This window comes from Streptococcus sp. P25B114, from assembly GCF_053010325.1.
Genome location: NZ_JBRKNW010000006.1, coordinates 1 through 57671, shown reverse-complemented (window position 1 = coordinate 57671; position 57671 = coordinate 1). Strand labels below are relative to the sequence as shown.

Here is a 57671-nt window from a genome sequence, read left to right as displayed (position 1 = left end):
ATTCTGCGGTAAAAGACCGGACTTTGTCAGATTATGCCGGGGAGTGGCAGTCTGTTTACCCATATTTGCTCGATGGTACGCTTGATCAAGTTTGGGATTACAAGGCGAAAATTAAAGGTGATATGACAGCTGAAGAGTATAAGGCATACTACGACACAGGTTACAAGACAAACGTTGATCAAATCAACATTACTGATAATACTATGGAGTTTGTAGTGGGAGACAAGTCTTACAAGTATACTTATAAGTACGTGGGTTATGAAATTTTGACTTATAAAAAAGGTAACCGTGGTGTTCGTTTCTTGTTTGAAGCAACGGATCCAAATGCTGGTGATTACAAGTATGTGCAATTCAGTGACCACAATATTGCCCCTGTTAAGACAGGTCACTTCCATATCTATTTTGGTGGAGAGAGCCAAGAAAAACTATTGGAAGAATTGGAAAACTGGCCGACCTATTATCCAGTTGGTTTGACTGGTTTGGAAATCGGTCAGGAAATGCTGGCTCACTAAGAAAATAAGGCTGAACGGAATGTTCAGTCCTTTTTCTTGACATTTTCTGACTACAAGTGTAAACTAAAATTAGAAAATGATTGTTGGGAGGTGAGTTTATGGAGCAGATGATTTCTGCTGCGGAGTGGCAGGTCATGCGGGTTCTGTGGGCCCATCCTGGTGCGACTTCACAGGAAATTATTCAGGCCTTGCAGGAGGGTTTTGACTGGCAGGCAACGACCATTAAGACACTTTTAGGTCGTCTGCGGAAGAAAAACTATCTGAGAATGGCTAAGGAAACCAGCAAGTACCATTATTATCCTATCATCAGTGAAGAGGTACATTTGCAGAGTCAGGTGGAACTTTTACTAGCTACCATCTGTTCCACTAAACAAGGTCAACTGGTTGAAAATTTGCTAGACACAGGGACATTTTCCCAAAAAAGCCTTGAACAACTAGCTAGCAAAATAGCCCAACTACAAAAGGCTGCACCTGAGCAAATCGCATGTCAATGCTTGGCGGGTCAATGTACCTGTGGGCATCATCATACTCTTCGAAAATCAACCTCAGACGTTGTTGACTTGACTTGATGAACTTCAGTTCTATCTGCATCTGCGTCGCCTAGTCTGAATCTGATTTTCATGGAGTATAAAAAAGGAGAAAGAATATGAAGCAAACTTTGAAATTGAAAAATTTATCTTGTCAAAATTGTGTCAAACACGTGACCAATCATCTCTTAGATTTGGACGGGGTGGAAGAGGTGCACATCCAGCTGGATCAGCAGTTGGCGGAGGTGGAAACCTCTGTGGCCTATGACTTGGAAGGCTATCAAGTGGCCTTGGACGATACCATCTATGAAGTGGAAGAGTTGATATAAGCGAAAAAGCAGCCGTCGGGCTGCTTTTATAACGCTTGAAGAAAGTGAGTCAGGTCTAGTTGTACTTGCGCAAGCGAAATCTGGTCCCAGAAGCCATCTGATTGAAAGCGTGGAATCAGGTGGACATGGAAATGGGTACCAGTGTCAAACAAGCGGTCATTGCAAGCTATGGTCACACCGTCAATCGCTAATTCCTGACAGAGTTTTTCAGTCAAAAAGACTTCCAAGTCCGATAATTCGTAGCGAACAACAGGTGGGACTTGGCTGAGCGTGTCATAGTGGTCTTTGCTGATAATCAGTAGATGCCCCGTTTGGACAGGGTCAATATCCCAGACGACCTTGAAATATTCCGTCTGGTAGAGAATATCTTCTTCTTTGAGCTGGTGGCAAAAAATGCAGGTCATGTCTTTTCTCCTAGGTTAGCAGAAAAGGAAATCACATAGGATTTCCTTGGGAGATGTTAATACGTCAACACAGAATATTTTTTCTTCCCGCGGCGGATAACGGTCAACTCGCCGTCAATTTTATCGCTGTCAGAAAGGCTATACTCCAAGTTCTGCACACGCTCGCCGTTGACATAAATGGCACCATTTTGCACATCCTCACGAGCTTGGCGTTTTGAATTGACAATACCAGAGGTAACTAGAAGTTCAACGATGTTAAGGTTGTCTTCAGCCTGTACAGCGTAGTTTGGAACGTTGCTGAGGCCCTGCTTGAGTTCTTTTGCGGATAGGTTTTTGATATTGCCAGCGAATAATTGTTCAGTAATGTTAAGGGCTTGGTTATAAGCCTCTTCACCGTGGACCAATGTCACGACTTCCTTAGCCAAAATCTTCTGAGCTAGGCGTTCATGACGGGCAGCGTCAAATTGTTTCTCGATTTCAGCGATCTCATCTAATGACAAGAAAGTAAAGATTTTCAAGAAACGGACAGCATCGTCGTCCATGACATTGAGCCAGAATTGGTACATTTCATACGGAGAAGTCTTGTCGGCATCCAACCAAACAGCGTTGCCTTCAGACTTACCAAATTTCTTACCTGTCGAGTCGGTGATAAGTGGTACAGTCATAACGTGAGCAGACTTGTCAGCCTTACGGCGAAGCAATTCAGTACCTGCTGTCATGTTGCCCCACTGGTCAGAGCCACCGATTTGCAGGGTGACATTGTGCTTGTCATTGAGTTCGTAGAAGTCATAGCCCTGCATGATTTGGTAGGCAAACTCGGTGTAGGAAATCCCTGTTTCAATCCGTTTTTTCACAGAGTCTTTGCTCATCATGTAGTTGACCGTGTAGTATTTACCGACATCACGAAGGAAGTCAATAAAGCTGATGTCTGAGAACCAGTCGTAGTTGTTGACCATTTCGGCCTTGTTGTCACCATTTTCAAAATCCAAGAAGCGAGAGAGTTGACCTTGAATTTTTGTCACCCAACCGTCCACGGTGTCTTTGGTTTGCAAGCTGCGCTCCGCATCCTTGAAGGAAGGGTCGCCAATCAGACCAGTTGCACCGCCAACTAGGGCGTAAGGCTTGTGGCCTGCTAACTGCAAGCGACGGCTGGTTAAAATTGCAACCAAGTGCCCCAAGTGTAAACTATCTGCTGTTGGATCGTAGCCTGTGTAATAAGAAACCTGTCCTTCTGTTAATGCTTTTACCAAGGCTTCTTCGTCTGTCGTTTGAAAGACCAAGCCACGAGCTTTTAGTTCTTCAAAAATATTCATATGAGGCTTTCTCCTTTTAAAATTTCCCCCTATTATACCATGAAATTGTAGAAAGTGGGCAAAGTTTGGTATAATAAAAGGAATAAGGAGTTACTATGACGACGAAACATTCTAAATTCAAAACAATGATGGCTTCTTTTAGCCTGACCAATGGATTGGGCATCTTGTTAAGAAGCATCAAATTATTGGTGGATTATTTGGCGGTCATTTTCCTAGTCTTGGGCAGTCTGGGTGCCGGGGTTGGAGTTGGCTATGTCTTTAGCCTATTTGACCAAGTAGAGGCACCTAGTAAGGAAGAGCTGCTGTCCAATATCGCCAATATCAGCAGAAATTCTCATATTGTCTTTTCGGATGGCTCTCCTGTAGCAGATATCAATTCAGACTTGTTGCGGAGCCCTATTGAAAATGCAGATATTTCTGACTATATAAAGCAGGCCGTGATTGCTACGGAGGATGTCACCTTTGAGAGCCACAATGGTGTTGTGCCTAAGGCGGTATTGCGTGCGGCTCTGGGCTCGGTTGGTTTTGGTTCTTCCAGCGGTGGTTCGACTATTACTCAGCAGTTGATTAAGCAGCAGATTGTTGGCGACGCTCCGACTTTTACACGTAAGGCCAATGAAATTATCACCGCCTTGGCTCTGGAGCGGGACATGTCCAAGGAAGATATTTTGACTACTTATCTCAATGTCTCGCCTTTTGGTCGAAATAATCAGGGCAAGAATATTGCCGGTGTAGAAGAAGCGGCGCGGGGAATTTTCGGAAAATCAACCAAGGAATTAACGGTTCCTCAGGCGGCCTTTATTGCTGGTTTGCCACAGAGTCCCATTGTCTACTCGCCCTATGCGGCAGACGGTAGTCTCAAGTCGGATGAGTATATGTCTTACGGCCTGGCTCGACACCAAGATGTACTCTATAATATGTACCGAGCAGAATTTCTGACCAAGGAAGAGTACGAGACCTATAAGGATTATGATATTCGCCAGGACTTCCTTCCTCCTAGTCCGGTAACAGAGGATACCAAGGATTTTCTATACTATGCTGTTCTGGATGAAGCCATTGACGTCATGTATGATTATCTGGTGGAGCGGGATAAGGTTTCAGATGCCAAGCTGAAAAATGATGAGACCGTTCAGGAATACAGAGAGCTTGCCGCCCAAGAAATTAGCCAAGGGGGCTATACCGTCACTTCTACGGTCAATCCTGCCATTCACAATGCCATGAATGCTGTAGCGCGTGACAATGGCTACTTGCTGGATGAAGGAAACGGAGTTGTAGAGACTGGTTCGGTCTTGCTAGATAACAAGACAGGTGCAGTGCTTGGCTTTGTTGGTGGCCGTGATTTTTCACAGAACAAGAACAATCATGCTTTCGATACTGTTCGTTCTCCCGCATCAACCATTAAGCCTATTTTGGCCTACGGTATTGCTATGGACCAGGGCCTAATCGGATCGGCTAGTATCTTCTCAGATTACCCAGCTCGTTTCTCCAGTGGCGAGCAAATCATGAACGTCAATAACCGAGGTTCAGGTATGATTGATTTGCAGACTGCTCTCAATCGCTCGGTCAATATACCTGTCTTCTGGACCTATAAGCTGCTGCAACAGTCTGGTGTGGATGTCAAGTCCTATATGGAGAAGATGGATTACCACATTCCGATGTATGACATTGAAAGTCTGCCTCTCGGAGGAGGGATTGATGTTTCTGTAGCTACCAATACCAACGCCTATCAAACCTTGGCAAACGGCGGCGTCTACAACAAGCATTATCTGGTTGAGAATATCAAGAAGGCTGATGGGACAGTTGTTTACCAGCACCAGGCGGCACCTGTTCAGGTTTACTCTAAGGCAACTTCGAGTATCATGATGAACCTGCTCAAGGGGGTTATTTCCTCTGGCTTGACCACAACCTATGCAAACCGTATCAGGGCTATCAACCCTCAAGTATTGGCCAATACAGATATAGCTGGCAAGACTGGTACGAGTAATTACGCTGGAGATGCTTGGCTCATGCTTTCGACCCCTCAGGTTACCTTGGGCTCCTGGGCAGGCTATGATGATAATACAAGTTTGGATGTTTTTGCAAGCTATAATAGCAATTCTCACTATGTTGCTTATTTGTCCAATGCCATCTATCAAGTGGCACCGGAATTATTCTCTGGACGATTTACACTGGATGATAGTGTGATTGCATCTAATGTAGTCACCTCTACTGGGCAACGGCCAGGTAGTGTGCAGGTCAATGGCCGTACGATTAACGTATCAGGTGCTACTACGACTAGTTATTGGGCCAAAAATGGGGCGCCGGTGACCAACTATCGATTTATGTTAGGTGGAACAGAGGCTGATTATCAGACAGCTTGGAATAGTTTGTTTGGCAACCAGCAGCGTAGGACGACCTCCTCAAGCAGTAACAGCAGGACAGGTTCTTCTAGCAGTTCGAGCTCATCATCCTCAGCAAATAATAATGATGAAGATTCCGAACCAAGCTCGGACTCTGGTGAAGAAGATAATCCTTGATTTTCAAGCGGTCTTGTGTTATAATCTTATAAATAATTTGTCGTCTGTCTTGTTTGAAATCTTGTCCAAACAAGACTTGCAGCAGTTAAATCACACTTTTCAAAGGAAGATTTAGCTGCTCTTTTTGTGTCTATTTGATGGATTTTTAGGAATTGTAATGTATTCTTAAAGATTCTAAATATTCAGAAAAAGGATGAATGGAGCCAGCTTATTGGCTGATAATTGAACTCGCTTACAACTCTGTGAAAAAAGATAAACACCTCCTCGGAGGCTTGCCTCCGTCGTCGTGTTTCCTATTTTTCTTTGAGTTGCTTACGGCTTAGTATCTTATTACAAAGGAGAAAACTTTTGGCAGGACATGAAGTTCAGTACGGTAAGCACCGTACCCGTCGTAGTTTTTCAAGAATCAAGGAAGTTCTTGATTTACCAAATTTGATCGAAATCCAGACAGATTCTTTCAAAGATTTCTTGGATTCTGGTTTGAAGGAAGTCTTTGAAGATGTACTTCCAGTATCAAACTTCACAGATACCATGGAATTGGAATTTGTTGGCTACGAATTGAAGACTCCAAAATACACTTTGGAAGAGGCACGTTCGCACGATGCCAACTATTCTGCGCCTATCTATGTGACATTCCGCTTGGTCAACAAGGAAACGGGTGAAATCAAGACCCAGGAAGTTTTCTTTGGCGAATTCCCAATCATGACTGAAATGGGTACCTTCATCATCAACGGTGCAGAGCGTATCATCGTTTCTCAGTTGGTGCGTTCACCGGGTGTTTACTTTAATGACAAAGTAGATAAGAACGGTAAAGTAGGTTATGGTTCAACGGTTATCCCTAACCGTGGAGCTTGGTTAGAATTGGAAACTGATTCTAAGGATATTGCCTATACTCGTATCGACCGTACGCGTAAGATTCCGTTCACAACGCTTGTGCGTGCTCTTGGTTTCTCAGGTGATGATGAAATCTTCGATATTTTTGGTGATAGCGAATTGGTACGCAACACTATTGAGAAAGATATTCATAAAAATCCAGCGGATTCACGTACAGATGAAGCCCTCAAGGAAATCTATGAGCGTCTTCGTCCAGGAGAACCAAAGACAGCTGAAAGCTCTCGTAGCCTTTTGACAGCTCGTTTCTTTGACCCACGTCGTTACGACCTAGCACCTGTTGGTCGTTACAAGATTAATAAAAAACTCAACCTCCGTACTCGTTTGCTCAACCAAACACTTGCTGAGCATGTGATTAACGGTGAGACAGGCGAAATCGTCTTGGAAGCAGGTACAGTCTTGAGCCGTGATGTGCTTGAAAAAGTAGAAGCTCAATTCGACGAACTCAACCTTGTTGAATACATTCCAAATGACAACGCTGTTCTTCTTGAGCCAGTTCTTTTGCAGAAATTCAAGATTGTGGCACCAAAAGATCCAGATCGTGTAGTCACTGTGATTGGTAATGCTAATCCGGCGGAAAACGTACGTACAGTAACACCTGCGGATATCTTGGCAGAGATGAGCTACTTCCTCAACTTGGCTGAAGGTCTTGGTCGTGTAGATGATATTGACCACTTGGGTAACCGTCGTATTCGTGCCGTTGGTGAATTGCTTGCCAACCAAGTACGTATCGGTTTGACGCGTATGGAACGTAACTTGCGTGAGCGTATGTCTGTTCAAGACAATGAAGTATTGACGCCACAACAAATCATCAATATCCGCCCTGTTACAGCTGCAATCAAAGAATTCTTTGGTTCATCTCAGTTGTCACAGTTCATGGACCAACACAACCCACTTTCCGAGTTGTCTCACAAACGCCGTTTGTCAGCCTTGGGACCTGGTGGTTTGACCCGTGACCGCGCTGGTTATGAGGTTCGAGATGTTCACTACACTCACTATGGCCGTATGTGTCCGATTGAAACGCCTGAGGGACCAAACATCGGTTTGATCAACAACTTGTCTTCTTATGGTCACCTCAACAAGTATGGTTTCATCCAAACACCATACCGCAAGATCGACCGTGCAACTGGTACTGTTACCAACGAAATCGTTTGGTTGACAGCAGATGAAGAAGATGCCTACATCGTAGCCCAATCAACATCACCACTTGATGAAAACAACCGTTTCGTTGATAAAATCGTTATGGGACGTCACCAAGGTAATAACCAAGAGTTCCCAGCAGATTCAGCGGACTTCATGGACGTTTCACCGAAACAGGTAGTTGCTGTTGCGACAGCATGTATTCCTTTCTTGGAAAACGATGACTCCAACCGTGCCCTCATGGGTGCCAACATGCAACGTCAGGCTGTTCCATTGATTGATCCAAAAGCACCTTACGTTGGTACTGGTATGGAGTATCAGGCTGCCCATGACTCAGGTGCTGCGGTTATTGCTCAACACGATGGTAAGGTTGTTTACGCGGATGCAGACAAGGTTGAGGTTCGTCGTGAAGATGGCTCTTTGGATGTTTACAGCATTCAGAAATTCCGCCGTTCAAACTCTGGTACAGCTTATAACCAACGTACCCTTGTAAAAGTAGGCGATGTCGTTGAAAAAGGCGACTTTATCGCAGATGGTCCTTCTATGGAACGTGGGGAAATGGCCCTCGGTCAAAACCCAATCGTTGCCTACATGACGTGGGAAGGTTATAACTTCGAGGATGCGGTTATCATGTCTGAGCGTCTGGTGAAAGAAGATGTCTATACATCTGTTCACTTGGAAGAATACGAATCAGAAACCCGCGATACCAAGTTAGGCCCTGAAGAAATCACACGCGAAATTCCAAACGTTGGTGAGGATGCCCTTCGTCAGTTGGATGAAATGGGTATCATACGTATCGGTGCGGAAGTTAAAGAAGGTGATATTCTTGTTGGTAAGGTCACACCTAAGGGTGAAAAAGATCTTTCTGCTGAAGAGCGCCTCTTGCATGCAATCTTCGGTGACAAGTCACGTGAAGTGCGTGACACCTCTCTTCGTGTACCTCACGGTGCCGATGGTGTCGTTCGTGATGTGAAAATCTTTACTCGTGCCAACGGTGATGAATTGCAATCAGGTGTTAACATGCTGGTTCGTGTCTACATCGCTCAAAAACGTAAGATCAAGGTCGGAGATAAGATGGCCGGTCGTCACGGTAACAAGGGTGTCGTTTCACGTATTGTACCGGTTGAAGATATGCCATATCTTCCAGATGGAACGCCAGTTGATATCATGTTGAACCCACTCGGGGTGCCATCTCGTATGAACATCGGTCAGGTTATGGAACTTCACTTGGGTATGGCGGCTCGTAACTTGGGTATCCACATTGCAACACCAGTTTTCGATGGTGCAAGTTCAGAAGACCTTTGGTCAACCGTTAAAGAAGCGGGTATGGATTCAGATGCCAAGACCATTCTTTACGATGGACGTACCGGTGAGCCATTTGATAACCGTGTGTCTGTCGGTGTCATGTACATGATCAAGCTTCACCACATGGTTGATGATAAACTTCATGCCCGCTCAGTCGGACCATACTCACTCGTTACCCAACAGCCACTCGGAGGTAAGGCCCAGTTTGGTGGTCAGCGTTTCGGTGAGATGGAGGTTTGGGCCCTTGAAGCCTACGGTGCTTCAAACGTCCTACAAGAAATCTTGACCTACAAGTCAGATGATGTGACAGGCCGTCTGAAAGCCTATGAAGCCATCACAAAAGGCAAACCAATTCCAAAACCAGGCGTTCCAGAATCATTCCGCGTTCTTGTCAAAGAATTGCAATCACTTGGTTTGGATATGCGTGTCCTTGATGAAGATGATAACGAAGTAGAATTGCGTGACCTTGATGAAGGTGAAGATGATGATATCATCCACGTAGATGATCTTGAAAAAGCACGTGCAAAAGCAGCAGCTGACGCAGCGGCAGCCTTTGCAGCAGAAGAAGCAGAAGACAAAGAATAATCAGATAGGAGACTAGGGGAGGTCCTTGCTTGATCTTGTATCAACTGGGATCGCCTAGTCTGTCTGGTGCTAGTCAGTCTAGCAACTTTGTCGGTTATTCAAGAATCCGAGGTGTGACTCATCCACCTCTCACAAGAAAAGAAAGGGATTATTAGTGGTTGACGTAAATCGATTTAAAAGTATGCAAATCACGTTAGCTTCACCAAGTAAGGTTCGTTCATGGTCTTACGGTGAGGTTAAAAAACCTGAAACAATCAACTATCGGACACTAAAACCAGAACGTGATGGACTTTTTGATGAAGTGATCTTTGGTCCAACAAAAGACTGGGAGTGTTCATGTGGTAAATACAAGCGTATCCGTTATAAAGGGATCACTTGTGACCGCTGTGGTGTGGAAGTAACTCGTGCAAAAGTCCGCCGTGAGCGTATGGGACACATTGAGTTGAAAGCTCCAATCTCACACATCTGGTATTTCAAAGGTATTCCAAGCCGTATGGGCTTGACCTTGGATATGAGCCCACGTGCGCTTGAAGAAGTTATTTACTTCGCAGCTTATGTGGTGATTGATCCGAAAGATACACCGCTTGAGCACAAGTCTATCATGACAGAGCGCGAATACCGCGAGCGTTTGCGTGAATTCGGCTATGGTTCATTCGTTGCCAAAATGGGGGCAGAAGCTATTCAAGACCTCTTGAAGCAGGTAGATCTTCCAAAAGAAATCGCAGCTCTTAAAGAAGAGTTAAAAACTGCAACTGGGCAAAAACGGATTAAAGCAGTTCGTCGCTTGGATGTACTCGATGCCTTCTACAAATCTGGTAACAAGCCAGAATGGATGATTCTCAATATCCTTCCAGTTATTCCGCCAGATTTGCGTCCAATGGTTCAGTTGGATGGTGGCCGTTTTGCCGCATCTGACTTGAACGAACTCTATCGCCGTGTAATCAACCGTAACAACCGTTTGGCTCGTCTCTTGGAACTTAATGCCCCAGGGATCATCGTACAAAACGAAAAACGTATGCTCCAAGAAGCTGTGGATGCCTTGATTGATAACGGTCGCCGTGGTCGTCCAATTACAGGACCAGGTAGCCGTCCACTTAAATCACTCAGCCACATGCTTAAGGGTAAGCAAGGACGTTTCCGTCAAAACTTGCTTGGTAAGCGTGTTGACTTCTCAGGACGTTCCGTTATCGCCGTTGGTCCAACGCTTAAAATGTACCAATGTGGTGTGCCACGCGAAATGGCGATCGAGCTCTTCAAACCGTTTGTCATGCGTGAAATCGTTGCCCGTGATATTGCTGGCAACGTAAAAGCTGCAAAACGCTTGATTGAACGTGGAGATGATCGTATTTGGGACATCTTGGAAGAAGTGATCAAAGAACACCCAGTTCTTTTGAACCGCGCACCTACCCTTCACCGTTTGGGTATCCAGGCTTTTGAGCCAGTTCTGATCGACGGTAAAGCCCTTCGTTTGCACCCGCTTGTCTGTGAAGCCTACAACGCCGACTTTGACGGTGACCAGATGGCGATTCACGTTCCATTGTCAGAAGAAGCACAAGCAGAAGCACGTATCCTTATGCTCGCGGCAGAACACATCCTTAACCCTAAAGATGGTAAACCAGTTGTAACACCGTCTCAGGATATGGTCTTGGGTAACTACTACTTGACCATGGAAGATGCTGGTCGTGAAGGTGAAGGTATGGTCTTCAAGGATGCGGATGAGGCTGTTATGGCTTACCGTAATGGCTATGTTCACTTGCATACCCGTGTTGGTATTGCAACAGATAGCCTTGATAAGCCTTGGAAAGACAACCAAAAACACAAGGTCATGATGACAACTGTCGGAAAAATCTTGTTCAACGCGATTATGCCAGAAGGTCTTCCTTACTTGCAAGAACCAAACAATGCTAACTTGACAGAAGGAACTCCTGATAAATACTTCTTGGAACCAGGATCAGATATCAAGGCTGCTATTGCAGAATTGCCAATCAACCCACCATTCAAGAAGAAAAATCTTGGTAACATCATCGCTGAAATTTTCAAGCGTTTCCGTACAACTGAAACATCAGCCCTGCTTGACCGTTTGAAAGACTTGGGTTATTATCATTCAACACTTGCTGGTTTGACAGTGGGTATTGCCGATATTCCGGTTATCGACAACAAGGCTGAAATCATTGAAGAATCTCACGAACGTGTAGAACAAATCAAGAAACAATTCCGCCGTGGTATGATTACGGATGATGAGCGTTATGCAGCTGTTACAGATGAATGGCGTTCAGCTAAGGAAAAATTGGAAAAACGTCTGGTTGAAAAACAAGATCCGAAGAACCCAATCGTTATGATGATGGACTCTGGTGCCCGTGGTAACATTTCCAACTTCTCCCAGTTGGCCGGTATGCGTGGTCTGATGTCAGCTCCGAACGGACGTATCATGGAATTGCCTATCTTGTCTAACTTCCGTGAAGGTCTTTCTGTATTGGAAATGTTCTTCTCAACTCACGGTGCCCGTAAGGGTATGACGGATACGGCCTTGAAGACAGCCGACTCAGGTTATCTGACTCGTCGTTTGGTTGACGTTGCCCAAGATGTCATCATCCGTGAAGACGACTGTGGAACAGACCGTGGTCTTGACATCCGTTCTATCACAGATGGCAAGGAAATGATCGAGCCACTTGAAGAGCGTTTGCAAGGTCGTTACACTAAGAAAACTGTTAAACATCCTGAAACGGGTGCCGTTATCATTGGTCCAAACAAATTGATTACGGAAGATATTGCCCGTGAAATTGTCAATGCAGGCGTTGAACAAGTAACCATCCGTAGCGTATTTACATGTAACACTCGTCACGGTGTCTGCCGTCATTGTTACGGTATCAACTTGGCAACAGGTGATGCGGTTGAAGTGGGTGAAGCAGTTGGTACGATTGCAGCTCAATCTATCGGTGAGCCTGGTACACAGCTTACAATGCGTACCTTCCACACGGGTGGTGTAGCCTCAAACAGCGATATCACGCAGGGTCTTCCTCGTGTTCAAGAGATCTTTGAAGCTCGCAATCCAAAAGGGGAAGCGGTTATCACTGAGGTCAAAGGGGAAGTTATCGCTATTGAAGAAGATGCTTCTACTCGTACCAAGAAAGTCTTTGTTAAAGGTGTGACTGGTGAAGGTGAATATGTGGTTCCATTTACAGCCCGTATGAAGGTTGAAGTTGGTGACCAAGTTGCGCGTGGTGCAGCCCTTACCGAAGGTTCTATCCAACCAAAACGCTTGCTCGAAGTCCGTGATGTCTTGGCGGTTGAAACTTACCTTCTTTCTGAAGTTCAAAAAGTTTATCGTAGCCAGGGTGTAGAAATCGGCGACAAGCACATCGAGGTAATGGTTCGTCAAATGCTTCGTAAAGTTCGTGTCATGGATCCAGGTGACACAGATCTTCTCATGGGTACCCTCATGGATATCACAGACTTTACAGATGCCAATGCTGACGTGGTTATTGCAGGTGGTATTCCGGCAACAGCTCGTCCAGTTCTTATGGGTATCACAAAAGCGTCCCTTGAAACCAACTCATTCTTGTCTGCCGCATCCTTCCAAGAAACAACTCGCGTTCTTACAGATGCAGCTATTCGTGGTAAACGTGACAACCTTCTCGGTCTTAAAGAGAACGTTATCATCGGTAAGATTATCCCAGCAGGTACAGGTATGGCCCGCTACCGTAATCTTGAACCACAAGCCATTAATGAAGTTGAAATCATTGAAGACACAGTAGCTGAAGAACTTGCAGCAGAAGCAGACCTTGAAGCTGTAACTGAATAATAAGCTTTAAGGGAAGACCGTTTGGTCTTCTCTTTTTGTGTAACCTGTTCAAAAAAAACAACCAGATGGTGTCCACCTGATTGCTACTATGCTGTCTTTATTTTAAGCTTGGAAAGATGAGAAGGTTCTCCAATTGCTTGTGATAATAATCCTTGTACTTAGAATACACCAAGGTGTGGTTTAGTTGGTCTTGGGTCTTGCCAGGAAAGTCTGAAATGATGCCATCAACCGCTAAATCATCTGCCTGGGTCACGCCAGCTTCATCATTGACTGTCCAGACATAGAGAAATTTCTTGGAGGCTTTGATGTAATCATGTAATTCGGGAGACAGGTCGCTCAAAGGGACGCTGAATCCAGTTAAACCTGGAAATTGCTCCTCAAGGATGGAATTCATAATCAAGACTGTTTCAAATTTAGGTGAGTGGCTGAGGACTCTCTTCATAAATTCTTGGTCAGCTGTTTGTAGTTGATGCTGGCCTTGCTCTAAACGCTGTTGGTATTTTCCTAGAAAGTTTTCCACAATCTGTGGACTGTCTAGCTCAGAAGTTTTGAAATCAATCAGGAGCTTTTGACCAGACTTTTCGGCCTCTGTCAGAATCTGATCAAAGCTGGCGATATGGGCTGTGTGCCCCTCTTGATCGGTCAAGCTAATGTTGGTTAGAGTGCTTAAGGGCAGGTCGTGTGGCCGATAGTGGAGCCCTGTCCAGCCGGATAGATTAGGGTCGTGAAAGACCACATATTCCAAATCTGCTGTTTCCCAGATGTCAATTTCAATGTAGTCAAACTTACTTTTGCTGGAAATTTGGAAGGCCTCGAGACTATTTTCAACTGCGCTAGGACCGTTGAGGGCCCGGTGGGAAATGACCTGTGGAGACTTTGGGATAATCAGTCTGGCCTCTTGTTTAACAAGGTAGAAGACTGGAAAGACGGGTAGCCAGACGACCAGTAAGGAAGCTGGTTTCCACCAGGTGAATTTTTCGTCAAAAATGACTTTCCACCAGAGCCAGAGCGAGAAAGACAGGACCAGAACAAGGCCACTATAGAGCAGGGCGAAGAGAATGAAGTAAATTTCTTGCACATGCTGGGGAAATCTTTCTGTCAGATGTGCTTGGAGATAGTAATTGGCCAGACTGACAGAGTACCAAAGTCCCAGGGCCAATAGGGGGACCAGGAGTCCAATGGCTAATTTTTTCCATAGGGGTCTTTGTATTTTTCGTTTTCGGATGTTTGATTTGATAGATTGCTTCATGCTTGCGGAACTTTCTGATTTTACGTACTAGCTTATTATACTTTAAAACCGTCAAATAATCTACTATATTTTTGAGAAACCTAAGCGCAATTGGTGTGGGGAATCAGATGAAATTCTTCTCGGTCAACCAGGCGCGGATAACAGAGAGGGTTTTGTCTTGGAATTTGCCGGATTCGTACATGTGGTCGGCTCCTGTTAGGGACACGAGCACTGATTCGGCGTAGTTCTGAGCTGTTTTTCTGGCGATGGCGGATACGGTCATCTTGTCTTCGCTGCCCGTGATGACCAGGACTGGACCCGAAATCTTGCTGAAATCCACATAGCCTGCTCTGCTTTTGTCAAAGAAAGGAAAGGCCATCTGAGTGTAAACCTTGCCGGATTCAGGAACCAGGGTCTTGAAGATATCCTCCTTGAGACTAGGGTCCTGGATGTTGAGGCAATAGGTGAAAAACTCATCCTTGTATGGTGGCATGGGCTTTTTCCAGAAGCCCCAGCGCAGGAAGTGGCGGATGAAACAACGAATCATGGTTGGATAGAGGGCAAAGATGTCGGCAGTAGGGGCAGGCCCCATGAGAATCATGCCGGCGATTTCTGTGCGCTCGGCGACCATTTGTGCCAAGAGACAGCCCAGGGAATGCCCTAGTAGTAGAGGAGGCTCTTCCAGACTTTCGACCAGGGCAACCAAATCATCAGCGTAGTCGGTCAGGCTGACGGCACCAACCTTTTCCATCACTTGCTCATAGGGTAAGTCGTGGTAGCGCAGGCTAGGCGTGTGAACAATGATGCCCATTTTTTCTAATTTTGTGGCAAATTCTCCCCAGACAGCCCCATCGCACCAGGTTCCGTGAATCAAGATTATATGTTTCATAGACTTTCCTCCAATCATTTTTTCCATTATAACATGTTTGTCATCTGCTTGTGAGTCAGCTGTAACAGTTGTCATATTTATTTAAGTCTTCTTCAAGCTTTCTGCCTTAGGATAGATAGGGTAATATCTGAACCCACCTTTATAGCTCGGCATCTTTATTTTTTTATATAAATGTGCTTCGCTTGGGAATATAGGTTCTAGAAGAAAGGAAGTATTGAAATGAATACATTTTTTGCAAATAAGAAGTTGAAATTGGGAATCGCTGCAAGCTTAGTTGCAGGTATGGCCATGCTGGGACAATCCTCGGCAAGTGCAGATACCTTTGATTCCTATGGTCCGCGCTATCTGGGAGAACATCCAGCTCCAATCTACCAATCATTTGGAGTGGCTGATAACAGTAGCGCTGTCATTTCGGAGACGGTCTCTACAGCCTCTACGACCTATAGTTCCGCTGTAACGACCACTTATACTGCCAACACCTATCCAGTCGGCCAATGTACCTGGGGTGTAAAGGAGCTAGCGCCATGGGTAGGTAACTATTGGGGCAATGGAGGTGATTGGGCAGCAAGTGCTGCGGCTCAGGGCTATACGGTTGGGACAACTCCTCAGGTAGGTGCCGTTATCGTATGGACAGATGGTGGCTATGGACATGTGGCTTATGTGACAGACGTAGCAGCTGACGGGACCATTCAGGTGATGGAATCGAATTTTAATGGCAATATGTCCATTGGAAACTACCGTGGATGGTTTAACCCGACGACTACCGGGGCAGGTACGGTTAGCTATATCTACCCACCAGCGGATGCTTAGGTAAGGGATAGGAAAGAGGTCTTGGCCTCTTTTTGCTTTCCTATCTACAGCAGCTGATTTTTGGAGCCAAGAATGATATACTAAGAGTGTAGCGTTTTCACTAATTTATACATTTCTCGTCGTTGAAAGGAGACATGATGAATAATTTTCGTTTACAGATTCCGACAGACATCCGTTTCGGACGTGACCGCTTAGCTGAATTGCCAGAGGTCTTGGAACAATTCGGCAAGAAGGTACTTTTGGTCTACGGTGGTGGCTCCATCAAGCGCTCTGGTCTCTATGATAAGGTTACGGCCTTGCTGAAAGACAATGATTTTGAGTGGGTGGAGCTGGCAGGTGTCGAGCCCAATCCGCGGATTGATTCAGTCCGTGAAGGTGGAAGGTTGATTCGCGAAAATAGCCTAGACATGCTTTTGGCTGTCGGTGGCGGTTCAGTCGTTGATGCCAGTAAGGTTATGGCTGCGGCAGCTTATTACGATGGTGATGCCTGGGATTTGGTCAAAAATCCTCGCCTGATTGGCCAGGCAGTTCCGATTGTAGATATTCTGACGCTGGCGGCAACTGGTACAGAAATGAACCGTGGGGCTGTGATTTCCAATATGGAGACCAATGAAAAATTGGGTACAGGTGGCTGGGAGCTCATTCCGCGGGCCTCTTTCTTAGATCCGACCTTGACTTACACGGTTTCAAAATGGCAGACGGCAGCTGGTACGGCGGATATGATGAGCCATCTTTTTGAGCAATATTTTAATCGCACAGTTGGAGTGGATGTTCAGGATAGCATTGCAGAGGGCTTGTTGAAGACGGCCATCAAACATGGTCCGGTGGCTCTTGCAGAACCAGAAAATTATGAGGCGCGTGCCAACTTGCTTTGGACCTCGACCCTGGCTTTGAATGGCTTGGTTGCTAGTGGACGTGCGGGCGGCTGGACTTGCCATGCTATCGAGCATGAATTGTCGGCCTATTATGATATTACGCACGGTATTGGTTTGGCTGTCTTGACACCGCGCTGGATGAAATTCTGTGTTGATACTGATCCGACGACACATGCGAAATTTGCAACTTATGCCCGCAATGTTTGGGGACTGACAGAAGGTTCAGATGAAGAATTGGCTAGACAGGCTATTGAGAAAACCTACCATTTCTTCAAAAATGAGATGGAAATTCCGATGACCTTGCCTGAAGTAGGTATCCCAGTCCAAGATTTGGTGAGAGAAATGAGCGAGCAGGCTGTGTTGCATGGTCGCTTGGATGGAAATGTTTTTGTGACTCTTTCAGTGGACCATGTGGAAGAGATTATTCTTGCCTCCTTTGTGGAGATGGAGGAGTTTTAGGCCTAAGTAGGTTTAAAAAGAGCACGAGAGCTATTTTGTGAAAAAAAATCGATTAAAAACGCACCAAATTTGGTGCGTTTTGTGTTACAATAAAACTAAGAATAGGGGGAAAGGCTATGATTGGAGACAATATAAAATCACTACGCCATACACACGATTTAACACAACCAGAATTTGCGAAAATGGTGGGGATTTCACGCAATAGCCTGAGTCGTTATGAAAATGGAACTAGTAAAGTTTCAACAGAACTCATCGATCGTATTTGTCAAAAATTTAACGTTTCTTATGTCGATATTGTAGGGGAGGATAAGATGCTAACACCTGTTGAAGATTACCAACTGACTTTAAAAGTAGAAGTGATAAAAGAACGTGGAGCTGCCATTTTATCACAGCTTTATAGATATCAGGATAGTCAAGATATTGCTTTTGATGATGAATCCAACCCTTGGATTTTGATGAGTGATGATTTGGCTGAATTGATCAATACAAAGATTTACCTTGTCGATACTTTCGATGAAATAGAGCGTTACAATGGTTATTTAGACGGTATCGAGCGGATGTTAGAGATGGTGCATCATCGGGTGGTGGCTTAATGAGGTTGGAAGAATTTAGTGAAGCTGAGTTTCAGAAGGCTTTACAGCGAACCATTCGGGCTTTAACCCGAGGAAAGACGATCCCAGATCGACCAAAAGCTATCTTGCTTGGAGGACAAAGCGGGGCAGGTAAGACGACTATTCATCGTATCAAGCAAAAAGAATTTCAAGGTAATATTATTATCATCGATGGTGATAGCTACCGTTCTCAGCATCCCAACCACTTAGCCCTGCAAGAAAAGTATGGCAAGGACAGCGTGGACTATACCAAGGGATTTGCAGGAAAAATGGTAGAACAGTTGGTTGATGAACTCAGCACGCAGGGTTATCACTTGCTGATTGAGGGAACCTTACGAACTACTCAAGTTCCTCGTCAGACTGCTCAATTACTCCGTTCTAAAGGTTACCAAGTTTCTTTAGCTGTAATTGGTACCAAACCAGAGCTTTCTTATCTCAGCACCTTGATTCGTTACGAAGAACTTTATGCCATCGATTCCAATCAGGCCAGAGCAACGCCAAAAGAACACCATGATGGGATTGTAGAGAACTTGGTGGATAACTTGGTGGATAACTTGAGGGAGTTAGAAAGTGAGAAACTCTTTGAACGAATTCAAATTTACCAAAGAGATAGAACTTGTATATATGATTCTGAATCAGATGAAGGTTCCGTAGCAGAAGTGTTACAAGAGTATCTCTTTGGAAAATGGAGTAAGGTAGAGGAAGAGATGATGAAGTTTGGACAGGAACGGTTGAGGGAGATGAGTAAAAGTAATGGAAACGACGTATAGTTATATGCAGTATCTTATATTCTAGAACATAGGATTACTTTATACGAAGCTTTAAAAGTAAAGATAGTTGGTGCTTCTAAAACGGGTAATCCCTATGTATCAATTGTTAATCAATAGTAACCTTTATCAAAGAATGGCTGGGCTCTATCTTAATGATGTAAAAAAATTCTGAACGGAGATTTTGATAAGAAGCTTCAATTCACCTAGAACAAATGTTCAAAATTCCAACATATTCTTGTTTATTTTTGATATAATGTAAAAAAACAACAAAGGATTAAACATGAATAAACGAGAACGACTAGAAGAAATTACACGATTGGTAAACAAAAAAGGCACAGTTCGAATTTCTGAGATAGTAGAATTGCTAAATGTTACTGATATGACTGTTCGACGTGATTTTATTGAATTGGAAGAGCAAGGTGTCTTAACAAAAATTCACGGCGGTGCTAGAAGTAATAAGGCTTTTCAATATAGGGAATATTCCCATTCTGAGAAACATATTCAAAATAAGGAAGCCAAGCAAGAGATAGCAGAAAGTGCAGCACAACTGATAGAAGATGGAGACACGGTATTCTTAGGCCCAGGAACAACAGTGGCCTTTCTGGCTGAGGCCATTAAAAATCCTCGCTTAACGGTCATCACCAACTGTATGCCTGTTTTTACCATCCTATCTCAAAAGAAGACTGAGGATTTTCAAGTCTTTCTCTTGGGGGGAGAATATCGTCAAGTGACAGAATCTTTTGTAGGAGAAATTACCAATACAAGTTTAGAAAAAATGCGATTCAGCAAGATTTTCTTTTCAGGTAACGGACTTAAGGGAACTGATGTCATGACCTCTACCTTAGCCGAAGCCTATACGCAAAATATTGCCATTAAACATTCTTTAGAAAAATATCTACTGCTGGATGCCTCAAAAATTGGAAAAGATGATTTTACTTCCTTTTGTGATTTGAATGATGTAACTGCTCTAGTGACAGATATGAATGCGAATGATGAAAACTACCAATTATTACATAACCACATTGAAATTATTTCTACAAAATCATAAAGTTATCAAAACCAACAGCAAAATGTTGGTTTTTTGTTTGTATACGAAAAAAATAAACAAAAATTAAACAAAATATGTTGACTTTATGTTTGTTTGGTTGTATAATTTAAACATAAAAAGCGAAAACGCTTTTTCTCAGTTTTGCAAAACAAAGATATTCTGCCAAATATGGCTACAACTTACTATTTTTGTTAGGAGATAGGTTATGACAATCATTATCGGTGCTGATCCAGCGGGTTCAAAACTAAAAGACGTTATTAAAGATTATTTGCTAGAAAACTCATATGACTTTAAAGATGTCAGTGATGGAAGTGATTTTGTTGATACAACTTTGGCAGTAGTTGCAGAAGTTAATCAAGAGGAAGGAAATCTTGGCATTGTGATTGATGCTTATGGTGTTGGTCCATTTATGACCGCAACTAAAGTCAAAGGCATGATCGCTGCAGAAGTTTCAGACGAACGTTCTGCCTATATGACAAGAGGACACAACAATTCGCGTATTATTACAATCGGTAGTGAGATTGTAGGAGAGGGAATTGCTAAAAATATCGTTAAAGGATTTGTTGAAGGTGAGTATGATGGTGGCCGTCACCAAATTCGTGTCGATATGCTAAATAAAATGTGCTAATTGTTGTAAACAAAGGAGAATAAGAGATGAAAATTGCAATCGGTTGTGACCACATTGTAACCTATGAAAAAATTGCTGTGGTAGATTATTTGAAAAATCAAGGATATGAAGTATTGGACTTTGGGACTTATGACAATGTTCGTACTCATTACCCAATCTTTGGTAAAAAAGTTGGTGAAGCTGTTGCAAGCGGACAAGCAGATTTGGGAATTTGTATTTGTGGAACAGGTGTTGGAATCAACAATGCTGTAAACAAGGTTCCAGGTGTTCGATCAGCCTTGGTTCGTGATATGACCTCTGCGCTTTATGCTAAGGAAGAGTTAAATGCCAACGTCATTGGTTTTGGTGGCAAAATTACGGGTGAGTTGCTTATGTGCGACATCATTGAAGCCTTCATTAAAGCAGAATACAAACCAACTGAAGAAAACAAACGTTTGATTGAAAAGATTGCTGCAGTTGAAACGCTCAATCAAGAGCAGGCTAATCCAGAGTTCTTTACGGAATTTCTTGAAAAGTGGGATCGTGGAGAATACCACGACTAGGAGGCTCACATGATTTTGACGATTACTTTAAATCCGTCGGTTGATATTGCCTATCAATTGGATACCTTTCAATTGGATACTGTCAATCGAGTCGAAAAAGTTCAAAAAACAGCTGGTGGCAAGGGGCTCAATGTCACACGAGTTTTGAAACAAATCGGTGAAGATGTTGTGGCTACTGGTTTCATTGGTGGTGAACTTGGAAATTATGTGAAAAAGCAACTAACTCGAAGCGATATTAAAAATTCCTTTGTGGAAATTGGGAATGAGACACGTAATTGCATTGCGGTTCTTCATGATGGCAAACAGACGGAGATTTTAGAACAAGGACCAACTATTCAAGAGCATGAAGCCTTGAATTTTATCGAACATCTTGAAATCATCCTGAACAATGTAGATGTTGTTGCTATTTCAGGAAGTTTGCCTAAGGGACTTGCTAGCAACTACTATGTTAAGGTAATTGAACTTTGTAAAAAATGTGGAGTGGCTGTTGTTTTGGATTGTTCTGGTGAGGCGCTGAAAAACGTTTTAGAAAGCCAGCAGAAGCCGACAGTTATTAAGCCGAATACAGAAGAGTTATCACAGTTAATTGGAAAAGATGTCACGGATGATATTCAAGAGTTGAAATCGGTTTTGTCTGGTCAACTTTTTCAAGGAATTGAGTGGATAGTCGTCTCATTAGGGGCACAGGGGGCTTTTGCCAAGCACAATGACAAGTTCTATCGTGTCAGAATTCCAAAAATCAAAGTCGTCAATCCAGTAGGATCAGGAGATTCAACTGTTGCAGGTATTGCAGCAGGTTTGGTCCATGCTCTACCCGAAGCAGAATTATTAAAAAATGCTAATGTTTTAGGCATGTTAAATGCCCAGGAAGAACAGACGGGTTACGTCAATTTAGAAAATGCAGAATCGTTGTATTCTCAAATCGAAGTCGAAGAGGTATAATATGGTAGCAACAGCAGATAAAAGAAAATACATGGAAAAAGTAAGCAATGAAGCAGGTATTATTTCAGCTTTAGCTTTTGACCAACGTGGAGCCCTGAAAAAAATGATGGCAAAACATCAGACAGAAGAACCTACTGTGGAGCAGATGGAAGAACTAAAGAAACTAGTTTCAGAGGAATTAACACAGTTTTCTTCCTCAATTCTGTTAGATCCTGAATTTGGTTTGCCAGCATCACGCGCCCGTGACGAACAGTGCGGTTTGCTCCTAGCTTATGAAAAAACTGGCTATGACACCAGCTCTACCAGTCGTTTGCCAGATTGCCTGGTAGAATGGTCTGTCAAACGACTAAAAGAAGAGAGGGCAGATGCCATTAAGTTTCTACTCTACTATGACGTTGATGGTGATCCATACGTTAATCTTCAAAAACATGCCTATATTGAACGTTTAGGTTCAGAATGTCAGGCAGAAGGTTTGCCATTCTTCTTGGAGATTTTGAGCTATGATGAGACGATTGAAGACAATGCTAGTGTTGAGTTTGCTAAAGTTAAACCTAGAAAAGTAAATGAAGCCATGAAAGTATTTTCGGATGAACGTTTTGGAGTAGATGTTCTCAAGGTAGAAGTACCTGTGAACATGAATTTTGTAGAAGGCTTTGGAACAGGGGAAGTCGTTTATACAAAAGAAGAAGCAGCCGAATATTTCCGTCAACAAGAAGCATCAACTCATTTGCCATACATTTATCTAAGTGCAGGTGTTTCAGCAAAACTCTTCCAAGATACTCTAGTGTTTGCACATGAAGCAGGTGCTAAATTTAACGGTGTTCTCTGTGGTCGTGCAACATGGGCAGGTGTTGTGCCAGTTTACATCGAACAAGGAGAAGAAGCAGCACGTGAATGGTTACGAACTATTGGTCGTGAAAATATTGAAGGGCTTGATGCAGTCTTGTCTCAAACTGCAACATCCTGGCTAGAAAAATAATTGAAAAAACAACCATTTTCTTAAAAGAAAGGGTTTACATTTTCTGAGAATATGCTATAATAATCTCATCAGCAAGAATAGAGTGGATTGTAACTAATTCGATTAGGCAAGACTACAAATGGATTTGAGAGTAGGATATTCTCGGTTTGTTTGTAGTCTTTTTTTGCTTAAAAATATAGGAGGGATATATGTTTAGGATTATACAGTCACTAAATAATAACGCTGCCCTGGTGAAAAATGAACATGGGGAACAGGCAGTCGTGATGGGATTAGGTATAACCTTTCAAAAGAAAAAAGGGGATTTAATTGTTAAGGACAAGATAGAAAATATTTTTTCACTAAAAAATGATGAGGCCAAAGAAAATTTTCTAACCTTATTAAAAGATATTCCATTAGATTTTATTTCGGCAACCTACACGGTTATTAATCATCTGGTAGAAACTTATCATTATCCTGTACAAGAATATCTATATGTGACACTGACAGATCATATCTATTGTGCATATCAGGCGGTTTTAAAGAATAGTTATCAAGAAAGTAGACTACCCAATATTTCAGCTGAATATCCATTGGAATATAAAATGGGGCGTGAAGCCTTAGCTATGTTTCGTGAAAAGTTGCTAAATGATTTTCCAAATGATGAGATTGGTAAAATTGCACTTCACTTAATCAATGCAAAAGGTGAAACAATTCATCCCACAAGTGAAGAACATGACATCAGTAAGAAAATTATTGCTGAGGTTGAACAAATTTTGATAGAGAATGGGATTAAACGCTCAAAAGAAAATAGCAATTTTTATGATCGCTTTATGATTCATTTGTCCTATTTTCTGAATTACTTAGATAGATCCCATCAATCAAATGAATCGATTGCTAGTTTGGAACAGTACATCAAGCTCCAGAATCCAAGAGCCCATCAGGTTGGAAGTCAGATTTTTGAGATGATTACATCATTGGTTGATGAGCCAGTAAATGATAGTGAAAGGTTCTATATTGTGTTACATATTCAACGGTTGTTGTAAATCAATTCAATTTTAAAAGGAGGTTCGTATTATGAACAGAGAAGAAATTACTTTATTAGGTTTTGAGATTGTTGCATTCGCTGGTGATGCTCGTTCTCGTTTGATGGAGGCACTGGCTGCTGCTCAAAAAGGTGATTATGCAAAAGCAGAAGAACTAGTTGAAGCTGCCAATGCTTGTATTGTTGAAGCCCACCATGCTCAGACAAGTTTGTTGCAGAAAGAAGCGGCTGGTGAGGATTTAGCCTTTAGTGTAACTCTCATGCATGGCCAAGACCATCTCATGACAACATTGTTATTGAAAGATATGATGAGTCATATGATTGAACTTTACAAACGAGGTGATAAGTAATGAATAAATTGATTGAATTCATTGAGAAAGGGAAGCCTTTCTTTGAAAAGATTTCGAGAAACCCTTATTTAAGGGCTATCCGTGATGGTTTTATTGCTGCCATGCCGGTTATCTTGTTCTCAAGTATCTTCCTATTGGTGGCTTTTGTTCCTAATATCTTTGGTTTTACTTGGTCTGATGAAGTAGTTGCGGCTATTATGAAACCTTACGGTTATACAATGGGTATTGTAGCTGTCTTAGTCGCAGGAACGACCGCAAAATCTTTGACAGATGCGTTTAACCGTCAATTGCCAAAAACCAATCAGATTAACTTCATTGCAACCATGATTGCCTCAATTTCAGGTTTCTTATTACTGGCTTCTGATGGTATTGAAGGTGGATTTGCCAATGGTTACATGGGAACTAAGGGACTTTTGACAGCCTTTCTAGCAGCCTTCATTACGGTTAATATCTATAAGGTCTGTGTGAAAAACAATGTCACCATTCGTATGCCAGATGAAGTTCCACCGAACGTATCCCAGGCATTTAAAGATGTGATTCCATATGCATTGTCTATCTTTGTCTTGTATGGAATTGATCTTGTTACACGTCAATTCCTTGGAACAAACGTTGCTGAGGCGATTCTGAAATTATTTGAGCCTCTGTTTACAGCCGCAGATGGTTATGTTGGTATTACAATTATCTTTGGTGCCTATGCTTTGTTCTGGTTTGTAGGGATTCATGGTCCATCTATTGTGGAACCAGCAATTGCAGCCATTACTTATGCCAATATTGAAACCAACTTCCAGCTTCTACAGGCGGGTCAACATGCGGACAAAATCCTGACTTCAGGTACTCAAATGTTTATTGTGACAATGGGTGGTACAGGTGCTACCTTGGTTGTGCCATTCATGTTTATGTGGTTGACTAAGTCTAAACGAAATAAAGCAATTGGACGTGCTTCAGTTGTTCCAACTTTCTTTGGTGTAAACGAACCGATCTTGTTCGGTGCACCACTTGTACTCAACCCAGTATTCTTTGTTCCATTCATCTTAGCTCCAATTGCTAACGTATGGATTTTCAAATTCTTTGTTGATACGCTTAAAATGAACAGTTTCAGCGTTAACTTGCCATGGACAACTCCAGGACCATTGGGGATTGTAATGGGAACAAACTTTGCTCCACTTGCCTTTGCACTAGCTATCTTATTGGTAGTTGTCGATGTACTTATCTATTATCCATTCTTGAAAGTTTACGATGAGCAAATTCTTGCTGAAGAACAATCAGGGAAAGTTGAAAATGGATTGAAAGAGAAAGTGGCGGCTAACTTTAATACTGCCAAGGCGGATGCTATCCTTGAAAAAGCTGCAGTTGATACCGAAATTTCTGAACAAACCAACGTTCTGGTACTTTGTGCAGGAGGCGGTACAAGTGGATTGCTTGCTAACGCTCTAACGAAAGCTGCAAAAGAATATGGTGTTCCAGTTACAGCTACAGCAGGAAGCTATGGGGCGCACCGTGAGATTTTACCAGAGTATCAATTAGTCATCCTTGCACCTCAAGTAGCATCAAACTACGATGACATTAAACAAGAAACCGATGCATTGGGTATTAAACTCGCCAAAACTGAAGGGGCTCAATACATTAAACTCACACGTGATGGTCAAGGTGCTCTTGACTTTGTCAAACAACAGTTCTAGAACCTGTATTCACAGTTCAGCACCTCCATCTAAGGCTAGTTTTTCAGCTACTCATCGTTAGTTTTTTTCAAAATACAGTCAGTATTCCCTCAAAAAACCGCCTTGATTAGCGAAAAACTATCTCTTATATACAAGCACTTCACTTGTGAATGTAGGTTCTTAATCAAAAGGGGAGGGAGTTATCATCTCCAACTCCTACCCCTTTATTTATTTTTGATAGAAGAAGGTAGGCATATGGTTAAAACATTACCGAAAGATTTTATATTTGGTGGGGCAACTGCTGCATATCAAGCAGAGGGTGCTACACAGACGGATGGAAAAGGTCGTGTTGCGTGGGACAAGTATCTAGAAGATAATTACTGGTATACTGCGGAACCAGCTTCTGATTTTTATAATCGTTATCCAGTTGATTTAGAACTAAGTGAACAGTTTGGGGTGAATGGCATTCGGATTTCGATTGCGTGGTCTCGTATCTTCCCAACAGGCTTTGGAGAAGTGAATCCAAAGGGAGTAGAGTATTACCATAAATTATTTGCGGAATGCCATAAACGTCATGTAGAACCATTTGTAACGCTTCACCATTTTGATACACCAGAAACGCTACATTCTAATGGTGACTTTCTAAATCGAGAAAATATTGAGCACTTCGTCAATTACGCAGCGTTTTGCTTCAAAGAATTCCCCGAAGTTAATTACTGGACAACCTTTAATGAAATCGGTCCAATTGGTGATGGGCAATATCTAGTTGGGAAGTTCCCACCAGGGATTCAGTATGACTTAGCTAAGGTATTCCAATCCCACCACAATATGATGGTTTCACATGCCAAGGCTGTTAAGCTATACAAGGATGCTGGTTATAGTGGAGAAATTGGTGTTGTACACGCATTGCCAACGAAATATCCTTATGATCCAAGCAACCCTGACGATGTTCGTGCAGCGGAACTAGAAGATATTATTCATAATAAATTTATCCTCGATGCTACATACTTGGGTTACTATTCTGAAAAAACGCTTGAAGGCGTTCGACATATTCTGAAAGTAAATGGTGGGGAATTAGACCTTCGTGATGAGGACTTCGCTGCCTTAGATGCCGCAAAAGATTTGAACGACTTCTTGGGCATCAATTACTATATGAGTGATTGGATGAGAGCTCATGATGGAGAAACGGAAATTATCCATAATGGTAAAGGTGAAAAGGGAAGTTCTAAGTATCAAATCAAGGGAGTTGGTCGTAGAGAATCTCCAGTCGATATTCCGAAAACGGATTGGGATTGGATTATCTACCCACAAGGTCTTTATGATCAAATCATGCGTGTGAAAAATGATTATCCAAACTATAAGAAAATCTACATCACTGAAAACGGCCTAGGATATAAAGATGAGTTTGTAGATGGTACAGTCTATGATGATGGTCGAATTGATTATGTGAAAAAGCATTTAGAAGTGATTTCAGACGCTATCTCAGATGGTGCCAATGTTAAAGGGTATTTCATCTGGTCCTTGATGGATGTATTTTCTTGGTCAAATGGATACGAGAAACGATATGGATTGTTCTATGTTGACTTTGAAACCCAAGAACGCTATCCAAAGAAAAGTGCTTATTGGTATAAAAAGGTAGCAGAAACACAGGTTATTGAATAAAACTAATACAAGGATGCCTAGCTCAAGTTAGCATCCTTGTTTTCATATAAGGGAGGCAGTTTTTATGCTCGAATTAAAAAATGAGAACTTAACAGTACAATTTTCTGAATTAGGTGGGCAAATTATTTCCATTAAAGACAAGGATGGTATCGAGTATCTTTGGCAAGGCGATCCGACCTATTGGAGCGGTCAAGCACCAGTTCTATTTCCGATTTGTGGAAGTTTACGAAATAATTGGGCTATCTATGAACCTGCAGAAAGACCGACATTTACAGGCACAATTCCAAGGCATGGACTTGTGAGAAAAATGATGTTCAAAAATGTAAATAGTACTGAAAACTCTTTAGAATTTTCTATTTCATCAAACGAAGAAACCGTAAAAAATTACCCTTTTGAATTTGAGCTTTCCATTAACTACTCACTACTTGGCAATACAATTCGAACTGAATATCGGGTGAAAAATCTTGAAGGACATAGAAAGCTACCTTACTTTATTGGGGGTCATCCAGGTTTTAATTGTCCTTTGTTGGATGGTGAGAGTTATGAAGACTATTATTTAGAATTTGAAAAAGTAGAATCTTGTACGGTACCTAGAAGTTTTCCAGAAACTGGCTTACTTGATCTGCGAGATCGTCGGCCATTCTTGGAAAATCAAAAGACCTTGGACTTGTCCTATAAACTGTTTGAGCATGATGCCGTAACATTGGATCAATTAGTATCACGAAAGGTAACCTTGAGATCCAAAAATCATCAGAAGACTCTTTCGATTGCATTTGATGATTTTCCATATTTAGTGATTTGGTCAACTACAAATCAGAGTCCCTTTATCGCATTAGAACCTTGGAGCGGACTCTCTACATCACTGGAAGAATCTGATATTTTTAATGCCAAACGAAATATTAGTTACGTTGCTCCAAAAGAAGTTGATACAAAATATTTTGATATTATTATTGAGTAACCTTTTGAAAATGTTTGTTCGTTACAGAAATTTGCTAAAATAGTTTGAATAATGAAAAAACTAAAAAATATTAAGCCACGATGGTTTGTTTTTATTTGTATCCTAATTTTTCTCGCTTTAGGTTTTGACAGTCGGCTTCAAGTAACTCATTACAGGCTTGTTAGTCCCAAAATATCTCAGCCAATCAGACTTGCTCTAATTACTGATTTACACTCATCAAATTACGGTAAAAATCAGATACAAATCTTGGAAGTATTAGAGAAAGAAGAGCCAGATATCATTTTATTAGGTGGAGATATTTTTGATGATGAACTTTCTGACAGAAAAACTCTAGAATTGTTAAGCGGGCTAGGAAAATTTAATCATACTTACTATGTGTCAGGTAATCATGAAATATGGAGTAATCGATATGATCAGATGCTGGAACATCTGAGACAACAGAATGTGGTCGTATTATCTGGAGATAGTAGTAGAGTTGATGTAAGGGGGCAGTCCATCACTATTTCAGGCATTGATGATCCTGAATATTTTCAAAAGTATGATACTAGTGAGAGTTTGCTAGACCAACTTGAAGACATAAAAGGGAAGCAAATAAGCACTGACTTCCAAGTTTTACTAGCGCACCGACCAGAACTAATTGATACTTATCAAAAGTATGGATTTGATTTAGTGTTATCTGGTCATGCGCATGGAGGACAATGGAGAGTGCCTTATTTGATTAATGGTGTATTCGCGCCTAATCAAGGTTTTCTTCCGAAATATGCAGGTGGTTTATATGAAGTTGAAAATTCGCATTTTATTGTAAGCAGGGGTCTGGCCAAAGAATCTACACGAGTACCAAGATTCTTTAATCGCCCAGAAATCATCATTGTAGATCTTGTTAATCCGTAACTTCACTTCTTTCAAATCACTCAAAAACCCACTGACTTAATTAGCCAGTGGGTTTTATTACTTATCCGAATCAAAATCTTATTTCAAAAAAGGTAGTGAAAAAGGTAGTGATTCGACTGATTTATACTGCAATGTAATGAAAATAAAAATTTCAAAAGTCGCTTAAAATCAAGGTTTCTACCGCCAATTGACGTGTAGTGAATCCCTATTTCACATCAGTAAAGATTAAGTATTGTCTATTTTAGCTGTTAGAAACGTTTATATATCAACGTTTTTGTAATATTCCTTAGCAAAAGGTAGAGTGAATGGTAGAGTAGTTATTGCGTTAGTTCAGCAATCTGATCAAGATAAATACCCACAGCTTCTAACATTCGTTGAGGTGCTAATTCAGCGTAAGTATCCATTGTTATCCTAGTTGATTAAAAAAATCTCTGATTTCCTCATCTTTTATAAAATAATATATAATTTTCCCCTCTCTTCTAGTGTCCAAGATGTTTTGATTGGCTAGTTTACGAAGATGGTGGGAGGCAGATGCCATACTGAGATTTAGTAAACAGGCTATATCGCAGACACAGAGTTCTTCAACAGCAAGGAGATAAAAGATGATATTTATCTGTTTATTATCGGTAAACTTTGATAAAATGCGAAGTGATTTTTGGACTTTTTCCTTTTCAAGGTAGTTCGTTGCGGTTGTAACATTTTGTTGATTTATAACATCCACTTGACAGATACTATCTTTTTTCATAATTTTTTTCTCCTAGCCTAACACAGCCCATAGCATGTCAAAGCTGTTGTTTTCAATCAGGATATATATCCCCAATCCTAAATAAACAACGGCAATAAACCATCTGCTATATTTTTCCAAAGTTTCTCCAACAGAAGGGACTTGTGCCAATTTTTGGGCAGAAAAAACCAAGAGATAAATCATGACTAGAAAGGTAAGTAAAGCCACTATCAAATTCGCTAAATTTAAGGTGGTAAAATATGGGACAAAGACACCAATATTGTCAGCGCCACAACTTGCAAAAGTAATCATAGCGACTAGAAAAATCAGGTTTTTATTGTCTTTTCGCAAACCATCTTTTGCAATAGCTTCTCCATCAGAATCTCCTAAAAGCAAAACTTTGAGGCCTAGGAAAATTGGAATCAAACCGAGTAAACCTAAAATCTCTTTACTAGGAATATAATTTAAGACAAATGCAAAAAGCAAACTTAGCAATATTAGACTAACAGAGCCTAGAAATTGTCCTAAATAGATGTTAATGATGTCTTTTCTGCTTTTTCTTTTGGCAAAAAATAACATTAGGATAATAAGTAAGTCTACGGCTGTCCCAGAATACAGGATTATTGAAGTAACAACATTTTGAATCATAAAACACCTCATTCAAATATATTTTTGAATGAATTTTAACATTAAACTTTGTAGATGTCAACTTAAAATCCACCAAAATATAGATAAGAAGTTAGTGTACCAAATATTAAAAAGCCCTGCCATCGAAATGATAGCAGGGCTTAACTTCAATATCCAGATGATATATTTATCTAAAAAAGGTAGAGTAAAAGGTAGAGTTTTTATTGATTTGTAGTGCGATATAATGAGTTTCAAAAAATCAAAAATCGCTTAAAATCAAAATTTTGACGTCTATTGACGTGTACTGAAACCCTTACTTAACCTCAGTAAAGGTCTAATAATGTCTATTTTAGCGATTATAAACCTTGATATAGCAAGACTTTTATGAATTGTCCTCCAAAAGTGTAGAGAAAAATGTAGAGATAGAATAACTATGCCGTTAATTCGTCTAATTTGGTTTGAAACAAGCTAACAACTTCCAATTTTCTTTTGCGCTAGTGAAGCGTACGTATCCATGGTAGTGGAGATTGACCGATGCCCTAATCGAACTTGTAATTATTACTTCAGTTTATCTTGTTGCGTTATAGTAATATTTAGTTCCAAACAGAAAAATACTTGATTGATAAGTAAATATATGTTAGAATGAAATCGATAAATAGAAAGCGCATTCATGGATTAGGTAAATATTGTGGACTAAAAAACTTCCTAATTTATTTTTGTTGCAGGTAGTTATAATTGGTAACGCAAATTCATATAAACAGGATCTGCAGAATGGAGAACACCATGAAGTGAGAATTCAGTCGTAAAAAAAGCCAGGTGGACTTGATGTGGGGAAAGCAGACTGATGGGGGATGTATTTTTATAGATTTCAAATTAATATTAATAAGGATAGGAGGTTCCCTGTAGATGAAAATCTACATTTATTAACTTCTGAAAAGTCATCAATTACTCATAAAGTAAATATGACAATTGAAAATAGGAAAGGAGAATATCATGCATAAGTTTGAAAAGCTATTGCTATTGTCAGGGGTTTCAGCTAGTTTATTTTTAGGATTGGGAGTGAACGCTACTTCTGTTTATGCAAATACAAAAGTAGATCAGGTAGATTCAACTATCTTAGGTGGCTGGAATGAGGAAACAGGTAAGTTTTCTAACCAGAATAGTAATTTAACGCCTGGAATTTCTAGATTGCGAGCAGCCAACAGTGGACCGATACATAATGGAAAACGTGAAAACCGTTTTCGGAAAGATGGTCTTGAATCGAGAGCTGTTGCTTCTACCACTTGGCCAGGAGTCTATCATTACAGTAGAGCTCAGATGGTAGGGGCGTATGGAAGAGGTCGTGTTAATACTGACTCAGGTCGTGTTTGGGCTCGTAATGGTACACAAGCTTACTCTCCATGGGTATTTGAAGGAGAGATTAGTACAAATCTCGCGAAAACTTTCTATGGTAAATAGTAATTGTTAAATAAATATGCCTTTTCATTAAAAAAGAAAAGGCATATTTTCTATCAGGTGATAATTTATGAATTTATTGAGAAAAATACAAATTTATATACCACTATTTATTTTAATGGCGTGTCTATGGCTTAATTACTATTACCAAAATCAGCAAAACTTAGTGGTGTTAGAAAGTAATGCTCTTAGAACATCAAACCATTTATCTCTATCTTCTGATGAATTTAGTGACATATTGACTAAAATTGGTAAGAATAATGATAACTTTTGGCTAGTTCAGAAGATAGAAAATGGAGATAAGGATGTTCTGAATATTTTTGCCAATAACTGGGATAATCTTCACTTCCCTCATAAAACAGGAGAATTATTATATAAAAATAATGATTCGAAAGCCTTGATTGGCTATTCAATAAAGACTATTTATGAAGAAAATAAAGAATATGTTATTTTTGAGGGAAGAAAATATGAAGTAATTGGAAAACTTGGAATGTTAGCTAATAGTCCGTTGTCCAGAACCATTTTAGTTAGTGACAAAAAGTTATTAGCACATGAAGGGGAACTCAGTTTAAATGGTGAATTAAATGATCCCAATTTTCAGAATCATACGAAACCAGGTGATAACATAGGTGTTGAACGTATTTTTTCTTTGTCACAATTTGCTTTCTTATTGAATGCAAGTACTGTAACGTTTGTCGGTCTATCTATTATTTTTTGGATACATTTCCTTATCCGAAAAAATAACAAAATATATCAAACATATCATTTATTAGGAAAAAACTGGGTATCCATTTATATCAAAGAATTATTTTTTCTACTTTCAGCAAATATTTGTATTTTGACGACATTTACCTTCCTATTTAAGCTACTAGGAGAGAGGCAAATGATGTTACCCCACCATTTAGCGATGGTCTTGATTGAGGTGATTAGTTTTACATTTTTGTTTTACAGAGGGAGAGCTAATGAAAAATAGAAATAATGACATACATATAAAAAAAACAATTCCCTCCGTCCTACTTCACTTACTTGCAAGTTTATTAGTCATATTACTTACGGTAGTTATCACATTAACTAGTCAGTTATTATTAAAAAATGATCAAGCTAAAAATAATATAACCCGACTATCCAACGGTTATTATAGTTACACTATAATTGATACTCTATATGAAGACGATGCTTTTTATCAGTTTAGGAGTGATAAAGAGAGTCTTGATACTCTTAGAATATTTTACAATAACTTGTATCAATCAAAAGAAATTGAGTTGTTAGCAACTTTTAATCAACCGCTTTTTATTCAATCATTCAATAAAGGAGAGAAATTTTTATATGATGAAGGGATGCTAGAAACCAATGGAAACACTAAGGATCCTGAAGCAGTAAAATCTTTTCAAATGAATCGGAAAGCATTTGATTTTTATCATTTAAAAGTTGAAGAGGGAGAGGAAATAGATTGGCCCTCTATATCTTTATTAGATTTCAACTCCTATCCTATACTTTTAGGTAGTCAATTTCGTGAACATTACAAACTAGGAGATAAAATCACTGGGGAATTTTATACGAAAACAATAACGTTTGAAGTTAAGGGTTTTTTAGAACCAAATAGTTATGTTTTCTATAAAGGGAATGCGGAATTTTATTTAGATGATTATATCGTTATACCTTATCCTATTGAACTTCCAGACATTAAGACAAAGGATTTTACATTTGAAGGTATTTTATATTTCGCTATGATTAATAGCCAGTTTGCAACACGTTTACCAAGAGAGAAGGTTTTGGAAGTGCTTCGAGAACAATCGGAAAAGTCAGGTTTTGTTGATTTTTCGCTGTTGGAAGTGGATGATTTTTTAATAAAATACGAGCAATTGTTATCGGTCATTAGTCGTCTTCAAATTTTATTGATCATACTAGTAGTTGCTCTAGGTATTCTTTTTTTATATGTTATAGGAAGCATTTTAGTATCTATTTTACGATACCAGGCGGATGAGATTCGCATTAGTTGGTTAATTGGGTATAACGTAAGAGATCGAATTTTATCCAGAATATGTATTTGGCTCTATTTATCATCTTTATTGACTTGTTTTGTGATAGAAATTTTATTATTTAAACAAATTTTTGTGTTACCTATTATGGTTGTAAGTAACTTTATCTTATATTTTATTATCTATTGCACACTAATTAAAATAAGTGAATATGAATAGGAGAAATCGTATATGATCATACTAGAAAACATTGACAAAAAATACCATAAGCACAAGGTATTTACCAAATTTAATATGAAAATAGAACCTGGAGAGATAACGGCAATTAGGGGAAAAATTGGTTCAGGGAAATCAACTCTATTAAGGATTCTTGCTGGATTAGATACATCTTATCACGGAACATGCTCCATTTTTGGACATTTAATGATAAAAAATGATAAGGAATTGGCGCACTATCGTCTTCAAAATATTGGCTATATTCCACAAGATTATCAGTTACTCGATGATTTAACTTGTTTTGATAATATAGCCTTACCCTTAAAGTTTTTGAAAGTATCCAAGAATGAGTCAAACAATAGAGTGATGAATATCATGAGAGAATTAAATATTACTCATTTAAAAGATAAGTATCCAGTGGAGATTTCAGGAGGACAAAGCCAGTTAGTATCTATTGCACGTGCTTTAGTAAAAGAACCGGCTATTATAATTGGCGATGAACCAACAGGAGCTCTTGATAGAAAAACAGAAGAGCTCGTATTGCAGTGTCTAAGATATCGTCAATCTAAAAATTCTTGTATCATTATTGCAACTCATAGCAAAGCAGTTGCAGAAAAATGTCAAAAAATAATAGAATTAAACTAATTAGTCAGATAGTTAGATTTGATATTAAGTTACAGAAATTAGTCCTTGTTATAAATGCACGCTACCTCCCCTTACTATTGAACTGTATTTAGAATTCTATATAAGAAAAATCTACATATAAATTCTATTTTAAAAATAGCAAAGGAACACCTCATATGAGGTGTTCCTTTTCATATCTGCATGTTCTACTTATATTTTTTATTATCTAAAAAAATGTAGAGATTCGGTTGATTTTTATTGCAATGTAATGAAAGTTCATCTTTCAAAAATCGCTTAAAATCAAGGTTTCTACCGTCTATTGACGTGTAGTGAATCCCTATTTCACCTCAGTAAAAATCACGTGCTTACGCAATTTTGGTGAGTATTTTTTCAATTGAAGACGGTCTGGAGTGTTACGTTTGTTTTTTGAAGTAAGGTACAAACGCTCACCAGATTCTTTGTGTTCAAGTGTGATATTTACGCGCATGGTATCTCCCTTCTATTATTCAGCTGAAGCAGCTTTAGCGATTTTACGTCCTTTGTAGTATCCTTTCAAAGATACACGGTGAGAACGTGAGTAATCTCCAGTAGTTTCGTCAAATTTCACAGTTGGAGCTGCTACTTTATAGTGAGTACGACGTTTGTTTTTCTTCGCTTTTGAAGTGCGACGTGCAGGTACTGCCATTTCTTTCTTCCTCCGTTAAATATAAGGGGCAAGCCCTTTTTAAATCTAAAATAGTGCGTATGACTTTCGTCAACTTTAACAGTATAACAAAAGTTTTTTGTAAAGTAAAGTTACTTGACAGATTTTTTTCTATTTTTTGCCATCAAGCAAGGTGAATGGTCAGATATAGCAAAAAACTATCGAAATGTATAGAAAATATATATTTTACAATTATAGCTTTTGGGAATAAAATGAAACTATCAAAATTTTTCAAGGAGTTTTCATTATGTCAAAAATACATTACCATTTCGATCATGTCGGTTCTTATCTTCGTCCACAAGCTTTGAAGGATGCCCGTGAGCAATTCGCCCAAGGCAAAATCAGCCACGAAGACCTGCTCGCTATTCAGGACAAATTGGTCGCTGAATTGGTCCATCACCAGGTTGACAATGGGCTCAAGGTAGTTTCTGACGGTGAGTTCGGTCGTTCTTGGTGGCACCTGGACTTCCTCTGGGAATTGACAGGGTTCGAAGCTTACTTGCAGGAGGATTCTTACAAGTTTCACGGGGCTAAGACTCGCACGACCAATGTCCGCCTCAATGGCAAGGTAGCTGAAAATCCAGACCACCCGTTTTACCGTGATTTCCAATACCTTCAGTCTATCGTGCCTGAGGGAGTTACGCCAAAGGTGACTATTCCAAGCCCGTCACTGGTTATCAAGCGTGACCATCGCAGCGATCTCTATGCGGATTACTACGAAAATTGGAGTGATTTCCTAGACGGTTTGGCAAAAGCCTATCATGATACCATTCAGCATTTTTATGATCTGGGTGCCCGCTATGTTCAATTGGACGACACAACCTGGGCTTATTTGATTCAGCAATTGGAGATCTATCATGACCAACCGGAAAAACGGGCGGAATTTGAGCAGATTGCTGAAGATGATGTCTACGTGATCAATAAGGCCTTGGAGGGCCTGCCAAAGGATTTGACGGTGGCGACCCATATCTGTCGAGGCAACTTCAAGTCAACCTACCTTTTTGAAGGAAGCTACCAGACGGTTGCCAAGTATCTAGGCCAACTCAACTATGACATCTTCTTCTTAGAATATGACGATGAGCGTTCAGGCGATTTTTCACCGATTGTGGATATCTGGAATGGCCGTGAGAATGTCGAATTGGTGCTGGGTGTGATTACATCTAAAGATCCTCAGTTAGAGGATATTGATGCGGTGGTTGCCCGTATTGAAGAAGCAGCGAAATTGATTCCACTCAAGAACATTGGCATCTCAACCCAGTGCGGCTTTGCTTCTACGGAAGAAGGAAATATTCTGACTGAGGAAGACGAGTGGAAAAAATTACAATTGATTAAGACGATTACGGACAAGGTCTGGGGAAATTAGGAGAGAAAAAGGAGATAGGATGAGTCATAGGGCTTTAGGAAGTGCGATTTTAGAAGGTGTAGGAGGCAAGGCCAATGTGTCCAGTCTGACCCATTGTGCGACACGCCTGCGTTTTACCTTGGTGGATAAGTCTAAGGCAGACCAAGCTGGCCTGGAACAGTTAGAGGGTGTTTTGGGTGTGATTGACAAGGGTGGTCAATTCCAAGTTGTTATCGGAAATGACGTGGCCCATGTCTATCGTCCTTTAGCAGAGGATTTGGAAGAACAAGTAGTCGCAGACCAAGAAGCTTCGAGCAAGCAGGGAATCTTTGCGACTGTTCTGGCTACTATCTCAGGTATCTTTACCCCGATTTTGCCAGTCATTACGGCAGCCGGGATGATCAAGGCTGTGCTGTCCTTGCTGACGGTGTTTGGCGTGGTGGCTACTGATGATACCAACTATCAAATTCTCAACTTTATTGGGGATGCTGGTTTCTTCTTCCTGCCTATCTTTCTTGGCGGCTCGGCTGCCCGACAGTTTAAGACCAATCAGCAGCTGGGGATGTTAATCGGGGCGATTTTGCTCCACCCTAGCTTTGTGGCCTTGGTGACAGCGGCCAAGGAGGCTGGGACGGGTCTGAATTTCTTCTCCATTCCGATTACCCTATCAAGCTACTCTTCGACCGTTATTCCGGTAATTTTAGCAGTATGGTTCATGAGCTATGTGGAAAGAGTTGCGGATAAGATTTCGCCCAAGGCTATCAAATTCTTCTCTGTTCCACTCTTGACAACTCTGGTGACTGCCCTGGTTACTCTGATTGTGCTGGGGCCGCTTGGTGCTATTGTGGGCAATTGGCTGGGTACCTTCTTCCTCTGGTTGGAAGAATTTGGTCCTTGGGTTGTACCAACTATTGTAGGAACAGTTTCGTCTTTCTTGGTGATGACTGGTACCCACTACGGTCTAGTATCGATTGGCATCAACAACCGCATGACCATTGGCTATGATACCATCGCTCAGCCTGGCATGTTTCCGTCCAATGTGGCCCAGGGTGGGGCAGCTTTAGCTATTGCACTGAAAACGAAGGATGTCAATAAGCGTGCCTTGGCTTCATCGGCTGGTATTACCGCGATTTTTGGTATCACAGAGCCTGCCCTGTATGGTGTGACCCTGCGTCACCGTCCTGCCTTGATTGGGATCATGGTTGCCGGTGGTATTGGTGGTTTCTTTATGGGGATTATGGGGGCTCGCAACTTTTCTGGTGGTTCTCCAGGGCTTCTGACCATTGCTGCCTATATCGGTGAGGACACGCTCAAGTATTTTTATACAGCGGTAGCCGGCCTGGTCATTTCCGTTCTGATTTCCTTTGTGGTGACCTTTGTTCTCTATAAGGAAGATTAAGAACCTGTATTCACTATTCGGCACTTTTAGCTAAGGCTAGTTTTCTGCCACTCAGCCTTGTTTTTCTCGAAATACAGTCAGTATTCCTGCTCAAACGGCCTTGACTTGCAAAAAACTATCTCATATCTAAATGTACCTCACTAGTAAACACAGATCCTAAAAGTGGTGCAAACCGCTTTTTCTTTATGAGAAAAAGGGCTTGCACAGGTTGGCAAAATTTTTTACAATAACATCAGAAAATACTTGATACAACATATATATAATGGTTGTAAGAAGAAATCCATATTAACTACTTTTAAGGAGAACTGTATGAAGACAGTTGGAAAATTTTTTGCTAAAAAGTTGGCGAGCCTCCTGGTTGTTTTATTGGTCTTAGTAATTGGTGTCATCTGGTTTAGAAATAGCATCTTTGCCTGGTTCCGAGGCACTCATACGGTCCAGTATGAATTTGTCATCAAGCGGTTTGAGCAGGAGACCAAGCTGATCGTGGCAGGTGCAGATGTGGAAACGACTGCCAATCATACCTTTGAAAACAATAAAATGAAGGAGTGGCCAGACTGGACAGAGCCTATCACCAAGCTCTTTGTCGGACGAGAAATGTCGGTCGAGATTCCTATCCAGACCGAGTTTAAGCTGGATTTGGAAGGCTTGACCAAGGATGATATTCGCATTGAGGACAATACCTTGACCTTCAAAAATTTTCTGACTGTTGAGGTGGACTCCCAGCAACATGGGGAAATCAAGATTTCCAATAATAGCAATGGTTTGATTGACAAGGCTGTCGATGTCTTTACTGCCGGACAAAAGGCGCAAGAATTTCTGTCTGATAAGTCCCAGGAGGCAATTTACAAGACCAGTGAGTATGTCCTGAATGACGCTGAACGTCAGGAAAAGGTGGTCGGCTTTGCGGAAAATTCTCTTGAAAGTCTACTCAATTTAAATTCCGATGAAAAGTTAGAAGTTGATTTATCTCTGGATGACCTCAACTTTGTCATCGTTGATAAGAAATAGCAGTGGAAACCGTGTCAAGCAGACATGGTTTTTTGCTCGCTCTGCCATTTCCAAAAAGCCTGGGAATATGGTAAAATAGGAAACAAACTGTAGAAACGAGAGACGAGATGAAACTTCAAAAACCTAAGGGAACCCAGGATCTATTGCCACAGGATACGGTCAAGTGGCAGTATGTGGAAGGCTTTGCCCGCAGTATTTTTAAGCGATACAATTACGCAGAGATTCGCACGCCGATTTTTGAGCATTACGAGGTTATCAGCCGTTCTGTTGGCGACACGACGGACATCGTGACCAAGGAAATGTATGACTTCTATGATAAGGGCGACCGCCATATTACCCTTCGTCCGGAAGGGACCGCCCCGGTGGTTCGTTCGTATGTGGAAAACAAGTTGTTTGCTCCAGAAGTGCAAAAGCCAAGCAAGTTTTACTACATGGGCCCAATGTTCCGTTATGAGCGTCCTCAGGCTGGTCGTCTGCGCCAGTTCCACCAGATTGGTGTGGAGTGTTTTGGTTCCAACAATCCTGCGACGGATGTGGAAATCATGGCCATGGCCTATCATTTCTTTGAGGAACTGGGGATTCAAAACATCACCCTTCACCTTAACAGCCTGGGTAACCCAGAGAGTCGTGCGGCCTATCGCCAGGCCTTGATTGATTATCTGACACCGCTCAAGGACCAGTTGTCCAAGGATAGCCAGCGCCGTTTGGAGGAAAATCCTTTGCGCGTGCTGGATTCCAAGGAAAAAGAGGACAAGGCGGCAGTTGAAAATGCTCCGTCCATCTTGGATTACTTGGATGAAGAGAGCGCGGCCTACTTTGAAGGGGTCCAGTCTATGTTGGACAGTCTGGGTATCACCTATGTCATTGACACGAATATGGTTCGCGGTTTGGACTATTACAACCATACCATTTTCGAGTTCATCACCGAGGTGGGGGGCAATGATTTGACCATCTGTGCTGGTGGTCGCTATGACGGCTTGGTCAGTTATTTCGATGGACCTGAGACACCAGGTATTGGCTTTGGTATGGGGATTGAGCGCCTGATTTTGGTCCTTGAAAAGCAGGAAATTGAGCTGCCGATTGACCAGTCTCTGGATGTTTATATCGCTGTTTTGGGTCAGGAGGCCAATGGCGGAGCTTTGGAGCTGGTTCAAGCCCTCCGCAAGCAAGGCCTGTCTGCCGAGCGTGATTACCTAGACCGCAAGCTCAAAGCCCAGTTTAAGTCTGCGGATGTCTTTGGTGCCAAATACATCATCACCCTTGGTGGAAGCGAGCTAGAAAGCGGCCAGATTACTGTCAAGAATAATCAGACCCGCCAGGAAGTCAAGACTAGCCTGGATACCATCAAAAATGATTTTGCCAGCCTCTTGCCAGAACTTGGAGCAGAGTAGAGGAGGTAGAGGATGAAAAAATACATCAATATTGCCTTAATTTATGCTATTGCAGGCCTTCTCAGCGGTCTTGCTTACCGTGAAATCATCAAATTGACCGGTTTTACTGGTCAGACATCTCTTAATTTGGTTCACACCCACCTGTTTACATTGGGCATGTTCCTCTTTATGATTGTAGCGCTCTTTGCCCAGCACCATGAACTGGAAAAAATCAAGTCTTTTCGTGTCTTCCTAGTGACCTACCACATCGGCTTGCCTCTTTCTGCTATCATGCTGGCTGTCCGCGGTATGACCCAGGTATTAGAAATGGATTTGTCAAAAGCCGTCAATGCTAGTATTGCAGGCTTGGCAGGTATCAGCCATATCCTGGTTTCAGTTGGTATTATCAGTCTACTCCTTTCCTTGAAAAAAGTAGCTGAAAATTAACATATAAACAGTAAAGCAAGCTCCGTTTTGGAACTTGCTTTTATTGTTTATTTGGAATAATAAAGAAGAGATAGTAGGTAATGAAAATAGTCAAAGCAACTAAGAGGATTTTGACTGATAGGAGTGGGGCCAAATAGATAGAAATCCCCATGAGGATGTAAATTTGCAGGATAATTCGTTTTTTTCGACTCTTGCTGATAGACTTGGTCTCCGCATAGTCAGCGACATAAAATTGATAGAGCTTGGTTGTCCTGAGCCAGGTCTCAAACTTCTTTGAACTATTGGCAAAACAAAAGCCAGCTAAGAGTAGCAGGGGAGTGGTAGGGAGGATGGGCAGGAAAATGCCGATGACTCCGACAAGCAAGCTGAGGCAGCCGGAAAGAAAGTAGAGATATTTTTTCATGTTACGATTGTATCATAAAAGGAAAATGAAAAAAAGGCTTGCATTTTACAAAAGAAAACGTTATCATAATGAGGTAACGTGATTTCTGTCACAAAGATGATGAAAAGAGGGACCAAGATGAAATTGATTGCATTGGTTGGAACAAACTCCGCCGCATCCACCAACAGGAAATTATTGCAGTTTATGGCTACACATTTTAGTGAGAAGGCTGAAATTGAATTGGTAGAAATTAAGGATTTGCCAATGTTTAACAAGCCTGCCACCCGTCAATTACCAGAAGCTGTCTTGGAATTGGCTAAGAAAATTGAAGGGGCAGAAGGGGTTATCATTGGAACACCCGAATATGACCACTCTATTCCAGCAGTTTTGATGAATGCCTTGGCTTGGTTGTCTTATGGCATCTATCCCTTGTTGAACAAGCCGATTATGATTACAGGTGCATCTTATGGTACCTTGGGTTCTTCCCGTGCCCAGTTGCAGTTACGTCAGATTTTGAATGCTCCTGAGCTCAAAGCCAGCGTTTTGCCTGATGAGTTTCTCTTGTCAAATTCCCTGACTGCCTTTGATAAGAAAGGTCATTTAGTGGATATTGAAACAATCCAAAAATTGGAGGCTATGTTTGACGACTACCGCTTATTTGTGAAAATGACTGGAAAATTGTCTCATGCCAAGGAACTCTTGCACAAAGAGGCAGAGAATTTCGACTGGGAAAGTTTATAGGAAGAGGACGAAAAGATGAAATTTGTTGGTATTGTAGGATCAAATGCGGACCAATCATACAACCGTATGCTCTTGGAATACATCCGCCGTCAATTTAAGTTGAAGTTTGAACTAGAAGTCTTGGAAATCAAGGATGTTCCGATGTTCAATCAAGACGAAGACCAATCGGACTGCTTTGCTATCCAGTATTTGTACAATAAGATTACTCGTGCAGACGGTGTTATCATTGCAACACCAGAGCATAACCATACGATTACACCAGCCCTCAAGAGCACCTTGGAATGGTTGTCCTTCAAGCTCCACCCACTGACAGATAAGCCTGTCATGATTGTCGGTGCTTCTTACTATGACCAAGGAACATCCCGTGCCCAGGTCCATCTCCGTAAGATTTTAGATGCTCCAGGTGTCAATGCCTATACCCTTCCAGGAAATGAATTCCTACTTGGCAAGGCAAAAGAGGCCTTTGATGAGAAAGGAAATATCATCAATGAGGGGACAGTGAAATTCCTAGAAAGCTGTCTAGATAACTTTATCAAATATGTAGGAGTAGTGTCTCAGTTGAAAAAACCAAAACCAATTGAACCAGAAGATCTTTACTGCGGTAAGCCAATTGCAACGACTGTTCAGGGCATTGACCCAGATGATCCAAACTGGTTGGAGAAGGCTGCTGCCCAGGTTGGAGCTGTTGAAGGAGACACCTATGTCAAATTGGACAACGGTCTACTGACGGTTAATCAGATCAATCAATTCCTCAAGGCCATGCCTTTTGAATTGACTTTCACAGACGATAACAACCAGTTCCTCTACTATAATGCCGCTCACCAAGATCCTGAAACCATGCTTGGAAAACGTCTGCCAGAGCATGTCGGTGGTCGTTTGGCAACCCTACACGGTACCCTGCCACCAGCTCGCATGAAGAACGTGGAGTGGGTTGTTGGAACGCTCCGTAACGGTAACCAAGAATACGTTCGGACCATTGTTCCAGGTACACCGCCAGAAGTTATCAATACCCACAACTATCAGGCTATGTACTATCCGGATGGCTCCTTTGCAGGTATCAACGAGATTATCTTCAACTTCAAGCCATGGTTGGATTGGTACCTCAATGAAACTGGTCAACAGTTGGTTGGCGGTAAGGCTATGTCAGCTGCTGGTCACGGTCATGCAGCTGCCCATGTCGATGCGACATCCGGTGCATCGGATGCAGGTGCTGCTCCAGCTCCAGCTGCTTCCGGTGTGGATGCAAGCTCTGGTGCATCAGAAGCCTATTAGATTTGTAATGAAAGGTGCCATCAGGGCACTTTTCCTTTCTGATTTTATTAGAAAGAGGAGATTATGACAGTTTTTAAGGAGAAAATCGGTGCGGCTTGTGCCAAAAAAGAGGCTCTCTTTGATGAGAGTTTGGGGCGGTATGCCCTGCGTTCTATGTTTGCTGGGGCCTATCTGACCATGTCAACGGCTGTGGGAATTATCGGTGCGGATGTCATTTCTAGCCAATTTCCGGCCCTGGCTCGCTTTGTCTTTACCTTTATCTTTGCTATCGGCTTGATTTTTGTCTTGATTTTCAATGGCGAATTAGCGACATCCAATATGATGTATCTAACAGTAGGAGGCTACTACAAGCAGATTTCCTGGAAGAAGGTCTGCACGATATTGCTTTATTGTACCTTCTTTAACTTGATTGGTGCTATTGTCTTGGCCTATCTATTCAATCAATCTTTTTCCTTCCAGCAACTGACGGATAAGAGTTTTGTAATCAATGCGGTCCAGCTCAAGTTGGCCAAGACAGATTGGATGAACTTCATCGAGGGCATTACTGCCAATATGTTTGTCAATATGGCTATTATGGGATATATGCTCCTGAAGGAGGAATCTGCCAAGTTCTTTGTGGCCCTATCTGCCATTTTCATGTTTGTTTTCCTCATCAATGAGCACTTGATTGCCAACTTTGCTTCTTTTTCGCTGGCTGGATTTAGCCCTGTTGACAACATCAAAGGTTTTGATTTGGTCAATATTCTTCGCCAGTGGACCGTAGTTTTCTTTGGCAACTGGATAGGTGGAGGTCTCTTTATCGGGATTGCCTATGCTTGGCTCAATGAGACCAAAACAGTGCATAAGGAAGGTTAGAAAACAAGCTCTCAGACCCCAGACCGATTTTTTCAAATAGGTCTTGAAAAATACTCTAAAATACCTATAATGTATTTACATTAAGGTATTTTTTAGTCTACTCTGCTATTCTACTGGGAAAAGGAGGATATTCTATGTTTATTTTTGCCTTTCCTGGTACGGGAAAATCGACCCTTGCGAAACAGTCGTCAGCCATCGTAGACTTAGAGATGTCTGACATCAAGTATGACAATTCGAGCGTCAGCCATTTGAGCAAAGAAGAGAGGAAGTCTGTGCCGCGGCCTATTAAGGATAAGGGCTACCGTCAGACTTATATTGACAGGGCCTATGCCCTGGAGCATGAGGGCAAGACGGTTCTGGTGGCAATGAATTTTTTACTTCGCATGATGGTTAAGATGTTCATTCAACACCCAGTTTCCTTCCATATTTACATTCCTCACTTTTCTTTGAAGGAAGAATACAGGAAGCGCTATATTCAAAGAGGAAACAATTCCCGCTTTATTTTTGAGGTTATGTTTATTTGGTATCTAGTGTTGCTCCCTTTTTATCTACTATCCATATGCCTGCCAAAATGGATCACTGTCTTGGGAGAGGGTGAGACATTGTCAGACAAGATATTCGCTAAAAATCACCAAAAATCCAATCCAAAAACAGGCCTAGCGCAAACCATTTCATGAAAATGAATGAAAATTCACAAATCCCTTGAAAAAAAACTGATAAAGCGTTATCATATTATGGTACATAAATGGAGGAAAAACATGACACATATTACATTTGATTATTCAAAAGTTTTGGGACAATTTGTTGCCCCACAAGAAATTGATTTTTTACAAAGTCAGGTAACAGCTCTCGATGCGGATTTGCGTAAGGGAACAGGTGCAGGAGCAGAAATGCTTGGTTGGTTGGATCTGCCAGAAAACTATGACAAAGCAGAATTTGCTCGTATCAAGGAAGCGGCAGCTAAGATCCAAAATGACAGCGAGGTTTTGGTGGTTATCGGCATTGGTGGTTCTTATCTCGGTGCCAAGGCTGCCATTGATTTCTTGAACAATTCCTTTGTCAATCTTTTGTCAAAGGAAGAGCGCAAGGCACCACAAATCTTGTACGCTGGAAACTCTATCTCATCTAGCTACTTGGCAGACTTGGTTGACTATGTGGCGGATAAGGACTTCTCAGTAAACGTAATTTCAAAATCAGGAACAACAACTGAGCCTGCCATTGCCTTCCGCGTCTTTAAGGAATTGCTTGTCAAAAAATACGGTCAAGAAGAAGCCAACAAACGTATCTATGCGACAACTGATAAGGCACGTGGTGCGGTGAAAGTGGAAGCTGACGCAAACGATTGGGAAACTTTTGTTGTGCCAGATGATGTCGGTGGCCGTTTCTCTGTCTTGACAGCCGTAGGTCTCTTGCCAATCGCTGCTGCAGGTGCAGATATCACTGCCCTTATGGAAGGTGCTAACGCAGCTCGTAAGGATTATTCATCTGATAAAATTGCAGAAAACGCAGCATACCAATATGCTGTAGTCCGTAACATTCTGTATAGAAAAGGCTATGTGACAGAAATCTTGGCCAACTACGAGCCGTCTCTTCAATACTTCAGCGAGTGGTGGAAACAGTTGGCAGGTGAGTCTGAGGGCAAGGACCAAAAAGGTATTTACCCAACATCGGCCAACTTCTCAACGGACCTGCACTCGCTTGGTCAGTTTATCCAAGAAGGCTACCGCAACCTCTTTGAAACAGTTATTCGCGTTGATAAGCCAAGAAAAAATATTCTGATTCCAGAAATGGCAGAAGATTTGGACGGTCTTGGCTACTTGCAAGGTAAGGATGTTGATTTTGTCAATAAGAAAGCAACAGACGGTGTTCTTCTTGCCCATACCGATGGTGGTGTGCCAAATATGTTTGTCACTCTGCCACAACAAGATGAGTTCACACTTGGTTACACTATCTACTTCTTTGAATTGGCTATTGCCTTGTCTGGCTACCTCAATGGTGTCAATCCATTTGACCAACCAGGTGTAGAAGCTTACAAGAAAAATATGTTCGCCCTTCTTGGTAAACCAGGATTTGAAGAACTTGGTGCAGAATTGAACGCACGTTTGTAAGAAAACCAAAGTATAGCTTCATAAACGACAGTCAAAAAGACTGTCGTTTTTTACTTGTCAAAAAAGATTCCGATAGCAAATCTGTTATACTAAGAGATATGATACTTCTAGACACTATTTTTTTAACAGTCTGAAAAATCCTGTCCTTAACTTTGAAGCGTTTTCAGTTTATACTGAATATGTTAGAAAACAAGGGGAGGACATGATGATGTCAGATTGGTTGAATATTCGTGATAAGGTTTATGTTGTCACGGGTGGAAGTTCAGGTATTGGTCTAGCTATCGTAGAAGGATTGCTGGAGCAGGGAGCCAAGGTCGCTAACTTGGATATTCGAGATTCGGACGTATCCCACGAGCGACTACTTTTTGTGGAAACAAATGTAGCCAGTCATCAGGCTGTAAAAGAAGCAGTTGCAGCAGTCGTAGAACATTTTGGGACCATTGATGGTCTGGTCAATAATGCGGGAATCAACATTCCAAGCTTGTTGGTCGATACAAAGGAAGAAGCCAGCCAGTATGAACTTGATGAGGCTAAGTTTGATAAGATGATAAATATCAATTTCAAAGGTTTGTTCTTCGTATCCCAAGAAGTTGCTCGTATTTTGGCAACCAAGGGTTCAGGTGTTATCATTAATATGGCTTCAGAAGCAGGTCTAGAAGGTAGTGAGGGACAGAGTGTCTATGCAGCGACCAAAGGAGCAGTTTATTCGCTGACTCGGTCTTGGTCCAAGGAATTGGCCAAGCATGGTATCCGTGTGGTAGGAATTGCACCGGGTATCATGGAAGCAACTGGCCTGCGCACGCTAGCCTACGAAGAAGCACTAGCCTATACACGTGGAAAAACAGTTGATGAATTGCGTGCAGGGTACGGAAATACCAGCACCATTCCACTAGGACGTAGCGGTCGTTTGAGTGAGGTAGCGGACTTGGTTTGCTACTACTTGTCAGATAGGGCTAGCTACATTACCGGTGTGACGACCAACGTGGCAGGCGGAAAAACCAGAGGTTAGGAAAGAGAAATGAGTTTAGAGCTAAACAAAAAAGCCTTATTGTATTACTTATCATCTCATGCCAGTGTCAGTTACGATAGCTTGGAAGAGAGATTGAATCTATCTAGGCACTCTTTGAAATTGTTGATAGAGGGGCTTTTGTATAGCTACGACCATATCTTTTCCATTCAAGAAAAAGGTGGAAAATTAAGTCTGCATATCGTTGATGAGGCAGCTTTCAAGCTTTTGGTTACAGAGGATTTACTACTGTCAACAGATTTGAACTCCTTTCATAAGCGGCAGGCAATTTTCTTCCAAACCTTATTAGAAACAGATGATTTTATTTCAGCCGATATCATTGCAGAGGAGCTAGGTATCAGCAGGCGAAGCCTCAGTCGTGATATCAATCGGATGAAGGAAGTTTTGCTGAGTTATCAGTTGGAATTGGAGTCCAAGTCTGGTGTCGGTATCAAAATCGTCGGGACAGAGTTGAACAAACGCTTGCTCTATCTCTATGAAGTCATGGATTATCTGGAGCACGAGTTGGAATTGCCTCAGGAATTGTTGGCAACCTATGCGGACTTCATGGATAATCAGCGATTTCCACTTGATGTGGAGCGGACTTTCCTATCGACATTGAAACTGACTATTCTGCGAAAAGAAAAGCCGCTAGGAGACGAAGGTTTATCCTGGTTTACTAGCCAAGACAAGCTGGACTTGCCGTCTATCTTCTATGATATTCTGTCCTACTTCTTAGGACGAGAAATCAGCAGAGCAGAAAAAGCCTTTCTAACCTTTCCGATGCAGATTGGCCTATTGGCTTCAGAGATTGGACGTTCGGATATTCTGGCAATGGCAGAGCAGGTCTTGGACTTGACGGTACAGGAATTTGGCATTAGCTTGGATATTGAAGAAAGTGCCCTTATCCTGCAACGTCACTTGGTCTATATGCTCAATCGAAGTGTTATGAAATGGCAGTTCACAGAGATTAGCCTACGTGAGCAGCTGATTCAAAGTTCCTTCTCCAAGGTGGTCTCTCAATTTTTCGTCGAGCGTGTGATGGAACGGACAGGTCTAACAATCTCGGACAAGGAAGTTGTCCTATTAGCTGCCTGGATGGAGTTATTACTGGCTCGTAAGAGCAAGCCTTTGATTGCCAAGGTAGCTGTCATCACACAGTCGGGTCAATCCTTTAGTTACTTGGTAGATAATCAGATTCGCCAGATTTTCAATAGCGAAGTGCAGTTGGATTTCTTGGATTTTGCCAATCATCCGCCGTATGAGGAACTGAATCGGACCTATGACCTTATCTTCACGGACAATCTCTTATACAGCCAGGAACTCTTCCAACCCTTCTTGTCCTTGTCTTTGGTGACCAAGGAAAATCAAGCAGAGCGGGAAGCTTTAGAACGGACGGTACTGGGACGTAAAATCCAGATGCATTGTCAGGTGGAGCTGGCTCTGTTTGATGAAAATAAAAGTTATGAGGACAATAAGCAAGCCTTGTTGGAACAATTAGTCGGCAAGCAGGTCATTGGACAGGAAGTGGCAGACAAGTTACAGGAAAAAGAATCAGCTCACCCAGCTATTTCTGAAAATGGCTATGCTTATCCACATTTGACAGATGCAAGTTTAGAGCAGATTATACTGGTGGTGCCTGTTCAAGACAACTTGCACTTATCTAGTCAAACCGGACTGACAGTCCAAGATTTCGTTCTGATTTTTGTTCCGTCAGAATTGGATGAGTTTAATCAAGATTTACTATTTAATATTTTTGACAACACCTTCCGTATGGGCAAGCAGTCGCACATCAAGGAGCGACTGGGCATTGACCAATGGTCAGATATGCTGACCTTGTAAGGTGGAAGAATAGGAGGAAAAAATGGATTCTATTTATATCTTGGGAGCGGTGGTGATTCTTGCCTATATCTTGCAAATCATCTTCGGGCTCAAACAGCTGAAACATTTTAATACGACCTATTCTGAATTGCGTAAAAAGGGCCGTGTGGCCATCGGACGTCGAGCAGGAAAAATAAAGGCTGGGACTATTGTCATGTTTGCAGTAGATCAGTCGGGGAAGGTCTTAGATGCTAGACGGATGCAGGGAGTAACCGTTGCGGCACGTTTTAAGATTATGCCAGACTATATCGGTCAGGATATTCACTACTTCGACACCTACAATCCACTGATAAGAAAGGAGAACAAGCTCTTGCAGATTGCGATTGAGGATGCCAGAGAAGTTTTTCTCAGGACAGAAGCTGGGAATTACGAGGATGTTCCGAAGTTCGCACCCGTGTTGAATGTGGGCAATCAATTAAAACTCTTGTCCACTCGTCTTAAGTTACAGTTCAAAAAGTAAAAAACAAAGGAGTTTATTATGGACTATATTGTAAAATTTGCCGAAGGCTTTATGAATCTCTTCAAGCTGGGTGGGGAAACCTTTATCAGCTGGATGACGGGTATCGTACCTGTTGTTCTCATGCTCTTGGTAGCCATGAATACCTTGATTGCCCTCTTGGGAGAAGAGCGGGTCAACAAGCTGGCACAGGCTTCCGCTAAAAACCCTGTTAGTCGTTACATGATTTTGCCATTCGTGTCAGCCTTTATCTTAGGAAATCCGATGTCTATCAGCATGGGACGTTTCTTACCAGAATACTATAAACCAGGCTTTGTTGCAGCACAGATGCAATTCTGTCATACGTCAAATGGTGTTTTCCCACACATCAACCCAGGTGAATTGTTTGTCTGGATGGGGATTGCCTCAGGTGTCCAAGCACTTGGTTTGAATACTATGGACTTGGCAATTCGGTATCTCTTGGTTGGTTTGGTGATGAACTTTGTAGGCGGTTGGGTCACAGACTTTACAACAGCCTACGTTTCAAAACAGCAAGGCATCACTCTTAGCAAGACACTTTGATAGAAAGAGGACATTCCTATGGCATACAAAAGCATAAAAGTTGTAAAAGGTAGTGGTGGTTTTGGTGGCCCTCTGGTCATCACTCCGACAGAAGAAAAACACAAGTTTATCTATATCACAGGTGGCGGTGAAAAGCCTGCTATTGTGGATAAAATCGCAGAATTAACCGGTATGGAAGCAGTTAATGGTTTCAAAACGTCTATTCCAGATGAAGAAATTGCTCTTGCCATTGTTGATTGTGGTGGAACCCTTCGTTGTGGTATCTATCCGAAAAAAGGTATCCCAACCATCAATGTGATTCCAACAGGAAAGAGCGGTCCCCTGGCTCAGTACATTACAGAAGACATCTATGTTTCAAACGTTGGTGTGGAACAGATTAGCTTGGCAGATGGCTCTGATGTTGCCACCGTAGTAAGCGTCGCAACTGAGAAAAAACCGACTTATGATACCAGCAAAAAAATTACCGAACAACGTGCAGAGTCTAGCTTGATTGCTCGGATCGGTATGGGAGCTGGTAAAGTTGTTGCGACCTTTAACCAAGCGGCTCGTGAAGCCATTCAAACCATGTTGAACACCATTATTCCATTCATGGCCTTTGTATCTCTTTTAATTGGGGTTATCCAAGGTTCTGGTGTCGGAAACTGGCTAGCAAAACTCATGGTGCCACTGGCTGGTAATGTATGGGGCTTGATTTTGATTGGTTTCATTTGCTCACTGCCATTCCTTTCTCCACTCTTAGGCCCAGGTGCTGTTATCAGTCAAATTATCGGTACCCTGATTGGTGTGGAAATTGGCAAGGGTAATATTCCGCCACAAATGGCTCTTCCGGCCCTCTTTGCAATCAATACGCAAAATGGATGTGACTTTATTCCGGTAGCTCTTGGTCTATCAGAAGCAGAATCTGAAACTGTTGAAGTTGGTGTACCAGCGGTACTCTACTCACGATTCTTGAACGGTGTCCCACGTGTCATCGTTGCTTGGTTGGCAAGTTTCGGTTTGTATAGCTAAGCAAAAATATTATTGAATAGGTTAGGATAGAAGAATGACAAAAATTTTTGAAGCAACTATTGTAAGTATCGGAGCCCAAGCTCCAGAAATGATTACAGAGGCGAACATGCTGATTTTGTTTGGCTTGGAAGCTCCGGTGGATTTGGCAGAATACTGCTACAAGATTAGCAACAAGGATTTGTCCGGCTCTATCCAGGTTGGTGGACGCTTGGTCATTGACGGTGTGGAGTATCCCATTACAGCAGTTGGTTCTGTCGTAGAGCAAAACCTTTCAGCTCTAGGTCATATCACCATTTCATTTGATGGCTCGACAGAAGGGACCTTACCAGGAACTCTTCATGTTTCTACAGCCATTTCCCCAGTTGTACAGTTGAATAGCATGGTTCAAATATTTGCCTGAATGACTTAAAAAAAACTGATCGGAAACGGTCGGTTTTTCTTATGCCTCAAATTATGGTACAATGGTTTTACAAGGAGACAGGTCTATGAAACCAGAGTATTTTGTAGTCGGGGATGTTCATGGCAAGTATCAACTCTTGGTTGATTTGTTGCAGAAGTGGAATCCTGAGCGTCAGCAATTGATTTTTTTAGGGGATTTAATTGACAGGGGTGAGGATTCCAAGGCTTGTTTGGAATTGGTCATGGATTTGGTGCAGAATCAGGGAGCCATTTGCCTGACAGGTAATCATGAGCGGATGTTCCTGGCCTGGTTGCGGGACCCTCAAGACCGCTATGACCATTATCAGAGAAATGGTGGTGATACGACCATCAATTCATTGCTGGGGCGTTCCTTGGATGCGTCGGTGGATGGTATGGTTGATGCCCATCAGGTTTCAGAGCAATATGGGGAATTGATTGACTTTCTCAAATCTTGTCCCTACTATCTAGAAACGGAGCTCTATATCTTTGTTCACGCGGGGGTTGACCTGACCTTGGATGATTGGCGGGAAACCAGTGAGCATGACATGGTTTGGTTGCGATCCAAGTTCCACGAGGCAGCTAATGAAACTGGCAAGTGGATTATTTTCGGCCATACACCAGTCTATAATTTGTTTGGAACTAAGACGCGGATCAGTCAGATTTGGGACAGTGGTGATGGAAAAATTGGCATGGATGGCGGTGCTGTCTATGGCGGTGTCCTCCATGGTCTGGTCTGCAATCAAGACGGGCCAATCGAAGACTATGTGGTCGGTCACACCCGATTCCAGTTGCAGATAGAAGATTAGTTTTTATCAGCTCCACCGTGAAACAGGGGAGAACAAGATTTTGTAAATAGACATATTAAAAAAGGCGATTGTGGTCGCCTTTTTGTGTATTCAGATAAAATTGTCTAAAAAGTCTGAGTTGTCACGAGAGTTGTTTGCAGAAGGTATTATGCCTTCAATCTAAAGGTATGCGGAGCTTTTTTCAAGAGAAAGAAATAGCCGAAGCCGACGTAGAGCAGGAGAAGGCATGACACGCCGATGACATAGTAGTGAGAACCAATATCTACACGGCTATTGAGATAGGCCACCCAGTAGAGGGCTCCACTGAGAAATTTATAGACAGGGTTGGTCACTTCCATGTCTTTGGTAAAGGGCTGCAACATATAATAGATAAAGAGGTCATGAAAGGAAAAGAGGGCGGTCAGGCTGGTCAATAGCAGGGCAGTTAGCAGATAGCTGCCAGGAGTGTATGTCGCCCGTGTAAAGAGGACAAGCCCTAAAAAGAGGGTGACAGCAAAGCGAGCGTTGTAGAAGATAGACTGCTTGAATCGGTAGTTGAAACCAGCAATAATGGTCTGCGGTTCCCGATAAAAGGGGTAATGGAGCATGGAAAGGTCGCAGTTGACAAAGACCATTTGGGCAATGGTTTTCCCCATTGAGCCGGCATACATGACTATAAAGGTCACCGGCAGGAGGGGTAGAAATCCTTTCTCGGCAGGAACCGTAAAGGTCGGGTCCAAGAACCGAATGAGCTCCAAGGTCGCAAAAATCAAGACCAGAATGCCGACCCGAAAGAGGGATTTTTTCTCTAGGATGGTTCGGTAGCGGTCAAATAGCAGAGCGTTTAGGTAGTTCATGCCAGACAGGTGACTAAGGTCCTTGCCTTTTTTGAGTTTGAGTTTCTCCTGCATCTGCAGACCTTGATGGGTGTATTCGTTCCCCTTGGTCAGCTCAAAAAGTTTCTTATCCATCTGCAAGGACTGGTCCATGCAATAGTAGAGATAATCCAGATGGTTGGTCTGTTGTTTCAAATAACGATAGCCAAACCAAATCAGCAAGACCTGACAGACAAGCACAGGCAGTAAAAAGATGGGCGACAGATGATTGCGGAAAAGGATAAGACTGGCAATAGCTGCTAGACCAGTACCCAAGATAATCCAAGATTGCCAAGAATGACGGCGGGATAGAATCCGTCGATTAAAAAACCAGCGGTTGAGAGCCTGTCCAGCAAAGCTTCCTGCTGGAATGGTCAGTAATCCTAGAGGCAGATAGAGCCAATTTTCTGATAGGCTAGAAAAAATTAGCAAGGCAGGCAGGTAGGCCAGACTGGAGATAATAGGCTCTACAAAGAGTTGGCTCTGGAGAAAACTAGACTGGGAAAGTCCAAAATTTTGCATGAATTCCCGTTCGGACTTGGCGATAAAAGGCTCAAATCCCTTGCCAAACCGATAGGCATAGCCAACAAAGACCAGCCATAGAGAAAAGCCAAGGAGCCAAGTATCTGACGGGATTTGCCAAAAGTCCAGCTGATTGTTGGATAGGAGTTTAATCCAGAAGGCAGCAATGCAAGAATAGATGGTTAACCAAATTCCCTTGACAAGAAAACGACTGGGGATGGAGAGGATGTGCAGGATCAAAAAGAGACCAGACTTAAAACTGTAAGACTTGAAAATACTCTCTGGAATGCTCTTGCCCACAAGTGGCAGTTTTCGCAAATAGTAGAAAAATCCGTTGACGGTCCGATAGAGGTTGTACTTTTCCTGATACCAAAAATAACGTAGAATGGTTTTCATAAGCTCCTCCTAGTCTACTGTCAGCAAGGCAACCACTTCCTGTTCAAAATCAGGGTCGTGGAGCTTGTCACTCGGAACAGCCTGTAGTTCTTGGTGATGGAGCAACACAATCTCGTCGCAGAGATCCTGAGCCAGTTGTAGAATGTGGGTGGAAAAGATAATCACGGAATCTTTTTTGGCTTCCCGAATCAGCTGCTTGAACTCGTGGGCAGCCACGGGGTCAAAGGACGTCAGCGGCTCATCCAAGAGCAGGACAGGAGGCTGGACAATCAAAGACAGGAGTAACTGGACCTTGTTCTGCATACCGTGGGAAAAATCCTTGAGCAGACGATGTTGGTCTTCTTCTCCGATACCGACTAAGTTCAGCCATTCTTCTGGACTGCGAGGAGATTTGAGCTTATCCTTGTGAATATCCATATAGAAACGGACAAATTCATAGGCCGTCATAAAGGCAGGCAGTTGTGGGTAGGTTTGGGTAAATCCGATGTCCGTATTATCGTAGTCAAAGGCATTTCCATCCTTTACAAACTGAATCGAGCCACTATCCAAGGTCAGATTTCGGGCAATGCAGTTAAACAGGGTTGTCTTACCAGCTCCGTTCCGCCCCAGCAAGCCGTAAATCTTCCCTTTTTCAAAGGTAAAAGAAGCGTCTTCCAAAATGATTTTATGGTCGAATTTCTTGGAAATAGAAGATAATTTCAGTTGCATAGCCAATCTCCTTTTTGTTATATTGTTATGGATTTATCATACAATAAAAAACAAAAAAATTCAAGCAGATTTTTGCTTGAATTTAGAAAGAGGATAGGGGTTGTTTTTGCTGCCCCTGGCCATTGAAGTTACTATCCTTTAGCCAGTTTTCAAGGGCATGCTTGCGGTCGGGCCATTCGTGGTCTAATAGAGAAAACCAGGCGGTATCCCGATTGCGTTCCTTATAGACTAGAGCCTGACGGAAGGTACCTTCGTAGGTAAAGCCCAGACGGTTGGCAGCGACCTGAATGGCTTGGTTGAGCGAGTCGCATTTCCATTCATAACGTCGATAGCCCAGTTCTTCAAACACATAGTTCATGAGAAGATAGTGGGCTTCTGTCGCCTGTCGGGTTCGTTGCAGTTGAGGAGAAAAGATAAGCCAGCCAACCTCGATGCTACGGTGATTTGGAACAATATTCATTAGTGCCAAGCTACCAATGGCTTGTTGGCTTTCCTGGTCCACAATAGCTAGATAATAAGGGTCAATAGAATCCAATATCGTCTGGAAATAGGCTTGAAAAGAGTCACGGTCTGCAAAGGGTTCAAGGGCCAAGTAGGTCCAGTCAGCTTTCTTGGCATTTGGTCCATAAAACTGATAGAGATCATCTGCATGTTGCAGGCTCAGTTTTTCTAAGCGGACTGTGTGTCCTTGTATAGTCTCCAGACTTGGTCGCTCACCACTGGTGTAATGTGGCAAGGGCATACCAATTTCTTGACCGAATGAATTGATAGGCATGGTTCCCTCCTAATAATGCAAACTCCCTGCCACCCAGCCAGTTGCAAGACAGTAGGTGATATTAAAGCCGCCTGTATGGGCGTTGATGTCCAAGACCTCACCTGCAAAGTGGAGGCCAGGGATTTTCTTACTTTCCAAGGTTTTGGGATTGATTTCCTTGAGGTCAACGCCTCCCTTGGTCACAAAGGACTTGGCCAAGGACATCTTGCCGGTAATCTTGATAGGTAAGGCTTTGAGGAGGGTGACCAGTTCAGTCAGGTCTTTTTGGGAAACTTGTTTGACCTTGCAGTCGTAGTTTTCAGCGAAAAAGTCGGCTAGGCGGTCTGGCATGAGTTCTCGGAGGGCATTCTTGACGGATTTTTCCCTGTTCTTTTCTAAATGCTCAAACAAGTCCTGTTCAGAATGAGTCGGCAGAGCATCGAGAAATGCGGTTTCGCCGCCTTTGACAAAACTAGACAGACGAAGGGCAGCGGGACCCGACAGGCCAAAGTGGGTAAAGAGCAGGTCGTGGGTGATGACGTGCTTGCCGTAGGTCAGGGTGACGTTGTCCAGGGAAATGCCTTGGAGCTTCTTGTGGGGGAAGTCGGTCAGAACGGGGCTTTCAGCGGCCTCAATTTCTGTGACTTCCAGCTTGAAGTGGCGGGCAATGTCGTGACCAAAGCCAGTCGAGCCAGTCGAAGGGTAGGTCTTGCCGCCGGTGGTGACAATGAGCTGGGGAGCTGTAAAGACTTCCTCGCTGGTCTTGACATGGAAGAGGTCGTCCATCTTGCGAACGGAAACCACCTCAGTTCCTGTGCGGATGTCCACGCCGTTTTCCAGCATCTTCATCTCCAAGCACTTGATAATGGTCTGGGAGCGATCGGTGGTCGGAAAGACACGGCCGTGGTCCTCGACCTTGAGCTTGACCCCATTTTCCTGAAAGAAATTCATGATGTCGTGGTTGTCAAACTGAGAAAAGACGCTGTAAAGAAAGCGGCCATTGCCGGGAATGCCAGCCAGCAGGTCTTCCAAAGTACCGTTGTTGGTCACATTGCAACGTCCGCCACCTGTGCCAGATAGTTTCTTGCCCAAACGCTTGTTTTTTTCGAGGAGCAGGGTCTTCTTGCCGTAAAAGCTGGAAGAAATAGCGGCCATCATGCCAGCAGGTCCCGCTCCGATAATAATGGTATCTACTGTATTCATGCCTTTATTGTATCATAAAATAGCAGAGCTGGTTGGCAGGTTACTCCCCTCTACTTATTTATTGGTCTTGTACCTTTGTCAATGATGTGAGACCAAAAAGGTGATTTTGAAGTTATCCATTTGTTAAGCTTTACTAGGAGCTAGCTTCTAGTAAAGCTTTTCTGATATCGATAGGAGATTTCCAGCCTAAAGTTT

At 42.1% G+C, this 57671-nt stretch carries 55 protein-coding genes and 2 pseudogenes (1 of these 57 running past the window's edge); 43 read left to right on the top strand and 14 right to left on the bottom strand.

Annotated features, from left to right (window positions below):
- The 3 genes from ACVC7T_RS04295 to ACVC7T_RS04285 form a co-directional block, all read left to right on the top strand.
- Window positions 1-512, top strand: partial view of a metal ABC transporter solute-binding protein, Zn/Mn family gene (locus ACVC7T_RS04295; protein ID WP_447262547.1) — the final stretch only. The gene continues 997 nt to the left of window position 1, outside the view; the window shows 512 of its 1509 coding nt (coding positions 998-1509); its start codon lies off the left edge, out of view; its stop codon occupies window positions 510-512.
- Between the two features lie 98 nt (window positions 513-610).
- Window positions 611-1081 (top strand): CopY/TcrY family copper transport repressor, encoded by a 471-nt coding sequence (locus ACVC7T_RS04290; protein ID WP_172059138.1) that lies wholly within the window; start codon window positions 611-613, stop codon window positions 1079-1081.
- A gap of 77 nt (window positions 1082-1158) precedes the next feature.
- A complete protein-coding gene (locus ACVC7T_RS04285; RefSeq protein WP_105123026.1) occupies window positions 1159-1368 on the top strand; it encodes a heavy-metal-associated domain-containing protein in 210 nt (69 codons plus the stop codon).
- Between the two features lie 26 nt (window positions 1369-1394).
- Here ACVC7T_RS04285 and ACVC7T_RS04280 read toward each other — a convergent pair whose 3' ends face one another.
- Together ACVC7T_RS04280 and tyrS are read right to left on the bottom strand one after the other, a co-directional pair.
- On the bottom strand, window positions 1395-1772 hold the full coding sequence (locus ACVC7T_RS04280) for an HIT family protein (protein WP_105123025.1): 378 nt from the start codon (window positions 1770-1772) through the stop codon (window positions 1395-1397).
- Window positions 1773-1828: 56 nt separating this feature from the next.
- Window positions 1829-3085: a tyrosine--tRNA ligase gene (tyrS, locus tag ACVC7T_RS04275; RefSeq protein ID WP_447262546.1), complete on the bottom strand. Its 1257-nt coding sequence runs from the start codon at window positions 3083-3085 to the stop codon at window positions 1829-1831.
- Between the two features lie 95 nt (window positions 3086-3180).
- On the opposite strand from tyrS, the gene pbp1b reads away from it, so the two are divergent.
- From pbp1b to rpoC, 3 genes are all read left to right on the top strand, one after another.
- A complete protein-coding gene (gene pbp1b, locus ACVC7T_RS04270) occupies window positions 3181-5601 on the top strand; it encodes a penicillin-binding protein PBP1B (protein WP_447262545.1) in 2421 nt (806 codons plus the stop codon).
- A gap of 348 nt (window positions 5602-5949) precedes the next feature.
- A complete protein-coding gene (rpoB, locus tag ACVC7T_RS04265) occupies window positions 5950-9522 on the top strand; it encodes a DNA-directed RNA polymerase subunit beta (protein ID WP_447262544.1) in 3573 nt (1190 codons plus the stop codon).
- A gap of 154 nt (window positions 9523-9676) precedes the next feature.
- Window positions 9677-13324 carry a DNA-directed RNA polymerase subunit beta' gene (gene rpoC / locus ACVC7T_RS04260; protein ID WP_447262543.1) on the top strand — a complete coding sequence of 1216 codons (3648 nt, stop codon included), beginning with the start codon at window positions 9677-9679 and terminating at the stop codon, window positions 13322-13324.
- Between the two features lie 97 nt (window positions 13325-13421).
- On the opposite strand, the gene ACVC7T_RS04255 is transcribed toward rpoC, so the two are convergent.
- Window positions 13422-14573, bottom strand: a complete 1152-nt coding sequence (locus ACVC7T_RS04255; RefSeq protein WP_447262542.1) for a glycerophosphodiester phosphodiesterase family protein — start codon at window positions 14571-14573, stop codon at window positions 13422-13424.
- Between the two features lie 103 nt (window positions 14574-14676).
- Window positions 14677-15441, bottom strand: coding sequence for an alpha/beta fold hydrolase (locus tag ACVC7T_RS04250; protein ID WP_105123042.1), 765 nt, complete (start codon window positions 15439-15441; stop codon window positions 14677-14679).
- 462 nt (window positions 15442-15903) lie between these two features.
- On the opposite strand from ACVC7T_RS04250, the pseudogene ACVC7T_RS04245 reads away from it, so the two are divergent.
- From ACVC7T_RS04245 to ACVC7T_RS04175, 15 genes and pseudogenes are all read left to right on the top strand, one after another.
- Window positions 15904-16251 (top strand): annotated as a pseudogene (locus ACVC7T_RS04245) (CHAP domain-containing protein); the annotation flags it as partial.
- Window positions 16252-16388: 137 nt separating this feature from the next.
- A complete protein-coding gene (locus tag ACVC7T_RS04240) occupies window positions 16389-17585 on the top strand; it encodes an iron-containing alcohol dehydrogenase (protein ID WP_105123018.1) in 1197 nt (398 codons plus the stop codon).
- 116 nt (window positions 17586-17701) lie between these two features.
- Window positions 17702-18178, top strand: coding sequence for a type II toxin-antitoxin system antitoxin PezA (gene pezA, locus ACVC7T_RS04235; protein WP_447262541.1), 477 nt, complete (start codon window positions 17702-17704; stop codon window positions 18176-18178).
- Window positions 18178-18966, top strand: a complete 789-nt coding sequence (gene pezT, locus ACVC7T_RS04230) for a type II toxin-antitoxin system toxin PezT (RefSeq protein WP_447262540.1) — start codon at window positions 18178-18180, stop codon at window positions 18964-18966. Before pezA ends, pezT begins: the two co-directional genes overlap by 1 nt.
- A gap of 280 nt (window positions 18967-19246) precedes the next feature.
- The gene (locus tag ACVC7T_RS04225; RefSeq protein ID WP_447262539.1) at window positions 19247-20014 is read left to right on the top strand and encodes a DeoR/GlpR family DNA-binding transcription regulator; all 768 of its coding nucleotides are present in this window, start codon (window positions 19247-19249) and stop codon (window positions 20012-20014) included.
- Window positions 20015-20219: 205 nt separating this feature from the next.
- Window positions 20220-20642, top strand: coding sequence for a galactose-6-phosphate isomerase subunit LacA (lacA, locus tag ACVC7T_RS04220; protein WP_447262538.1), 423 nt, complete (start codon window positions 20220-20222; stop codon window positions 20640-20642).
- A gap of 26 nt (window positions 20643-20668) precedes the next feature.
- Window positions 20669-21184, top strand: a complete 516-nt coding sequence (lacB, locus tag ACVC7T_RS04215; protein ID WP_018031055.1) for a galactose-6-phosphate isomerase subunit LacB — start codon at window positions 20669-20671, stop codon at window positions 21182-21184.
- Between the two features lie 9 nt (window positions 21185-21193).
- Entirely contained in the window at window positions 21194-22126 is a 933-nt protein-coding gene (locus tag ACVC7T_RS04210) for a tagatose-6-phosphate kinase (protein ID WP_447262537.1), read from the top strand.
- A gap of 1 nt (window position 22127) precedes the next feature.
- Window positions 22128-23105 carry a tagatose-bisphosphate aldolase gene (gene lacD, locus ACVC7T_RS04205; protein WP_447262536.1) on the top strand — a complete coding sequence of 326 codons (978 nt, stop codon included), beginning with the start codon at window positions 22128-22130 and terminating at the stop codon, window positions 23103-23105.
- A 188-nt stretch (window positions 23106-23293) separates the two neighbouring features.
- Window positions 23294-24127, top strand: a complete 834-nt coding sequence (locus ACVC7T_RS04200; RefSeq protein WP_447262535.1) for a PRD domain-containing protein — start codon at window positions 23294-23296, stop codon at window positions 24125-24127.
- A gap of 31 nt (window positions 24128-24158) precedes the next feature.
- Window positions 24159-24476, top strand: a complete 318-nt coding sequence (locus ACVC7T_RS04195) for a PTS lactose/cellobiose transporter subunit IIA (RefSeq protein ID WP_003048451.1) — start codon at window positions 24159-24161, stop codon at window positions 24474-24476.
- Complete coding sequence (locus tag ACVC7T_RS04190; RefSeq protein ID WP_447262534.1) at window positions 24476-26155, top strand: lactose-specific PTS transporter subunit EIIC; 1680 nt, start codon at window positions 24476-24478, stop codon at window positions 26153-26155. The genes ACVC7T_RS04195 and ACVC7T_RS04190 overlap by 1 nt, the downstream gene beginning before the upstream one ends.
- A gap of 234 nt (window positions 26156-26389) precedes the next feature.
- Window positions 26390-27796 carry a 6-phospho-beta-galactosidase gene (gene lacG / locus ACVC7T_RS04185; RefSeq protein WP_027973567.1) on the top strand — a complete coding sequence of 469 codons (1407 nt, stop codon included), beginning with the start codon at window positions 26390-26392 and terminating at the stop codon, window positions 27794-27796.
- Between the two features lie 64 nt (window positions 27797-27860).
- The gene (locus ACVC7T_RS04180) at window positions 27861-28754 is read left to right on the top strand and encodes an aldose 1-epimerase family protein (protein ID WP_447262533.1); all 894 of its coding nucleotides are present in this window, start codon (window positions 27861-27863) and stop codon (window positions 28752-28754) included.
- Window positions 28755-28805: 51 nt separating this feature from the next.
- The gene (locus ACVC7T_RS04175; RefSeq protein WP_447262532.1) at window positions 28806-29645 is read left to right on the top strand and encodes a metallophosphoesterase; all 840 of its coding nucleotides are present in this window, start codon (window positions 28806-28808) and stop codon (window positions 29643-29645) included.
- Window positions 29646-29962: 317 nt separating this feature from the next.
- Here ACVC7T_RS04175 and ACVC7T_RS04170 read toward each other — a convergent pair.
- The 3 genes and pseudogenes from ACVC7T_RS04170 to ACVC7T_RS04160 form a co-directional block, all read right to left on the bottom strand.
- Window positions 29963-30064, bottom strand: a pseudogene (locus tag ACVC7T_RS04170) (site-specific integrase); the annotation flags it as partial.
- Window positions 30052-30390 (bottom strand): Cd(II)/Zn(II)-sensing metalloregulatory transcriptional regulator CadX, encoded by a 339-nt coding sequence (gene cadX, locus ACVC7T_RS04165; protein WP_000711078.1) that lies wholly within the window; start codon window positions 30388-30390, stop codon window positions 30052-30054. The gene cadX and the pseudogene ACVC7T_RS04170, both read right to left, overlap by 13 nt.
- A 12-nt stretch (window positions 30391-30402) precedes the next feature.
- On the bottom strand, window positions 30403-31017 hold the full coding sequence (locus ACVC7T_RS04160) for a CadD family cadmium resistance transporter (RefSeq protein ID WP_447262531.1): 615 nt from the start codon (window positions 31015-31017) through the stop codon (window positions 30403-30405).
- Between the two features lie 28 nt (window positions 31018-31045).
- Between ACVC7T_RS04160 and ACVC7T_RS04155 the strand changes: the two genes are divergently transcribed.
- The 5 genes from ACVC7T_RS04155 (at window position 31046) to ACVC7T_RS04135 (ending at window position 35291) form a co-directional block, all read left to right on the top strand.
- The gene (locus ACVC7T_RS04155) at window positions 31046-31231 is read left to right on the top strand and encodes a hypothetical protein (protein ID WP_029943815.1); all 186 of its coding nucleotides are present in this window, start codon (window positions 31046-31048) and stop codon (window positions 31229-31231) included.
- A gap of 758 nt (window positions 31232-31989) precedes the next feature.
- The gene (locus ACVC7T_RS04150; protein WP_394731598.1) at window positions 31990-32454 is read left to right on the top strand and encodes a hypothetical protein; all 465 of its coding nucleotides are present in this window, start codon (window positions 31990-31992) and stop codon (window positions 32452-32454) included.
- A 67-nt stretch (window positions 32455-32521) separates the two neighbouring features.
- Window positions 32522-33424: a hypothetical protein gene (locus tag ACVC7T_RS04145; protein WP_394731597.1), complete on the top strand. Its 903-nt coding sequence runs from the start codon at window positions 32522-32524 to the stop codon at window positions 33422-33424.
- Window positions 33414-34649, top strand: a complete 1236-nt coding sequence (locus ACVC7T_RS04140) for a hypothetical protein (protein WP_394731596.1) — start codon at window positions 33414-33416, stop codon at window positions 34647-34649. The genes ACVC7T_RS04145 and ACVC7T_RS04140 overlap by 11 nt, the downstream gene beginning before the upstream one ends.
- A 12-nt stretch (window positions 34650-34661) precedes the next feature.
- Window positions 34662-35291: an ABC transporter ATP-binding protein gene (locus ACVC7T_RS04135; RefSeq protein WP_394731595.1), complete on the top strand. Its 630-nt coding sequence runs from the start codon at window positions 34662-34664 to the stop codon at window positions 35289-35291.
- 316 nt (window positions 35292-35607) lie between these two features.
- Here the strand turns inward: ACVC7T_RS04135 and rpmG are convergent, their stop codons facing one another.
- Together rpmG and rpmF are read right to left on the bottom strand one after the other, a co-directional pair.
- Window positions 35608-35757, bottom strand: coding sequence for a 50S ribosomal protein L33 (gene rpmG, locus ACVC7T_RS04130; protein ID WP_002262412.1), 150 nt, complete (start codon window positions 35755-35757; stop codon window positions 35608-35610).
- 15 nt (window positions 35758-35772) lie between these two features.
- Complete coding sequence (rpmF, locus tag ACVC7T_RS04125) at window positions 35773-35955, bottom strand: 50S ribosomal protein L32 (RefSeq protein WP_002937589.1); 183 nt, start codon at window positions 35953-35955, stop codon at window positions 35773-35775.
- Between the two features lie 265 nt (window positions 35956-36220).
- Between rpmF and ACVC7T_RS04120 the strand changes: the two genes are divergently transcribed.
- The 5 genes from ACVC7T_RS04120 (at window position 36221) to ACVC7T_RS04100 (ending at window position 41542) form a co-directional block, all read left to right on the top strand.
- Window positions 36221-37336 (top strand): vitamin B12 independent methionine synthase, encoded by a 1116-nt coding sequence (locus ACVC7T_RS04120; RefSeq protein ID WP_447262530.1) that lies wholly within the window; start codon window positions 36221-36223, stop codon window positions 37334-37336.
- A 19-nt stretch (window positions 37337-37355) separates the two neighbouring features.
- Complete coding sequence (locus ACVC7T_RS04115) at window positions 37356-38714, top strand: PTS transporter subunit EIIC (protein WP_447262529.1); 1359 nt, start codon at window positions 37356-37358, stop codon at window positions 38712-38714.
- Between the two features lie 309 nt (window positions 38715-39023).
- Complete coding sequence (locus ACVC7T_RS04110; RefSeq protein WP_105160417.1) at window positions 39024-39725, top strand: hypothetical protein; 702 nt, start codon at window positions 39024-39026, stop codon at window positions 39723-39725.
- A 107-nt stretch (window positions 39726-39832) separates the two neighbouring features.
- Window positions 39833-41116, top strand: coding sequence for a histidine--tRNA ligase (gene hisS, locus ACVC7T_RS04105; protein ID WP_105122283.1), 1284 nt, complete (start codon window positions 39833-39835; stop codon window positions 41114-41116).
- 12 nt (window positions 41117-41128) lie between these two features.
- Entirely contained in the window at window positions 41129-41542 is a 414-nt protein-coding gene (locus ACVC7T_RS04100; protein ID WP_447262528.1) for a DUF2871 domain-containing protein, read from the top strand.
- Between the two features lie 40 nt (window positions 41543-41582).
- Here the strand turns inward: ACVC7T_RS04100 and ACVC7T_RS04095 are convergent, their stop codons facing one another.
- Window positions 41583-41945: a YbaN family protein gene (locus ACVC7T_RS04095; protein ID WP_447262527.1), complete on the bottom strand. Its 363-nt coding sequence runs from the start codon at window positions 41943-41945 to the stop codon at window positions 41583-41585.
- Window positions 41946-42062: 117 nt separating this feature from the next.
- On the opposite strand from ACVC7T_RS04095, the gene ACVC7T_RS04090 reads away from it, so the two are divergent.
- The 12 genes from ACVC7T_RS04090 (at window position 42063) to ACVC7T_RS04035 (ending at window position 53039) form a co-directional block, all read left to right on the top strand.
- The gene (locus ACVC7T_RS04090; RefSeq protein ID WP_105136945.1) at window positions 42063-42665 is read left to right on the top strand and encodes an NADPH-dependent FMN reductase; all 603 of its coding nucleotides are present in this window, start codon (window positions 42063-42065) and stop codon (window positions 42663-42665) included.
- Window positions 42666-42680: 15 nt separating this feature from the next.
- Window positions 42681-43937 carry an NAD(P)H-dependent oxidoreductase gene (locus ACVC7T_RS04085; protein ID WP_447262526.1) on the top strand — a complete coding sequence of 419 codons (1257 nt, stop codon included), beginning with the start codon at window positions 42681-42683 and terminating at the stop codon, window positions 43935-43937.
- A gap of 63 nt (window positions 43938-44000) precedes the next feature.
- Window positions 44001-44792: a formate/nitrite transporter family protein gene (locus ACVC7T_RS04080; RefSeq protein WP_105122278.1), complete on the top strand. Its 792-nt coding sequence runs from the start codon at window positions 44001-44003 to the stop codon at window positions 44790-44792.
- 134 nt (window positions 44793-44926) lie between these two features.
- Window positions 44927-45469, top strand: a complete 543-nt coding sequence (locus ACVC7T_RS04075) for a hypothetical protein (protein WP_447262525.1) — start codon at window positions 44927-44929, stop codon at window positions 45467-45469.
- Between the two features lie 81 nt (window positions 45470-45550).
- Window positions 45551-46900, top strand: coding sequence for a glucose-6-phosphate isomerase (locus tag ACVC7T_RS04070; RefSeq protein WP_105122277.1), 1350 nt, complete (start codon window positions 45551-45553; stop codon window positions 46898-46900).
- A 208-nt stretch (window positions 46901-47108) separates the two neighbouring features.
- Window positions 47109-47909 (top strand): SDR family oxidoreductase, encoded by an 801-nt coding sequence (locus ACVC7T_RS04065; protein ID WP_105122291.1) that lies wholly within the window; start codon window positions 47109-47111, stop codon window positions 47907-47909.
- 9 nt (window positions 47910-47918) lie between these two features.
- The gene (locus ACVC7T_RS04060; RefSeq protein ID WP_105160372.1) at window positions 47919-49748 is read left to right on the top strand and encodes an HTH domain-containing protein; all 1830 of its coding nucleotides are present in this window, start codon (window positions 47919-47921) and stop codon (window positions 49746-49748) included.
- A gap of 22 nt (window positions 49749-49770) precedes the next feature.
- Window positions 49771-50247: a transcriptional regulator GutM gene (locus tag ACVC7T_RS04055; protein ID WP_105160371.1), complete on the top strand. Its 477-nt coding sequence runs from the start codon at window positions 49771-49773 to the stop codon at window positions 50245-50247.
- 18 nt (window positions 50248-50265) lie between these two features.
- Entirely contained in the window at window positions 50266-50805 is a 540-nt protein-coding gene (gene srlA, locus ACVC7T_RS04050) for a PTS glucitol/sorbitol transporter subunit IIC (RefSeq protein ID WP_044775972.1), read from the top strand.
- An 18-nt stretch (window positions 50806-50823) separates the two neighbouring features.
- Window positions 50824-51813, top strand: coding sequence for a PTS glucitol/sorbitol transporter subunit IIB (gene srlE / locus ACVC7T_RS04045; RefSeq protein WP_105160370.1), 990 nt, complete (start codon window positions 50824-50826; stop codon window positions 51811-51813).
- Between the two features lie 34 nt (window positions 51814-51847).
- Window positions 51848-52213, top strand: coding sequence for a PTS glucitol/sorbitol transporter subunit IIA (locus ACVC7T_RS04040; RefSeq protein WP_105160369.1), 366 nt, complete (start codon window positions 51848-51850; stop codon window positions 52211-52213).
- Window positions 52214-52298: 85 nt separating this feature from the next.
- Complete coding sequence (locus ACVC7T_RS04035; protein WP_105160368.1) at window positions 52299-53039, top strand: metallophosphoesterase; 741 nt, start codon at window positions 52299-52301, stop codon at window positions 53037-53039.
- A gap of 146 nt (window positions 53040-53185) precedes the next feature.
- Here ACVC7T_RS04035 and ACVC7T_RS04030 read toward each other — a convergent pair whose 3' ends face one another.
- The 4 genes from ACVC7T_RS04030 to ACVC7T_RS04015 form a co-directional block, all read right to left on the bottom strand.
- Window positions 53186-54811 (bottom strand): hypothetical protein, encoded by a 1626-nt coding sequence (locus ACVC7T_RS04030; protein WP_105160367.1) that lies wholly within the window; start codon window positions 54809-54811, stop codon window positions 53186-53188.
- A gap of 9 nt (window positions 54812-54820) precedes the next feature.
- Window positions 54821-55519: an ABC transporter ATP-binding protein gene (locus ACVC7T_RS04025; RefSeq protein ID WP_105160366.1), complete on the bottom strand. Its 699-nt coding sequence runs from the start codon at window positions 55517-55519 to the stop codon at window positions 54821-54823.
- Between the two features lie 82 nt (window positions 55520-55601).
- Window positions 55602-56294 (bottom strand): GNAT family N-acetyltransferase, encoded by a 693-nt coding sequence (locus ACVC7T_RS04020; protein WP_105160365.1) that lies wholly within the window; start codon window positions 56292-56294, stop codon window positions 55602-55604.
- A gap of 9 nt (window positions 56295-56303) precedes the next feature.
- The gene (locus ACVC7T_RS04015; RefSeq protein ID WP_447262524.1) at window positions 56304-57476 is read right to left on the bottom strand and encodes an NAD(P)/FAD-dependent oxidoreductase; all 1173 of its coding nucleotides are present in this window, start codon (window positions 57474-57476) and stop codon (window positions 56304-56306) included.
- Window positions 57477-57671: the final 195 nt, after the last annotated feature.

What these genes read in the sequence shown, in the direction of transcription:
- ACVC7T_RS04290 (WP_172059138.1), top strand. Translation starts at nt 611, where the DNA reads ATGGAGCAGATGATTTCTGCTGCGGAGTGGCAGGTCATGCGGGTTCTG.
- ACVC7T_RS04285 (WP_105123026.1), top strand. Translation starts at nt 1,159, where the DNA reads ATGAAGCAAACTTTGAAATTGAAAAATTTATCTTGTCAAAATTGTGTC.
- ACVC7T_RS04280 (WP_105123025.1), bottom strand. Translation starts at nt 1,772, where the DNA reads ATGACCTGCATTTTTTGCCACCAGCTCAAAGAAGAAGATATTCTCTAC.
- tyrS (WP_447262546.1), bottom strand. Translation starts at nt 3,085, where the DNA reads ATGAATATTTTTGAAGAACTAAAAGCTCGTGGCTTGGTCTTTCAAACG.
- pbp1b (WP_447262545.1), top strand. Translation starts at nt 3,181, where the DNA reads ATGACGACGAAACATTCTAAATTCAAAACAATGATGGCTTCTTTTAGC.
- ACVC7T_RS04255 (WP_447262542.1), bottom strand. Translation starts at nt 14,573, where the DNA reads ATGAAGCAATCTATCAAATCAAACATCCGAAAACGAAAAATACAAAGA.
- ACVC7T_RS04250 (WP_105123042.1), bottom strand. Translation starts at nt 15,441, where the DNA reads ATGAAACATATAATCTTGATTCACGGAACCTGGTGCGATGGGGCTGTC.
- ACVC7T_RS04240 (WP_105123018.1), top strand. Translation starts at nt 16,389, where the DNA reads ATGAATAATTTTCGTTTACAGATTCCGACAGACATCCGTTTCGGACGT.
- pezA (WP_447262541.1), top strand. Translation starts at nt 17,702, where the DNA reads ATGATTGGAGACAATATAAAATCACTACGCCATACACACGATTTAACA.
- pezT (WP_447262540.1), top strand. Translation starts at nt 18,178, where the DNA reads ATGAGGTTGGAAGAATTTAGTGAAGCTGAGTTTCAGAAGGCTTTACAG.
- ACVC7T_RS04225 (WP_447262539.1), top strand. Translation starts at nt 19,247, where the DNA reads ATGAATAAACGAGAACGACTAGAAGAAATTACACGATTGGTAAACAAA.
- lacA (WP_447262538.1), top strand. Translation starts at nt 20,220, where the DNA reads ATGACAATCATTATCGGTGCTGATCCAGCGGGTTCAAAACTAAAAGAC.
- lacB (WP_018031055.1), top strand. Translation starts at nt 20,669, where the DNA reads ATGAAAATTGCAATCGGTTGTGACCACATTGTAACCTATGAAAAAATT.
- ACVC7T_RS04210 (WP_447262537.1), top strand. Translation starts at nt 21,194, where the DNA reads ATGATTTTGACGATTACTTTAAATCCGTCGGTTGATATTGCCTATCAA.
- lacD (WP_447262536.1), top strand. Translation starts at nt 22,128, where the DNA reads ATGGTAGCAACAGCAGATAAAAGAAAATACATGGAAAAAGTAAGCAAT.
- ACVC7T_RS04200 (WP_447262535.1), top strand. Translation starts at nt 23,294, where the DNA reads ATGTTTAGGATTATACAGTCACTAAATAATAACGCTGCCCTGGTGAAA.
- ACVC7T_RS04195 (WP_003048451.1), top strand. Translation starts at nt 24,159, where the DNA reads ATGAACAGAGAAGAAATTACTTTATTAGGTTTTGAGATTGTTGCATTC.
- ACVC7T_RS04190 (WP_447262534.1), top strand. Translation starts at nt 24,476, where the DNA reads ATGAATAAATTGATTGAATTCATTGAGAAAGGGAAGCCTTTCTTTGAA.
- lacG (WP_027973567.1), top strand. Translation starts at nt 26,390, where the DNA reads ATGGTTAAAACATTACCGAAAGATTTTATATTTGGTGGGGCAACTGCT.
- ACVC7T_RS04180 (WP_447262533.1), top strand. Translation starts at nt 27,861, where the DNA reads ATGCTCGAATTAAAAAATGAGAACTTAACAGTACAATTTTCTGAATTA.
- ACVC7T_RS04175 (WP_447262532.1), top strand. Translation starts at nt 28,806, where the DNA reads ATGAAAAAACTAAAAAATATTAAGCCACGATGGTTTGTTTTTATTTGT.
- cadX (WP_000711078.1), bottom strand. Translation starts at nt 30,390, where the DNA reads ATGAAAAAAGATAGTATCTGTCAAGTGGATGTTATAAATCAACAAAAT.
- ACVC7T_RS04160 (WP_447262531.1), bottom strand. Translation starts at nt 31,017, where the DNA reads ATGATTCAAAATGTTGTTACTTCAATAATCCTGTATTCTGGGACAGCC.
- ACVC7T_RS04155 (WP_029943815.1), top strand. Translation starts at nt 31,046, where the DNA reads ATGAATTTTAACATTAAACTTTGTAGATGTCAACTTAAAATCCACCAA.
- ACVC7T_RS04150 (WP_394731598.1), top strand. Translation starts at nt 31,990, where the DNA reads ATGCATAAGTTTGAAAAGCTATTGCTATTGTCAGGGGTTTCAGCTAGT.
- ACVC7T_RS04145 (WP_394731597.1), top strand. Translation starts at nt 32,522, where the DNA reads ATGAATTTATTGAGAAAAATACAAATTTATATACCACTATTTATTTTA.
- ACVC7T_RS04140 (WP_394731596.1), top strand. Translation starts at nt 33,414, where the DNA reads ATGAAAAATAGAAATAATGACATACATATAAAAAAAACAATTCCCTCC.
- ACVC7T_RS04135 (WP_394731595.1), top strand. Translation starts at nt 34,662, where the DNA reads ATGATCATACTAGAAAACATTGACAAAAAATACCATAAGCACAAGGTA.
- rpmG (WP_002262412.1), bottom strand. Translation starts at nt 35,757, where the DNA reads ATGCGCGTAAATATCACACTTGAACACAAAGAATCTGGTGAGCGTTTG.
- rpmF (WP_002937589.1), bottom strand. Translation starts at nt 35,955, where the DNA reads ATGGCAGTACCTGCACGTCGCACTTCAAAAGCGAAGAAAAACAAACGT.
- ACVC7T_RS04120 (WP_447262530.1), top strand. Translation starts at nt 36,221, where the DNA reads ATGTCAAAAATACATTACCATTTCGATCATGTCGGTTCTTATCTTCGT.
- ACVC7T_RS04115 (WP_447262529.1), top strand. Translation starts at nt 37,356, where the DNA reads ATGAGTCATAGGGCTTTAGGAAGTGCGATTTTAGAAGGTGTAGGAGGC.
- ACVC7T_RS04110 (WP_105160417.1), top strand. Translation starts at nt 39,024, where the DNA reads ATGAAGACAGTTGGAAAATTTTTTGCTAAAAAGTTGGCGAGCCTCCTG.
- hisS (WP_105122283.1), top strand. Translation starts at nt 39,833, where the DNA reads ATGAAACTTCAAAAACCTAAGGGAACCCAGGATCTATTGCCACAGGAT.
- ACVC7T_RS04100 (WP_447262528.1), top strand. Translation starts at nt 41,129, where the DNA reads ATGAAAAAATACATCAATATTGCCTTAATTTATGCTATTGCAGGCCTT.
- ACVC7T_RS04095 (WP_447262527.1), bottom strand. Translation starts at nt 41,945, where the DNA reads ATGAAAAAATATCTCTACTTTCTTTCCGGCTGCCTCAGCTTGCTTGTC.
- ACVC7T_RS04090 (WP_105136945.1), top strand. Translation starts at nt 42,063, where the DNA reads ATGAAATTGATTGCATTGGTTGGAACAAACTCCGCCGCATCCACCAAC.
- ACVC7T_RS04085 (WP_447262526.1), top strand. Translation starts at nt 42,681, where the DNA reads ATGAAATTTGTTGGTATTGTAGGATCAAATGCGGACCAATCATACAAC.
- ACVC7T_RS04080 (WP_105122278.1), top strand. Translation starts at nt 44,001, where the DNA reads ATGACAGTTTTTAAGGAGAAAATCGGTGCGGCTTGTGCCAAAAAAGAG.
- ACVC7T_RS04075 (WP_447262525.1), top strand. Translation starts at nt 44,927, where the DNA reads ATGTTTATTTTTGCCTTTCCTGGTACGGGAAAATCGACCCTTGCGAAA.
- ACVC7T_RS04070 (WP_105122277.1), top strand. Translation starts at nt 45,551, where the DNA reads ATGACACATATTACATTTGATTATTCAAAAGTTTTGGGACAATTTGTT.
- ACVC7T_RS04065 (WP_105122291.1), top strand. Translation starts at nt 47,109, where the DNA reads ATGTCAGATTGGTTGAATATTCGTGATAAGGTTTATGTTGTCACGGGT.
- ACVC7T_RS04060 (WP_105160372.1), top strand. Translation starts at nt 47,919, where the DNA reads ATGAGTTTAGAGCTAAACAAAAAAGCCTTATTGTATTACTTATCATCT.
- ACVC7T_RS04055 (WP_105160371.1), top strand. Translation starts at nt 49,771, where the DNA reads ATGGATTCTATTTATATCTTGGGAGCGGTGGTGATTCTTGCCTATATC.
- srlA (WP_044775972.1), top strand. Translation starts at nt 50,266, where the DNA reads ATGGACTATATTGTAAAATTTGCCGAAGGCTTTATGAATCTCTTCAAG.
- srlE (WP_105160370.1), top strand. Translation starts at nt 50,824, where the DNA reads ATGGCATACAAAAGCATAAAAGTTGTAAAAGGTAGTGGTGGTTTTGGT.
- ACVC7T_RS04040 (WP_105160369.1), top strand. Translation starts at nt 51,848, where the DNA reads ATGACAAAAATTTTTGAAGCAACTATTGTAAGTATCGGAGCCCAAGCT.
- ACVC7T_RS04035 (WP_105160368.1), top strand. Translation starts at nt 52,299, where the DNA reads ATGAAACCAGAGTATTTTGTAGTCGGGGATGTTCATGGCAAGTATCAA.
- ACVC7T_RS04030 (WP_105160367.1), bottom strand. Translation starts at nt 54,811, where the DNA reads ATGAAAACCATTCTACGTTATTTTTGGTATCAGGAAAAGTACAACCTC.
- ACVC7T_RS04025 (WP_105160366.1), bottom strand. Translation starts at nt 55,519, where the DNA reads ATGCAACTGAAATTATCTTCTATTTCCAAGAAATTCGACCATAAAATC.
- ACVC7T_RS04020 (WP_105160365.1), bottom strand. Translation starts at nt 56,294, where the DNA reads ATGCCTATCAATTCATTCGGTCAAGAAATTGGTATGCCCTTGCCACAT.
- ACVC7T_RS04015 (WP_447262524.1), bottom strand. Translation starts at nt 57,476, where the DNA reads ATGAATACAGTAGATACCATTATTATCGGAGCGGGACCTGCTGGCATG.